General features: G+C 60.2%; 49 protein-coding genes and 2 pseudogenes (2 of these 51 only partly in view). 21 read left to right on the top strand and 30 right to left on the bottom strand.

The features are described 5' to 3' along the window. From gltB to AC1RPZ_RS23565, 9 genes are all read right to left on the bottom strand, one after another. A protein-coding gene (gene gltB, locus AC1RPZ_RS23605; protein ID WP_493139835.1) for a glutamate synthase large subunit crosses the window boundary here: on the bottom strand, positions 1-4,149 show its 5' portion. The gene continues 297 nt to the left of window position 1, outside the view; only the first 4,149 of its 4,446 coding nucleotides appear in the window; the start codon lies at positions 4,147-4,149; its stop codon lies beyond the left edge, outside the window. Positions 4,150-4,498: 349 nt separating this feature from the next. Then, the gene (locus tag AC1RPZ_RS23600) at positions 4,499-6,106 is read right to left on the bottom strand and encodes an AAA family ATPase (RefSeq protein WP_493139833.1); all 1,608 of its coding nucleotides are present in this window, start codon (positions 6,104-6,106) and stop codon (positions 4,499-4,501) included. 10 nt (positions 6,107-6,116) lie between these two features. Then, positions 6,117-7,217 (bottom strand): 3-dehydroquinate synthase, encoded by a 1,101-nt coding sequence (gene aroB / locus AC1RPZ_RS23595; RefSeq protein ID WP_493139832.1) that lies wholly within the window; start codon positions 7,215-7,217, stop codon positions 6,117-6,119. A gap of 147 nt (positions 7,218-7,364) precedes the next feature. Continuing rightward, complete coding sequence (gene aroK / locus AC1RPZ_RS23590; protein WP_493139831.1) at positions 7,365-7,883, bottom strand: shikimate kinase AroK; 519 nt, start codon at positions 7,881-7,883, stop codon at positions 7,365-7,367. A gap of 4 nt (positions 7,884-7,887) precedes the next feature. Then, positions 7,888-9,969, bottom strand: coding sequence for a type IV pilus secretin PilQ (locus tag AC1RPZ_RS23585; RefSeq protein WP_493139829.1), 2,082 nt, complete (start codon positions 9,967-9,969; stop codon positions 7,888-7,890). Between the two features lie 13 nt (positions 9,970-9,982). Further along, a complete protein-coding gene (locus tag AC1RPZ_RS23580; RefSeq protein ID WP_493139827.1) occupies positions 9,983-10,510 on the bottom strand; it encodes a pilus assembly protein PilP in 528 nt (175 codons plus the stop codon). Further along, positions 10,507-11,130: a type 4a pilus biogenesis protein PilO gene (gene pilO, locus AC1RPZ_RS23575; protein WP_493139826.1), complete on the bottom strand. Its 624-nt coding sequence runs from the start codon at positions 11,128-11,130 to the stop codon at positions 10,507-10,509. Before pilO ends, AC1RPZ_RS23580 begins: the two co-directional genes overlap by 4 nt. Continuing rightward, on the bottom strand, positions 11,127-11,693 hold the full coding sequence (locus AC1RPZ_RS23570; protein WP_493139825.1) for a PilN domain-containing protein: 567 nt from the start codon (positions 11,691-11,693) through the stop codon (positions 11,127-11,129). Before AC1RPZ_RS23570 ends, pilO begins: the two co-directional genes overlap by 4 nt. Beyond that, complete coding sequence (locus tag AC1RPZ_RS23565) at positions 11,693-12,757, bottom strand: pilus assembly protein PilM (protein ID WP_493139823.1); 1,065 nt, start codon at positions 12,755-12,757, stop codon at positions 11,693-11,695. The genes AC1RPZ_RS23570 and AC1RPZ_RS23565 overlap by 1 nt, the downstream gene beginning before the upstream one ends. A gap of 217 nt (positions 12,758-12,974) precedes the next feature. Between AC1RPZ_RS23565 and AC1RPZ_RS23560 the strand changes: the two genes are divergently transcribed. Next, entirely contained in the window at positions 12,975-15,410 is a 2,436-nt protein-coding gene (locus tag AC1RPZ_RS23560) for a penicillin-binding protein 1A (RefSeq protein WP_493139845.1), read from the top strand. A 73-nt stretch (positions 15,411-15,483) separates the two neighbouring features. Here the strand turns inward: AC1RPZ_RS23560 and AC1RPZ_RS23555 are convergent, their stop codons facing one another. The 4 genes and pseudogenes from AC1RPZ_RS23555 to rpmE all read right to left on the bottom strand — a co-directional run bounded on the left by AC1RPZ_RS23555 (position 15,484) and on the right by rpmE (position 18,837). Continuing rightward, a complete protein-coding gene (locus AC1RPZ_RS23555) occupies positions 15,484-15,873 on the bottom strand; it encodes a DUF6124 family protein (RefSeq protein ID WP_493139821.1) in 390 nt (129 codons plus the stop codon). A 901-nt stretch (positions 15,874-16,774) separates the two neighbouring features. Next, the gene (locus AC1RPZ_RS23550) at positions 16,775-18,043 is read right to left on the bottom strand and encodes a malic enzyme-like NAD(P)-binding protein (protein ID WP_493139820.1); all 1,269 of its coding nucleotides are present in this window, start codon (positions 18,041-18,043) and stop codon (positions 16,775-16,777) included. Between the two features lie 181 nt (positions 18,044-18,224). Beyond that, a pseudogene (locus AC1RPZ_RS23545) lies at positions 18,225-18,524 on the bottom strand (thermonuclease family protein); the annotation flags it as partial. 97 nt (positions 18,525-18,621) lie between these two features. Beyond that, complete coding sequence (gene rpmE, locus AC1RPZ_RS23540) at positions 18,622-18,837, bottom strand: 50S ribosomal protein L31 (RefSeq protein WP_054595223.1); 216 nt, start codon at positions 18,835-18,837, stop codon at positions 18,622-18,624. A gap of 169 nt (positions 18,838-19,006) precedes the next feature. Here rpmE and AC1RPZ_RS23535 point away from each other — a divergent pair, with 169 nt between their 5' ends. The 10 genes from AC1RPZ_RS23535 (at position 19,007) to AC1RPZ_RS23490 (ending at position 32,012) form a co-directional block, all read left to right on the top strand. After that, positions 19,007-21,226 (top strand): primosomal protein N', encoded by a 2,220-nt coding sequence (locus AC1RPZ_RS23535; protein ID WP_493139818.1) that lies wholly within the window; start codon positions 19,007-19,009, stop codon positions 21,224-21,226. Positions 21,227-21,462: 236 nt separating this feature from the next. Beyond that, positions 21,463-23,199 carry an arginine--tRNA ligase gene (gene argS / locus AC1RPZ_RS23530; protein WP_493139816.1) on the top strand — a complete coding sequence of 579 codons (1,737 nt, stop codon included), beginning with the start codon at positions 21,463-21,465 and terminating at the stop codon, positions 23,197-23,199. 1 nt (position 23,200) lies between these two features. After that, positions 23,201-23,902, top strand: coding sequence for an SPOR domain-containing protein (locus tag AC1RPZ_RS23525; RefSeq protein ID WP_493139815.1), 702 nt, complete (start codon positions 23,201-23,203; stop codon positions 23,900-23,902). 233 nt (positions 23,903-24,135) lie between these two features. Then, positions 24,136-24,666: an ATP-dependent protease subunit HslV gene (hslV, locus tag AC1RPZ_RS23520; protein ID WP_216742893.1), complete on the top strand. Its 531-nt coding sequence runs from the start codon at positions 24,136-24,138 to the stop codon at positions 24,664-24,666. A gap of 57 nt (positions 24,667-24,723) precedes the next feature. Beyond that, on the top strand, positions 24,724-26,064 hold the full coding sequence (hslU, locus tag AC1RPZ_RS23515; RefSeq protein ID WP_493139813.1) for an ATP-dependent protease ATPase subunit HslU: 1,341 nt from the start codon (positions 24,724-24,726) through the stop codon (positions 26,062-26,064). A gap of 139 nt (positions 26,065-26,203) precedes the next feature. Beyond that, the gene (locus AC1RPZ_RS23510; protein WP_262112569.1) at positions 26,204-26,581 is read left to right on the top strand and encodes a gamma-butyrobetaine hydroxylase family protein; all 378 of its coding nucleotides are present in this window, start codon (positions 26,204-26,206) and stop codon (positions 26,579-26,581) included. A 258-nt stretch (positions 26,582-26,839) separates the two neighbouring features. After that, positions 26,840-28,519 carry a class II poly(R)-hydroxyalkanoic acid synthase gene (gene phaC / locus AC1RPZ_RS23505; RefSeq protein ID WP_493139811.1) on the top strand — a complete coding sequence of 560 codons (1,680 nt, stop codon included), beginning with the start codon at positions 26,840-26,842 and terminating at the stop codon, positions 28,517-28,519. Positions 28,520-28,674: 155 nt separating this feature from the next. Then, the gene (gene phaZ, locus AC1RPZ_RS23500) at positions 28,675-29,532 is read left to right on the top strand and encodes a poly(3-hydroxyalkanoate) depolymerase (protein WP_493139810.1); all 858 of its coding nucleotides are present in this window, start codon (positions 28,675-28,677) and stop codon (positions 29,530-29,532) included. Positions 29,533-29,646: 114 nt separating this feature from the next. Then, positions 29,647-31,329, top strand: a complete 1,683-nt coding sequence (gene phaC, locus AC1RPZ_RS23495; RefSeq protein WP_493139808.1) for a class II poly(R)-hydroxyalkanoic acid synthase — start codon at positions 29,647-29,649, stop codon at positions 31,327-31,329. A gap of 62 nt (positions 31,330-31,391) precedes the next feature. After that, positions 31,392-32,012 carry a TetR/AcrR family transcriptional regulator gene (locus AC1RPZ_RS23490; protein ID WP_493139806.1) on the top strand — a complete coding sequence of 207 codons (621 nt, stop codon included), beginning with the start codon at positions 31,392-31,394 and terminating at the stop codon, positions 32,010-32,012. Positions 32,013-32,191: 179 nt separating this feature from the next. Here the strand turns inward: AC1RPZ_RS23490 and AC1RPZ_RS23485 are convergent, their stop codons facing one another. From AC1RPZ_RS23485 to AC1RPZ_RS23475, 3 genes are all read right to left on the bottom strand, one after another. Beyond that, the gene (locus AC1RPZ_RS23485) at positions 32,192-32,938 is read right to left on the bottom strand and encodes a phasin family protein (protein WP_493139805.1); all 747 of its coding nucleotides are present in this window, start codon (positions 32,936-32,938) and stop codon (positions 32,192-32,194) included. 10 nt (positions 32,939-32,948) lie between these two features. Further along, positions 32,949-33,371 (bottom strand): phasin family protein, encoded by a 423-nt coding sequence (locus AC1RPZ_RS23480; RefSeq protein WP_493139803.1) that lies wholly within the window; start codon positions 33,369-33,371, stop codon positions 32,949-32,951. Between the two features lie 245 nt (positions 33,372-33,616). Then, on the bottom strand, positions 33,617-33,892 hold the full coding sequence (locus AC1RPZ_RS23475; protein ID WP_493139802.1) for a polyhydroxyalkanoic acid system family protein: 276 nt from the start codon (positions 33,890-33,892) through the stop codon (positions 33,617-33,619). 155 nt (positions 33,893-34,047) lie between these two features. On the opposite strand from AC1RPZ_RS23475, the gene ubiE reads away from it, so the two are divergent. The 10 genes and pseudogenes from ubiE to AC1RPZ_RS23425 form a co-directional block, all read left to right on the top strand. Beyond that, positions 34,048-34,818 (top strand): bifunctional demethylmenaquinone methyltransferase/2-methoxy-6-polyprenyl-1,4-benzoquinol methylase UbiE, encoded by a 771-nt coding sequence (ubiE, locus tag AC1RPZ_RS23470; protein WP_007989286.1) that lies wholly within the window; start codon positions 34,048-34,050, stop codon positions 34,816-34,818. Continuing rightward, the gene (locus tag AC1RPZ_RS23465; RefSeq protein ID WP_493139801.1) at positions 34,818-35,441 is read left to right on the top strand and encodes a ubiquinone biosynthesis accessory factor UbiJ; all 624 of its coding nucleotides are present in this window, start codon (positions 34,818-34,820) and stop codon (positions 35,439-35,441) included. Before ubiE ends, AC1RPZ_RS23465 begins: the two co-directional genes overlap by 1 nt. Further along, on the top strand, positions 35,438-37,042 hold the full coding sequence (ubiB, locus tag AC1RPZ_RS23460) for a ubiquinone biosynthesis regulatory protein kinase UbiB (RefSeq protein ID WP_493139799.1): 1,605 nt from the start codon (positions 35,438-35,440) through the stop codon (positions 37,040-37,042). Before AC1RPZ_RS23465 ends, ubiB begins: the two co-directional genes overlap by 4 nt. Before the next feature lie 81 nt (positions 37,043-37,123). After that, the gene (gene hisI, locus AC1RPZ_RS23455; protein WP_054595207.1) at positions 37,124-37,522 is read left to right on the top strand and encodes a phosphoribosyl-AMP cyclohydrolase; all 399 of its coding nucleotides are present in this window, start codon (positions 37,124-37,126) and stop codon (positions 37,520-37,522) included. Further along, positions 37,515-37,847: a phosphoribosyl-ATP diphosphatase gene (locus AC1RPZ_RS23450; protein ID WP_018929162.1), complete on the top strand. Its 333-nt coding sequence runs from the start codon at positions 37,515-37,517 to the stop codon at positions 37,845-37,847. The genes hisI and AC1RPZ_RS23450 overlap by 8 nt, the downstream gene beginning before the upstream one ends. A 25-nt stretch (positions 37,848-37,872) precedes the next feature. Continuing rightward, positions 37,873-38,154 carry a twin-arginine translocase TatA/TatE family subunit gene (locus tag AC1RPZ_RS23445; RefSeq protein WP_493139797.1) on the top strand — a complete coding sequence of 94 codons (282 nt, stop codon included), beginning with the start codon at positions 37,873-37,875 and terminating at the stop codon, positions 38,152-38,154. Positions 38,155-38,164: 10 nt separating this feature from the next. Beyond that, positions 38,165-38,626, top strand: a complete 462-nt coding sequence (gene tatB, locus AC1RPZ_RS23440; RefSeq protein WP_493139795.1) for a Sec-independent protein translocase protein TatB — start codon at positions 38,165-38,167, stop codon at positions 38,624-38,626. Continuing rightward, on the top strand, positions 38,623-39,417 hold the full coding sequence (gene tatC / locus AC1RPZ_RS23435) for a twin-arginine translocase subunit TatC (protein ID WP_493139793.1): 795 nt from the start codon (positions 38,623-38,625) through the stop codon (positions 39,415-39,417). Before tatB ends, tatC begins: the two co-directional genes overlap by 4 nt. Then, on the top strand, positions 39,414-40,121 hold the full coding sequence (locus AC1RPZ_RS23430) for a 16S rRNA (uracil(1498)-N(3))-methyltransferase (protein ID WP_493139791.1): 708 nt from the start codon (positions 39,414-39,416) through the stop codon (positions 40,119-40,121). Before tatC ends, AC1RPZ_RS23430 begins: the two co-directional genes overlap by 4 nt. A 42-nt stretch (positions 40,122-40,163) precedes the next feature. Beyond that, positions 40,164-40,562, top strand: a pseudogene (locus AC1RPZ_RS23425) (HAMP domain-containing protein); the annotation flags it as partial. Between the two features lie 235 nt (positions 40,563-40,797). On the opposite strand, the gene AC1RPZ_RS23420 reads toward AC1RPZ_RS23425, so the two are convergent. The 14 genes from AC1RPZ_RS23420 to hutH (AC1RPZ_RS23355) all read right to left on the bottom strand — a co-directional run. Next, positions 40,798-41,532, bottom strand: a complete 735-nt coding sequence (locus AC1RPZ_RS23420; RefSeq protein WP_054595201.1) for an amino acid ABC transporter ATP-binding protein — start codon at positions 41,530-41,532, stop codon at positions 40,798-40,800. Then, positions 41,525-42,484, bottom strand: coding sequence for an amino acid ABC transporter permease (locus tag AC1RPZ_RS23415; RefSeq protein ID WP_493139790.1), 960 nt, complete (start codon positions 42,482-42,484; stop codon positions 41,525-41,527). Before AC1RPZ_RS23415 ends, AC1RPZ_RS23420 begins: the two co-directional genes overlap by 8 nt. 162 nt (positions 42,485-42,646) lie before the next feature. After that, entirely contained in the window at positions 42,647-43,447 is an 801-nt protein-coding gene (locus tag AC1RPZ_RS23410) for a transporter substrate-binding domain-containing protein (RefSeq protein ID WP_493139789.1), read from the bottom strand. 291 nt (positions 43,448-43,738) lie between these two features. After that, entirely contained in the window at positions 43,739-46,309 is a 2,571-nt protein-coding gene (gene mdoH, locus AC1RPZ_RS23405; RefSeq protein ID WP_493139787.1) for a glucans biosynthesis glucosyltransferase MdoH, read from the bottom strand. Then, entirely contained in the window at positions 46,302-48,062 is a 1,761-nt protein-coding gene (locus tag AC1RPZ_RS23400; RefSeq protein WP_493139785.1) for a glucan biosynthesis protein G, read from the bottom strand. Before AC1RPZ_RS23400 ends, mdoH begins: the two co-directional genes overlap by 8 nt. A gap of 277 nt (positions 48,063-48,339) precedes the next feature. After that, positions 48,340-48,777 (bottom strand): D-aminoacyl-tRNA deacylase, encoded by a 438-nt coding sequence (gene dtd, locus AC1RPZ_RS23395; protein ID WP_493139784.1) that lies wholly within the window; start codon positions 48,775-48,777, stop codon positions 48,340-48,342. After that, on the bottom strand, positions 48,774-49,745 hold the full coding sequence (gene pip / locus AC1RPZ_RS23390; RefSeq protein ID WP_493139782.1) for a prolyl aminopeptidase: 972 nt from the start codon (positions 49,743-49,745) through the stop codon (positions 48,774-48,776). The genes dtd and pip overlap by 4 nt, the downstream gene beginning before the upstream one ends. A 104-nt stretch (positions 49,746-49,849) precedes the next feature. After that, on the bottom strand, positions 49,850-50,785 hold the full coding sequence (locus AC1RPZ_RS23385; protein WP_493139843.1) for an alpha/beta hydrolase: 936 nt from the start codon (positions 50,783-50,785) through the stop codon (positions 49,850-49,852). 15 nt (positions 50,786-50,800) lie between these two features. Then, a complete protein-coding gene (locus AC1RPZ_RS23380) occupies positions 50,801-51,748 on the bottom strand; it encodes a choline ABC transporter substrate-binding protein (protein WP_493139780.1) in 948 nt (315 codons plus the stop codon). Positions 51,749-51,987: 239 nt separating this feature from the next. Then, positions 51,988-52,791 (bottom strand): N-formylglutamate deformylase, encoded by an 804-nt coding sequence (gene hutG, locus AC1RPZ_RS23375; protein ID WP_493139779.1) that lies wholly within the window; start codon positions 52,789-52,791, stop codon positions 51,988-51,990. A 10-nt stretch (positions 52,792-52,801) separates the two neighbouring features. After that, positions 52,802-54,007 (bottom strand): imidazolonepropionase, encoded by a 1,206-nt coding sequence (hutI, locus tag AC1RPZ_RS23370; RefSeq protein ID WP_493139777.1) that lies wholly within the window; start codon positions 54,005-54,007, stop codon positions 52,802-52,804. A 16-nt stretch (positions 54,008-54,023) separates the two neighbouring features. Continuing rightward, positions 54,024-55,430, bottom strand: a complete 1,407-nt coding sequence (locus tag AC1RPZ_RS23365) for an amino acid permease (RefSeq protein WP_493139775.1) — start codon at positions 55,428-55,430, stop codon at positions 54,024-54,026. Between the two features lie 122 nt (positions 55,431-55,552). Then, positions 55,553-57,082, bottom strand: coding sequence for a histidine ammonia-lyase (gene hutH / locus AC1RPZ_RS23360; protein WP_493139841.1), 1,530 nt, complete (start codon positions 57,080-57,082; stop codon positions 55,553-55,555). Between the two features lie 148 nt (positions 57,083-57,230). Next, positions 57,231-57,671 carry the 3' end of a histidine ammonia-lyase gene (gene hutH / locus AC1RPZ_RS23355; protein WP_493139774.1) on the bottom strand. 1,083 nt of this gene lie beyond the right edge of the window, so the window shows 441 of its 1,524 coding nt (coding positions 1,084-1,524); the start codon falls outside the window, past its right edge; the stop codon is at positions 57,231-57,233.

Here is a 57,671-nt window from a genome sequence, read left to right as displayed (position 1 = left end):
GTAACCGGTCTTGCCCAGTACACAGACGAAACCACCGGTCATGTACTCGCAGCAGTGATCGCCAGTGCCTTCAACCACGGTGTGAGCACCGGAGTTACGCACCGCGAAACGCTCGCCCGCGGTACCGGCGGCGAACAGCTTGCCGCCCGTGGCGCCGTACAGACAGGTGTTGCCGATAATGGCGCTGTCCTGAGTTTTGTAGACGCTGCCTTTTGGCGGAACGATGACCAGTTTGCCGCCGGTCATGCCTTTGCCGACGTAGTCGTTGGCATCGCCTTCGAGGTACATGTTCAGGCCGCCGGCGTTCCACACACCGAAGCTCTGGCCCGCCGTCCCTTTGAAGCGGAAGGTGACCGGCGCATTGGCCATGCCCTGGTTGCCGTGCTTGCGCGCGATTTCACCGGAGATCCGCGCGCCGATAGAGCGGTCGCAGTTGCAGATGTCCAGAGCGAAATCGGCGCCGCTCAGGTCGTTGATCGCCGAAGTGGCCATCTCGACCATCTTCTCGGCCAGCAGGCCTTTGTCGAACGGCGGGTTGCGGTCGACCTGGCAGAACTGTGGCTTGTCTGCCGGGATGTGATCGCTGCCCAGCAACGGAGTCAGATCCAGGTGTTGCTGCTTGGCGGTCTGGCCTTCGAGGATGTCCAGCAGATCGGTACGACCGATCAGTTCTTCGAGGGAGCGCACGCCCAGCTTGGCCAGCCACTCACGGGTTTCTTCAGCGACATAGGTGAAGAAATTCACCACCATGTCGACCGTACCGATGTAGTGGTCCTTGCGCAGTTTTTCGTTCTGAGTCGCCACGCCGGTGGCGCAGTTGTTCAGGTGGCAGATGCGCAGGTATTTGCAGCCCAGGGCGATCATTGGCGCGGTGCCGAAGCCGAAGCTTTCAGCGCCGAGGATGGCCGCCTTGATCACGTCGAGGCCGGTTTTCAGGCCGCCGTCGGTCTGCACCCGGACCTTGCCGCGCAGGTCGTTGCCGCGCAGGGTCTGGTGGGTTTCAGCCAGGCCGAGCTCCCACGGTGCGCCCGCGTACTTGATCGAGGTCAGCGGCGATGCGCCGGTGCCGCCGTCGTAGCCGGAAATGGTGATCAGGTCGGCATACGCCTTGGCCACGCCAGCGGCGATGGTGCCAACGCCCGCTTCTGCGACCAGCTTCACCGAGACCAGGGCCTTCGGGTTGACTTGTTTCAGGTCGAAAATCAGCTGCGACAAGTCTTCGATCGAATAGATGTCGTGGTGCGGCGGTGGCGAAATCAGCGTCACGCCTGGCACTGCATAACGCAGTTTGGCGATCAGACCGTTGACCTTGCCGCCTGGCAACTGGCCCCCTTCGCCGGGTTTGGCGCCCTGCGCGACCTTGATCTGCAGCACTTCAGCGTTGACCAGGTATTCCGGAGTCACACCGAAACGGCCGGTGGCCACTTGCTTGATTTTCGAGCTCTTGATGGTGCCGTAACGCGCCGGGTCTTCGCCGCCTTCGCCGGAGTTGGAACGCGCACCGAGGCGGTTCATGGCTTCGGCCAGGGCTTCGTGGGCTTCCGGCGACAGTGCACCGAGGGAGATGCCGGCGGAGTCGAAGCGTTTGAGCACCGATTCCAGCGGTTCGATCTCGCTGATGTCCAGCGGCGTCTCAAGGGTTTTGACCTTGAACAGGTCGCGGATCATCGACACCGGACGGTTGTCCACCAGCGCCGTGTATTCCTTGAACTTGCTGTAATCGCCCTGCTGCACAGCAGCTTGCAGGGTGCTGACCACGTCCGGGTTGTACGCGTGGTATTCGCCACCGTGGACGAACTTCAGCAAGCCGCCCTGCTGGATTGGCTTGCGCGGGCTCCAGGCTTCGGCAGCCAAGGCCTTCTGCTCGGCTTCGATGTCGACGAAGCGCGCGCCCTTGATGCGGCTCGGCACGCCACGGAAGCTCAGGTCGCAGACTTCCTGAGACAGGCCGATGGCTTCGAACAACTGAGCGCCACGGTACGAAGTGACGGTCGAGATGCCCATCTTCGAGAGAATCTTGAGCAAGCCTTTGGTGATGCCTTTGCGATAGTTCTTGAACACCTCGTAGAGGTCGCCCAGCACTTCACCGGTGCGGATCAGGTCGCCCAGCACTTCGTAAGCCAGGAACGGATAAACCGCAGAGGCGCCGAAGCCGATCAGCACCGCGAAGTGATGCGGATCGCGTGCAGTGGCAGTCTCGACCAGGATGTTGCTGTCGCAACGCAGGCCTTTTTCGGTCAGGCGATGGTGCACCGCCCCCGTGGCCAGGGAAGCGTGAACCGGCAGTTTGCCCGGGGCAATATGACGGTCGCTCAGCACGATCTGGGTACGCCCGGAGCGCACGGCTTCTTCGGCCTGGTCGGCGATGTTGCGCACTGCGGCTTCAAGGCCCAGCGCCTCATCGTAGTTAAGGTCGATGATCTGGCGTTCGAAGCCGGGACGATCGAGGTTCATCAGCGAGCGCCACTTGGCCGGGGAAACGACCGGCGAACTGAGGATCACGCGCGAGGCGTGTTCAGGCGATTCCTGGAAGATGTTGCGCTCGGCTCCGAGGCAGACTTCCAGCGACATGACGATGGCTTCACGCAGCGGGTCGATCGGCGGGTTGGTGACCTGCGCGAACTGCTGGCGGAAATAGTCGTAAGGCGTGCGCACACGCTGAGACAGCACGGCCATCGGCGTATCGTCGCCCATGGAGCCGACCGCTTCGTAGCCCTGCTCGCCCAATGGGCGCAGCACCTGGTCACGTTCTTCAAAAGTGACCTGGTACATCTTCATGTATTGCTTGAGCTGGTCGACGTCGTAGAACGCCGAACCGTGGTCGTTGTCTTCCATCGTCGCCTGGATGCGCAGGGCATTCTTGCGCAGCCATTGCTTGTAGGGATGACGGGACTTCAAGCGGTTGTCGATGGCATCGGTGTCGAGGATCTGACCGGTTTCGGTGTCCACGGCGAAGATCTGGCCAGGCCCGACACGGCCCTTGGCGATCACGTCTTCAGGCTGGTAGTTCCAGACACCGATTTCCGAGGCCAGGGTGATGAAACCGTTTTTGGTGGTGACCCAACGCGCCGGGCGCAGACCGTTACGGTCGAGCAGGCACACCGCGTAACGACCGTCGGTCATTACCACACCGGCCGGGCCGTCCCACGGCTCCATGTGCATCGAGTTGTATTCATAGAACGCGCGCAGGTCAGGGTCCATGGTCTCGACGTTCTGCCACGCTGGCGGAATGATCATCCGCACGCCACGGAACAGGTCGATGCCGCCGGTGACCATCAGCTCCAGCATGTTGTCCATGCTCGAGGAGTCGGAACCCACGCGGTTGACCAGCGGGCCGAGTTCGTCCAGGTCCATCAGATCGTTGCTGAACTTGGTGCGACGGGCCACGGCCCAGTTGCGGTTGCCGGTGATGGTGTTGATCTCGCCGTTGTGCGCCAGGAAGCGGAACGGTTGAGCCAGCGGCCATTTCGGCAGGGTGTTGGTGGAGAAGCGCTGGTGGAACACGCAGATCGCGGTTTGCAGGCGCTGGTCGCTGAGGTCTGGATAGAAGGCGGTCAGGTCCGCCGGCATCATCAGGCCTTTGTAAATGATGGTCTTGTGGGAAAAGCTGCAGACATAGTGGTCGAGGTCGGCGGCATTGGCCACGGACGAGCGACGACGGGAAGTGAACAGCTTGACGGCCATGTCCTGATCGCTCAGGCCAGCACCGCCAATGAACACTTGTTCGATCTGCGGCAGGCGCTCGAGCGCCAGACGGCCGAGAACGCTGGTGTCGATTGGCACTTTGCGCCAGCCGACCAGTTGCAGGCCGGCAGCCAGGATCTCGCGGTTCATGTTCTCGCGAGCTGCTTCGGCTTTTACCGGGTCCTGATTGAAAAACACCATGCCCACGGCGTATTGCCTGGGCAGTTCAATACCGAACGTTTCCTGGGCGATGGCGCGCAGGAACACGTCGGGCTTTTGCATCAGCAGACCGCAACCGTCGCCGGTCTTGCCGTCAGCGTTGATCCCACCGCGGTGGGTCATGCAGGTCAGGGCCTCAATGGCCGTTTGCAACAGGGTATGACTGGGTTCGCCCTGCATATGGGCTATCAGGCCGAAACCGCAGTTATCCTTGAACTCATCTGGTTGGTACAGACCTGCTTTCATAGACACTTTCTCACCAGGCTGCCTCTTATCGAGACAAATTTCTTTTCAATTCAGCCAGTTACCTTCCACGCCGAACGTACGCCAGCTTTGCGGGGGCAAAAGGGAGGTCATTGTACACACCGACACAGAGGCTCACAAATTTGACGACGAAATGTCGCAAATCTATGTCGCATTTGTGAAAGGTTTAAAGCGATCTGCTGTGCTAGTCAAAACATTTTTAATGTTGACCGCAACGACTCAAAGACTACTGTGACGCAGACACCGCAACGCACGCGGCTTTGACAGCCGCATGCGCTTGCAGAAATTTTGAGGTGCCGGGAGAGGCGGCCTGGGTAAGGCCGCCGAATCTTCAGCGAGCTGTTGCCAGTTCCTGTTGGACGCTGGCGACAGAGCGAGGCCAAGGTTTACCAGCCTGAACCTTCTCTGGCAAGGCCTTGATGGCGGTAACGGCTGCATCGCGGTTGGCGAAGCTACCGTAAGTGATGACGTAAAGCGGCTTGCCGTTGAGGACTTTCTTGAAATAGCGGTACTCGCCGCCCTGTTCCTTGACGAAGTTTTGCGCCGTGGCTTCAGAGCTGGTGCCGAGAATTTGCACCACATAGTTACCCGGCGCCTGACCGGCATACCAGGTACCACCGGTCGCTGCTTTGGCGACGCTGGCCGGCTTCTCGACGGCTTTTTCGACAGGCTTGGCGACCGGGGCTGGCTTGGCCACTACTGGAGCCGGTTTGGCCGCAGGTGCAGGAGCAGGCTTGGCGGTGGCGACCTGAGTCGGCGCAGGCGCTGGCTTGGCTGCTGGAGCTGGCACAGGTGCTGGCGTCGGACCGGCCGGGACACCTGCTGGAGGCGCGGTGGTGGTCACGGTAGGCGGTTTGGCGCTGGAGCCTTCGACCGGCACGCCGTCGTCGCCTTCGGTGATACCGCCCGCGGCTTCTGCCAATGGGCCACGCATAACCGGCTGCGATTGCCCGACCAGCGGCAACGGCATCGGCTGGGTATTGCCGGCGAACTCGACCGCCGGTGCGCCGCCGCTGTTCGGTTTCGGTGTACCCAGTGGCAGTTGCGCCTGCTCATTGGCTGGCGCACCGGTGGTTGGTGCCTTGCTGCGACCTGGCATCAACCAGGCAGCAGCCACCGCGACCACGACTACGGCGGATATCGCCAATACGTGTTTCTTCGGCATGTTGAACCCCATACTTGGACGCTTGACCGCTGAGCGGCTAGCAATCATGGCTTCGATCATCGCATCGCGGGCGACCTGATTGATGTTGCCAGGCCATCCATCGGCGCTTTCGTGAATCTCAGAGATCTGATTCGCGGAGAAAAGTTCGATTCCCTGACCGGCACCTTCAAGTCGCTGGGCCAGGTATTCGCGGGTTTCTTCTTCGGCGTAAGGTTGCAGCTCGATGACGTGGAAGCGCTCTTCCTCGGTGCTCAGCTGCTCAAGTTCAGCGATCAGCGACGACTCACCGAACAGGAACACGTGCGGACGACCTTCCGGTGCACCAGCGGCCAGTGCCAACAGCGCTTCCAGCGCGGATTCGTCGAGCTGCTCGGCGTCATCGACCAGCAAGTAGACTTCCTGCCCCGTCAGTGCGAGCTGTACCACCTGCTTGAGGATTGCGCCGACTTCAGCCTGGGCGACGTTCAGCGCCTGAGCCACCTGACGCAACACACCCGCCGCATCGCCGGCACCACGCGCAGACACCACCACGCTCTGTACCGACTGTTTGTTGGTACTGGCTACCAGCGCCTGACGCAACAGGGTCTTGCCGCTGCCTTGTGGGCCGGTGACCACCAGCAACAACTGGCTGTAACGAGCCAGGTGATGCAGTTGCCCCAGCACGGGCTTGCGCTGGGCAGGGAAGAACTTGAAGCCAGGCACCCGTGGAGCAAAAGGGTCGTGACTCAACTGGTAGTGGCCGAGGAACGCCTCGTCGGCATGCAAACTAGTCATCGGGATCTTATTAACCTTTAAGCTGAGCCAGGGCGCGGTAGTCCGCTCCCAGCGTGGCCTGTAAAACCTCTTTCGGATAATCGTCGGTCACTACGGCTTCGCCCATGCGGCGCAACAACACCAGTCGCAAACGACCGTCGATTACTTTCTTGTCAATTGCCATGTGTTCGAGAAAATCGGCTTCCGTCATCACTGAAGGCGGGATGACCGGCAACCCGGCGCGCTGGAACAGGCGAATGCCACGATCACGCTCCTGGGCACTGATCCAGCCCAGACGCGAGGACATTTCCAGGGCCATTACGGTGCCAGCAGCCACCGCCTCACCATGTAGCCAGACACCATAGCCCATGTGGGTTTCGATGGCGTGGCCGAAGGTATGCCCCAGGTTGAGCGTGGCGCGTACACCGGACTCCCGTTCGTCGGCACCGACCACAGCGGCCTTGGCCGCGCAGGAGCGTTCGATCGCGTAGGTCAGGGCCGTTTGATCCAGTGCCCGCAGGCGATCGACGTTGTCTTCGAGCCAGGTGAGGAACGGCTCGTCGCAGATCAGCCCGTACTTGATGACTTCCGCCAGGCCCGCAGACAACTCGCGCGCCGGCAAGGTATTGAGTGTGGCGGTATCGATCAACACGACGTTCGGCTGATAGAAAGCGCCGACCATGTTTTTGCCCAGCGGGTGGTTGATGCCGGTCTTGCCGCCCACCGAGGAGTCGACTTGCGAGAGCAAGGTGGTCGGGACCTGAATGAAATCGACACCCCGCTGGTAACAGGCGGCGGCAAAACCGGCCATGTCGCCAATCACACCGCCGCCCAAAGCGATCACGGTGGTGCGGCGGTCATGGCGGGCGGTCAGCAGGCCGTCAAAGATGGTTTGCAGGGTTTCCCAGGTCTTGAAGGCTTCGCCGTCGGGCAGAACCACGGAAATAACCGAAAACTGCGCAAGGCTGCGGGTCAGACGCTCTAGATACAGCGGCGCAACGGTCTCGTTGGAGATGATCGCGACTTGCCGCCCGGCGATATGCGGCGCCAGCAGTTCGGGCTGATCCAGCAACCCTTCGCCAATATGGATCGGGTAGCTACGCTCGCCTAAATCGACCTTAAGTGTCTGCATGTGTCCCCACAGTGAAGTTGGAATCAGGCGTCCTGCCTTACATTATCGACTGGCAACATCTGCTTGTGTGACGCTGCCCACTTGCCATGCGCCATACCTTTGAGCCGTCATGACCGGAGCCGAGGATAGCGCATTTCGTTCTGCGCATTAACGGGGAGGTAGCTGCTGCAAGCGTTCCAGGATGTCCAGGACCACCATTCGCGGCGGCCGCTCATCGGTTTCCACCACCAGGTCGGCGATTTCCCGATACAGCGGATCGCGCAACGCCAGCAAATCCCGGAGGGTTTTTGCCGGGTCGGCAGTGCGCAGCAGTGGACGATTGCGATCACGCGCGGTGCGCCCGACCTGCTGTTCGACCGAGGCGTGCAGATACACCACTCGCCCGCCGGCGTGCAGCGCCCGACGATTGGCTTCGCGCATCACTGCGCCACCGCCCGTCGCCAGCACCACGCCGTCAAGCGCGCACAACTCGGCGATCATCGCCTGCTCGCGCTCACGAAAGCCGGGCTCGCCTTCTTTATCGAAAATCCACGGGATATTGGCGCCCGTGCGCAATTCAATTTCCTTATCGGAATCTTTGAACGGCAGGCGCAGCTCTTTGGCCAACAAGCGGCCGATGGTGCTTTTTCCAGCACCCATCGGCCCAACAAGAATCAAATTTCGCACAGAATCAATGACTCACAGCAATCGCCTGGTTATTCATGATACGCGGAGTGAGAAATACCAGCAGCTCGGATTTTTTCTCCGACACCACGTCACGCCGGAAAAGGCGGCCAAGATACGGCACATCACCGAGAAATGGCACCTTATCTACAACCTTGCTCTGAGTATTTGAGAAAACCCCACCAATAACGATGGTTTCGCCGTCGTTGACCAGTACCTTGGCGTTGACCTCGTTCTTCTTGATCGGCGGTACATCCTGCACTTTGTTCAGGTAGTCCGGCTCATCCTTGGTGACCTTGACCTCCATGATGATGCGGTTGTCCGGAGTGATCTGCGGCGTCACCTCCAGAGACAGCGAGGCCTCCTTGAACGCCACCGATGTCGCGCCGCTGGAGCTGGCTTCCTGATAGGGAATTTCCGTGCCCTTGAGGATTTTTGCGGTTTCCTTGTCGGAAGTGACCACTTTGGGCTGAGAGACGATTTCCCCGTTACCCGTCTTCTCCATGGCTGTCAGCTCAAGGTCCAGCAACACGTTATCGGTGATGAAGGCGATGCCGATCCCCGACGTATTCCCCGCCGTACCCATGTCGACGAAGGGTGAGTTGGTGCTGGTGCTGCCCGGCGTACCAATGGTCGATGAGGCGTTGGCCCCGTTGCTGACCCCGGAGGTATTCCAGTTACCCTTATTGCGGATCGAACCGCCCCAGCGCACGCCGAGGCTTTTGTCGTAGTCGACGTTGGCTTCGACGATCCGCGCCTCGATCATCACCTGACGCACCGGAATATCCAGCTGAGCAACGATCCGCCGCAGCTCATCCAGGCGATCCTGGGTCTGGTAGGCAATGATGTTGTTGGTTCGCTCGTCGACAGTGATCGAACCGCGCTCATCGACTTTCGCCTCGGCGCTGGTCACCGACTGGAACAGCTTGGCGATATCCGCCGCCTTGGCGTAGTTGACCTGTAGCAGCTCACGGCGCAGTGGCGCCAGCTCGGCGATCTGCTTGCGTGACTCCAGTTCCTGGCGCTCGCGGGCAGCAATCTCATCTGCCGGCGCTACCAGCAAGACGTTGCCGATCTTGCGTTTGTCCAACCCTTTGGTCTTGAGCACCAGGTCCAGTGCCTGATCCCACGGCACGTTTTGCAGGCGCAAGGTTATGCCGCCCTGCACCGTGTCGCTGGCCACCAGATTGAGGTTGGTGAAATCGGCGATCAGTTGCAGTACCGAGCGCACGTCGATGTCCTGGAAATTCAACGACAGCTTCTCGCCGCTGTAGGCAAAGCGCTCTGCGTTGCGCTTCTGCAGATCGTCGACGGTCATCGGGCGGACGCTGACCGTCAGCTTGTTATCGGTCTGGTACGTCGAATAGTCGAATGCGCCGCTGGGTTCGATGCTGATGCTGGCTTTATCGGAGGACGCACTGGCATTGACGAACTGCACCGGTGTGGCGAAATCCTTGACGTCCAGACGAACCCGCAAGCGTTCAGGCAACTGGGTTTTGGCGAAGGTGAGGATAATCTTGCCGCCATGCTCCTGGATGTCCGGGCTAATGCCTGGGTCTGACAAATCAATGACGACATTGCCTTCACCCTGCTCACCGCGCTGAAAGTCCACGCCGCGAATAGCCTTGCTCACGGGAGCATAAGCCTTGGTTGGCGCTGGCATGGCGCTGGCCACTCGCGGTGCAGCGGGCCGGGGTTTCTGAGCAGCGGCGGCCTGCCCAACCACCACGAACAGCGTGTTGCCCTCGACTCGCGTGCTGTAAGGCGTCAGCTGCGTCAGGTTGATGATCAAGCGCGTCCGGTCCTTGGCCTCGACCACCGTCGCACTGCGGGCGTTGCCACCCCCCAGATCACGCGTCTTGCTTGCCAGTTGACTGCTCACACCCGGCAAATCGAGGGCGATTCGTGCCGGCTGATCGGTGGTGTAGCCATGGGGCGTCGGCGGTGGCCCGTCGAAAGCCAGTTTCAACTCGACGCGATCACCCGGCAGCGCGGCGACATCCAGCGCTTTGAGATTGGCTGCCTGTACCATCGGTGAAAGCAGCGCCATCCATAGCGACAAACCGAGGGTTGAAAGGATCCTGTTCATGATTCGAGTTCCACTATGAGTGCTCTTTCAAAGGAATAGTCCGCGGTCGCTCCAGCCAGCCACCTTCGCCATCGGGAACGATTTCGACCACATCGACTTGCGAGTCACTGATGGTCACGATCCGGCCATCGTTGCGCCCCAGGTAGTCACCGACCTTCAGCCGATGCACCCCTCCAGCACCGCGCAACAACGCGAAAGCGCCAGAGGCATTGGAAATAGTGCCGACCATTTCAAACTGCTCGATGTTGAAACCTTCGAGGTATTGCTTGATCCGGCTCGTATCGGGTTTGACGTTGCGCGAGCCCTGTTTCCGAGCCGCCAGATCGACCCTGACCAGCGGTGAAAACGGGCTGCGCAACGACGCAGCCTTGTAGGTGAAGGTTTCGTACGACCTCAACGTCGGCACAGGTTCAATCTTGCCGGGTGGGCGCAGGCGCATCTCGTTCATGTAGGCGTCCAGATCGCTGAAGTCGTTACCACTGCCACAGCCGGCGAGTCCCCCCAGCAACACGGCCAGCGAATACCATCGGGCCGCATTCATTTCTGCAACCCCTTGTCGTTGTAGCGGTAAGTTTTGGCCAGGATGTTCATGCGCAGTTTCGAACCGCTGCCCGGAACGACCGGTTCGACGTTGAAGTCGTGCAGGGTGACGATCCGCGGGAGGCTGGCGACGCCACTGACGAAGGTCGCCAGATCATGGTAGGCGCCGGTGACGGTGATCTGAATCGGCAGCTCGATGTAGAACTGCTGGGTGACTTCCGGCAGCAGCTTGATCTCTTCGAACTCCAACCCGCTGCCCAATCCAGTGCGGGTGATGTCTTCCAGCAGACCGGGCACTTCGGTATCGCTGGGCAACTGCCGCAACAGCACGCCGAAGGAGATTTCCATCGCCTTCATCTGCTCGGTGTAGCGCTCCAGATTGGCCGCCAGGTGCGCTTTGCTCGCGACCTGCTCCTTGAGGGTGATTTCTCCGGCACGGGCCTGTTCGAGCTGATCCTCAAGATCCTTGAGGTAAAAGCTGTAACCCAGCGCCAGCACCAGAACCATCAGCAGCCCGCCAACCAGACCTTTGACTGCCGCGGGCCAGGAGCCCATGGTGCTCAGATCCAGGTCATTGATATCGACCTTGCGTAAGGCTTCGATCCATTCGGCCGAACTCATTTCGCGTCCTCCGCTGCGGCCGGTTGAGTCTGACGAACGCTCAACTGGAACACGTTGGCTTGATCCAGTGCACCCGCCGTGGTCGCTTTGACTTCGGTCAGGCTCGGCGCTTCGAACCAGTCGGACGCATCGAGGTTGCGCATCAGCTCCGATACGCGATTGTTCGATTCTGCCGCACCGCTGATGGACAGCGTTTTATCGACCATTTTCACGTCGGTGAAATACACCCCGTCTGGCAGGGTGCGCGCCAATTGATCGAAGATCCGCCCGCTGATCGGCCGGTTGCCTTGCAAGTCCTGGATGATCCGCATCCGCTCCACGAGTTGCTGGCGTCGGGCTTTCAGATCGCTGATCTGCTTGATTCGGTCATCGAGCACGGCAACTTGTTTAGCGACGTAATCGTTGCGCGCAACTTGTCGATCAATGGCACTGCTGATGTAGCGGTCCCCCAGCAGAATCACTCCAACTGCCGTTACCAGCACCACGGCCAACGCCAGCAGGAACCGCTTGCGACGCTCCTCACGCAGCTCTTCGCGCCAAGGAAGAAGATTGATCCGCGCCATCAGTCGAAACTCCTGAGCGCCAGACCGCAAGCAATCATCAGTGCCGGCGCATCATTCGCGAGGGCGCTGGCGTTGACCTTGCTGCTCAATGTCATGTCCGCAAATGGATTGGCCACCTGCGTCGGTGTGCCCAGACGCTGCTCGATCAGCCGGTCCATCCCGGTGACCGAGGCCGTACCACCGGCCAGCAGGATGTAGTCGACCGCGTTGTACTGGCCCGAGGCGAAAAAGAACTGCAACGACCGCGAAACCTGCTGCACCAGCGCCTCACGGAACGGTTGCAGGACTTCGCTGACGTAGTCGTCAGGCAAACCACCCTGTTTTTTTGCAAGCCCGGCCTGTTCGATGGTCATGCCATAGCGACGCTGGATTTCCTCCGTCAACTGACGACCGCCGAACAACTGCTCTCGGGTGTAGATGATTCGGCCGTTGGACAACACGCTCAAGGTGGTCATGGTGGCGCCGATGTCGACCACGGCCACCGTCGAACGCTCGGTGATATTGGCCAATTGCGCCGTCAGCAAGCCGAATGAACGCTCCAGCGCGTACGCCTCGACATCGACGACCCGGGCGGTCAGGCCGGCAAGGGCCAGCGCGGCTTCGCGAACTTCGACGTTTTCCTTGCGACAGGCTGCCAGCAGTACATCGACCCGCTCGGGATTACGACGGGCGGCGCCCTGTACTTCAAAGTCGATGGCGACTTCTTCGAGGGGATAGGGGATGTATTGGTCAGCTTCGATCTTCAGCTGATTTTCCATTTCATCCGGGGAAAGCCCGGCATCCATTTCGATGGTCTTGGTGATGACCGCTGATCCGGCAACCGCCACCGCGACACGTTTGACGCTGGTTTTGGCCTTGAGCAACACCCGGGCCAACGCCTGGCCGACACCTTCCAGATCGGCGATATTTTTCTCGACCACCGCGTTGGTCGGCAGCGGCTCTACCGCGTAGGCTTCGACCCGGTATCGATTACCTGTGCGACTGAGCTCGAGAAGCTTCACCGAGGTGGAGCTGATGTCGATCCCCAAAAGCGTGCGGCTTTTTTTATTGAAGAGTCCTGGCACTTGCAATTCCCTATGACTATCCGTGAGTTACGGACTCTTTATGGTTCGTTGTGTTCAATAGCTGCGCCTTGACAGAGGCGCCAAATGCGCTTTCGGTGGAAAAATGCTTATAATGCCCAGCGTTTTTTTCCGCTTTCTCAAGCGCGGGCCGAACCTTGCTTACCCTGAATGCCCTGACGCCTAATTCATTCTTTACCCTGGATGTCCAAAAGCCTTGATTCGTCTGCTGAAATTTTTCGGGTGGTCCATCGTCGCCGTTTTCTGCGGACTGCTCCTCGGTCTGAGCGGCGCGTTTCTTTACCTTAGTCCCGGATTGCCGTCCGTGGAGGCGCTGAGAAGCATTCAGTTGCAGATTCCCTTGCGGGTCTATAGCAGCGACGGCAAGTTGATCGCAGAGTTTGGCGAAATGCGCCGCACGCCGATCCGTTTCGCCGACATTCCCCCCAATTTCATCAATGCGTTACTAAGTGCTGAAGACGACAACTTCGCCAACCACTACGGCGTCGACCCCAGCAGCCTGATGCGTGCCGCCTCCCAACTGGTAAAAAGCGGACACATTCAATCCGGCGGCAGCACCATCACCATGCAGGTGGCAAAAAACTTCTTCCTCAGCAGCGAACGCAGCTTCTCGCGCAAGACCACGGAAATCCTCCTGGCCCTGCAAATCGAGCGTCAGCTGACCAAGGACGAGATCCTTGAGCTCTACGTGAACAAGATCTATCTGGGCAACCGCGCCTACGGCATCGAGGCGGCGGCGCAGGTGTATTACGGCAAGTCGATTCGCGACGTCAGCCTGGCGCAGATGGCGATGATCGCCGGCCTGCCTAAAGCCCCTTCGCGCTTCAACCCGCTGGCCAACCCTGCGCGCAGCAAGGAACGTCGCGACTGGATCCTGGGGCGCATGTACAAGCTTGGGAAAATCGACGAGGCGGCGTATCAGACCGCGATCAACGAGCCGCTGAACGCCAGTTATCACGTGCCGACGCCGGAAGTGAACGCGCCGTACATCGCTGAAATGGCCCGCGCCGAAATGGTCGGCCGTTATGGCGCCGATGCCTACACCGAAGGTTTCCGCGTTACCACTACCGTACCGAGCAATCTTCAGGAAATGGCCAACACCGCCGTTCATGAAGGCTTGATCACCTACGACCAGCGTCACGGCTACCGCGGCCCTGAATCCCGCCTGCCGGGCAAGACGCCCGCCGCCTGGGCCACAGAGCTGACCAAGCAGCGCACCATCAGCGGCCTGGAACCAGCCATTGTCACCCAGGTCGAGAAAAACGGCGTGCAGGTCCTGACCCGCAACGGTGAAGAACATGTCAGCTGGGACAGCATGAAATGGGCGCGCCCTTTCCTGAATACCAACAGCATGGGCGCGGCACCGAAGCAGCCATCGGACGTCGCTCAAGCCGGTGACCTGATCCGTGTACAACGCCAGGAAAACGCCCTGAAGTTCAGCCAGATTCCGGTCGCCCAAAGCGCGCTGGTTTCTCTTGATCCGCAGAATGGCGCCATCCGCGCACTGGTCGGCGGTTTCGCGTTCGAGCAGAGCAACTACAACCGCGCCATGCAGGCCAAGCGCCAACCGGGTTCGAGCTTCAAGCCATTCGTCTACAGCGCTGCGCTGGATAACGGCTACACCCCGGCAAGCCTGGTGAACGATGCACCGATCGTGTTCGTTGACGAGTACCTGGACAAGGTCTGGCGTCCGAAGAACGACACCAACACCTTCCTCGGCCCGATCCGCATGCGTGAAGCGCTCTACAAGTCGCGCAACCTGGTGTCGATTCGTCTGCTCCAGGCGCTGGGCGTCGACCGTACCATCGACTACATCAGCAAGTTCGGCTTCAACAAGCAGGACCTGCCGCGCAACCTGTCACTGGCCTTGGGCACCGCAACGCTGACGCCGATGGAAATCGCCACTGGCTGGAGTACGTTTGCCAACGGCGGCTACAAGATCACCCCGTACATCATCGACAAGATCGAAAGCCGCAACGGTGACACGCTGTTCGTCGCCAACCCGCCAAGCGTGCCGAAGGGCGATATCGCCAGCAGCGGGATCGCAGCGCCGGCGACCAACACCTTTACGGTCAATGCAACTCCGGGTGAAGTACCTGTGGCGCAAACCACCGTACAAGCACCGGCCGTCGCGGAACGGATCATCGACGGGCGCACCACGTTCATCCTCAACAGCATGCTCGAAGACGTGATCAAGCTGGGCACCGGGCGTCGCGCCCTGGCCATGGGCCGCAGCGACATCGCGGGCAAGACCGGGACCACCAACGAATCCAAGGACGCCTGGTTCTCGGGCTACAACGCCGATTACGTAACCACGGTCTGGACCGGTTTCGACCAACCGGAAAGCCTCGGCAAGCGCGAGTTCGGCGGCACCGTCGCACTGCCAATCTGGATGAATTACATGGGCGCCGCGCTCAAAGGCAGGCCGCCACATACCCAGGCCGAGCCGGAAGGCATCCTCAGCCTGCGGGTTGACCCGGTCAGTGGCCGTGCGGCCACTCCAAGCACACCAGGCGCCTACTTCGAGCTGTTCAAGGCCGAAGACACACCGCCATCGGTCAACGAGCTGGGCAACGGCAATGCGCCAGGCAGCCCACTGCCAGCGGACGAAGCGGCGCCGATCGATCTGTTCTGATCACAACAGCCTTACCAAAAAGCCCCGCTCTTCGATTGAAGGCGGGGCTTTTTAGCCTCTGGACTTCGCGCTTCTACTCTTTGACGTAAAACTGGTCCGACTCCGACGGGTTGTAGTCATCCAGCGCCTTGTCCACCAGTAACAAGGCGCCATCCACCATTCGGCAAATCGCCAACGCCACACTGCGTCGTGAACCTTCGATCTCGAATGCCAGGTCGGCGGCCATCACCTTGACTGAGGCCAGATCTTCCGAGGCATTGGCCAACAGACTTTCGAGACCCACGTCGGGCGCAACGCTAAACAGACGGTCTGAGCGCAGATCGCTGAAGCGCAGTTTGGCGAGCGTGGGTTTCAGGTAGTGATCGAGCGCACGGTGGGCGGCGTCGTGGAGCTTTTTTGAGTCGAGGGATTCGTAGGGGGAAACGTCGTCGTGTTCTGGCGGATCGGGGATCAACTTGTCCATGTTTTGCTCCTACTGAAGTGGGAGCCACGACTTGCCGGTCTCACTCGGCAAAGAGGTGGCAGCTGTGAACGGGGTGAGAATACCGGTAGTAGGCACCCGGCCAGACCGAAGTCTGCCCGCACACAGCCGCCATAACACATGGCGCAGACGAAAAACGTCGGCGACGATTATGGTAGAGCTAGCGCTTTGCGCCTACTGAATTTCCAGGGTTCTCACACCCGATCGCTAAATTGGCAGCGACGTCCAAAGCCTAGGCGCGGTGCTTCCGAGCGGCAACCTGAAAGACATGTCAGAGATTTCTACGTTGCCCGTGATGCTGTCATCGAATTCAAGCCTCTTCCTACGGACATTACACAAACCCCACCACTCAACAGGCCGAGCGTTAGCTCGCCTGCCGCCTTTGATCTTGATCTACCCGCCCCTTCGGGAGGCCGAGTGGAGGTGTTCATCAGGGGGTGGGCGCGCAGCGCCGTACGGCGAAGCCGGACACATCGAGAGGAGGTCGAAGCGAAGCCGACCGGAGGCGATGCCCCCTGATGGACACCGGAGCGAGGGGACGCCGAGCCTAGGCGAGGTGCCGTACGCTTGGGGCGAAGCCTTTTGGTTCCTTTTTGGCGTTTGAAAAAGGGACTCGCCGTAAGGGCGAAACCCTAAGCGGCCGTTACCGCAGAAATGGATATGTACACCTGCAAGAGATTGGTCGGCTGTCAGGCCGCCATCGCGAGCAAGCTCGCTCCCACAGTTTTGATTGATGTACATCTGTAAGAGGTTGGCCGGCTGTCAGGCCGCCATCGCAGGCAAGCCAGCTCCCACAGTTGAACTGTGTACACCCACAAAAGACGGACATAAAAAAACCCCGACTCACAAGAGCCGGGGCTTTCTGTTGAAGCGCTACAACGACTTAGCCGTTGAACACGTCATCCACGCTTTTCAGCGGGTAGTTCTTCGGATACGGCAGGGTCGCCACACCGGTCTCGATCGCAGCCTTGGCCACAGCATCAGAGATCACAGTGATCAAACGCGCATCCATTGGCTTCGGAATGATGTACTCACGACCGAATTCCAGCTTGATGCCACCGTAAGCGTCACACACTTCCTGAGGCACTGGCAGCTTGGCCAATTCACGCAAAGCGTTGGCCGCAGCCACTTTCATCTCTTCGTTGATGCGCTTGGCGCGAACGTCCAGAGCACCACGGAAGATGAACGGGAAGCCCAATACGTTGTTCACCTGGTTCGGGTAATCCGAACGGCCGGTAGCCATGATCACGTCGTTACGGGTGGCGTGAGCCAGTTCCGGGGCGATTTCCGGGTCCGGGTTCGAGCACGCGAAAACAATCGGGTTGGCAGCCATCAGCAGCAGGTTTTCAGCGCTCAGCAGGTTCGGGCCAGACAGACCGACGAACACGTCAGCGCCTTTCAGCGCATCGGACAAGGTGCGCTTGTCGGTAGCGTGAGCGAACACCGCTTTGTACTGGTTCAGGTCGTCACGGCCGGAGTGGATCACGCCAGTACGGTCAACCATGAAAATGTTTTCGATGTTGGCACCCATGCTCACCAGCAACTTCATGCAGGAGATGGCGGCAGCACCGGCACCCAGGCAGACGATCTTGGCTTCCGGCAGGGTTTTGCCAGCGATTTCCAGGGCATTGATCATGCCGGCAGCGGTCACGATCGCAGTGCCGTGCTGGTCATCGTGGAACACCGGAATGTCGCACTGCTCGATCAGAGCACGTTCGATCTCAAAGCACTCAGGTGCCTTGATGTCTTCCAGGTTGATGCCACCGAAGGTGATGGAGATACGCTTGACGGTGTCGATGAAGGCTTGCGGGCTTTCGGAGTCGACTTCAATGTCGAACACGTCGATACCGGCGAAGCGCTTGAACAGCACGCCTTTACCTTCCATCACCGGCTTGGAAGCCAATGGGCCAAGGTTACCCAGGCCGAGAATCGCGGTGCCATCGGAAATGACTGCCACCAGGTTGCCCTTGCCGGTGTATTTGTAGGCCAGTTCAGGATCGCGGGCGATTTCGCGTACTGGTTCGGCTACGCCGGGGCTATAGGCCAGCGACAGATCGCGGGCGGTAGCGGTGGCCTTGGTGAGCTCGACACTCAGCTTCCCTGGACGAGGATGGGCGTGATATTCGAGAGCGGCAGTTTTCAAATCAGACATGTGGGCATTCCGCTTTTACTGTTGAACGACGGACCGCCGAGGATACTCGCGTCGCAAAGTCCCCACAAGACTGACCGGTCACCCCTGTCAAGGGCCCAGCCCTACGACCTTGGGCCAAGAGCCACGGAACACAAGGGCCTTACTGTTCACAATCACTTTAAAAAATGTCGACAATTTTTTCTTAAGGCGCCGTTTTAAGCATGGCCGGATGAGTCAACGGCAACAACCAGCGCGCCTGGCCGGACTCCAAACCACCGCGCCCCGCGCACTCGAGCACCCCGCCACGCACCTCGATCTGCTTGCCATTGGGCCACTTCAGCCCCACCCGGTCGAACAGATTGGATGCAACACGCAATACAACCGAATCCTGAAAATCGATCAGGATGTCGCCATGATTGCATTGAGCCTTGCTCACAAGAGCGCTGAGCACGGAAAAACCCAAGCCACTGGTCTGATCTGCTTTCAGTACAGGCGGCTGCCGCCGGGAAGCCAAATCGCAGGCATAAAAAAGGCGCCCGCGAGGGGCGCCTTTTTTCTCAATCTGGAGAAGCCGAAACGACTCTCCAGAATGATCAGCCTTAGGCCTTTTTGCCGAAAGCACCGAAACGATCGGCGAACTTCTGTACACGGCCGCCAGTATCCAGAGTCTTCTGCTTACCGGTGTAGAACGGGTGGCACTCGTTGCATACGTCGATCGCCAGAGGCTTGGCCAGGTTCGAACGAGTTTCGAACTTGTTGCCACAGCTGCAGGTAACTGCGGTGATTTCGTATGTTGGATGGATATCGGCTTTCATGGTGTCTTCCTCGGGCTAGCGTGCCGCCACTCAACACTATTGTTGAATACCGCACGTAATTAGGCCGCGGATTCTACCAGACCTTTGCAATCACGCAAGCTATGCCTCACTCCGACCGTCTGCTAGGCTCCGACCCTTCTTTGCCGCCCGTTCAATGAGATCCCCCCGCGTGCCCGACGCCATTTTGCGCCTCGCCCTGCCTTCGCCCCTGCGCCGCCTGTTCGACTACCGTGCCCCGGCGGGAGTCCTGCGCGCGCATTTGCATCCGGGCATGCGGCTGCGGGTGCCGTTCGGCCGCCGCGAGATGATCGGGATACTGGTAGAGGTCACCAGCCACAGCGAAGTTCCGGCCGACAAGCTCAAACCGGCACTGGCCCTGCTCGACTCCACGCCACCGCTACCCGCGGCGCTGTTCAAGCTGTGTCTGTGGACTTCCCAGTATTACCAGCACAGCCTCGGCGACACCTTGAGCTGGGCACTGCCGGTGCTGTTGCGTCAGGGGGAACTGGCCGAGGCGCGCCAGGAACGCTTCTGGTCGATCACCCCAGGCGCGAAACTGGATGATCCGCGCATCGCCCGCGCTCCGCGTCAACGCGAGGCGCTGGCGACGCTGGCCCAGCATCCTCACGGCGTCGCCCATCAACTGCTGAGCAAGTTGATGTTGAGCAAAGACAGCCTCGACCTGCTGCTGGCCAAAGAACTGGTGCAGGTGGATATCCGCAAAAACGCGCCGAGCGAGCGTCACGAACACTGGCTGGCGCAACCGGAGTTGCCGCTGAACCCGGAACAGCGCGCCGCTTATGAAGCGATCCGCGCAGGCTTCGACAGTTTCCACGCGTTCTTGCTGGCCGGGGTCACCGGCAGCGGCAAGACCGAAGTCTATTTACAGCTGATCCGCGAAACCCTTGAGGCCGGCAAGCAGGCGCTGGTGCTGATCCCCGAAATCAACCTCGGACCGCAGACCCTGGCGCGCTTCGAGCAGCGCTTCAATGCGCGTATCGCCCTGGTGCATTCGGCGGTCAATGACCGCGAACGCCTGGAATCCTGGCTCGCTGCCCGGGATGGCGAGGCCGACATTATTATCGGCACCCGCTCGGCGCTGTTCACACCCATGAAAAACCCCGGGCTGATCATCATCGATGAAGAGCACGACGGCTCTTATAAACAGCAGGAAGGTTTGCGCTATCACGCTCGCGATCTGGCGTTGGTGCGAGCGCGGCAGGAAAACATCCCGATTGTCCTCGGCTCTGCGACGCCGTCACTGGAAAGCCTGCACAACGCCTACACCGGCCGTTACGGACTCCTGCGCCTGAACGAGCGCGCTGGCGGGGCAAAACAACCGCGCTTCCTGCGTCTGGACGTCAAAAGTCGGCCGTTGGACAGTGGCATTTCCGGCCCGATGCAACAGGCGATTGGCCAGACACTCGCCGCCGGCCAACAAGTATTGGTGTTCCTCAACCGTCGCGGCTTTGCGCCCACTCTGCTCTGCCACGACTGCGGCTGGATGTCCGAATGCCAACGCTGCGATGCGCGCATGACCGTGCACCAGCGCTCCGGCGAGCTGCGTTGTCACCATTGCGGCTACGTCGAGCGTGTCCCTCGGCACTGCCCAACCTGCGGCAAAGTCGATTTGCGGCCGGTGGGCGCCGGCACCGAACGCGCCGAAGAGCGTCTGGGCATTCTGTTCCCGGACTACCCGGTGTTGCGGGTCGACCGCGACAGCACTTCGCGCAAGGACGCGATGAATCAGCTGTTCGCGACCATTCAGAAAGGTCAGCCGTGCATTCTGGTCGGCACGCAAATGCTCGCCAAAGGGCATCACTTCCCACGGGTGACGCTGGTCTCGATTCTCGATGCCGACGGCGGATTGTTCTCCGGCGACTTCCGCGCCAGCGAACGCATGGCCCAGTTGATCGCGCAGGTCGCGGGGCGTGCCGGTCGCGCCGAAGAGCCGGGCAAAGTGATCATCCAGACCCACCTGGCTGACCACCCACTGTTGGTACAGCTGACCGAGCAAGGTTATTTCGCCTTTGCCGAGCAGGCCTTGAGCGAGCGCCGTTCCGCCGGGCTGCCGCCGTTCGCGCACCTGGCGCTGTTACGGGCCGAAGCACACAAACCGGGGCAGGCCGAAAGCTTCCTCGATGAAGCCTGCAGCGAGGCTGAGCGATTGTTGGATGAGCACAATCTAACCGGCATCGAATTGCTGGGGCCGGTGCCGGCGCCGATGGAGCGTCGGGCTGGACGTTATCGTGCGCAATTATTGTTGCAAGCCACGGCACGGGCACCGCTGCATCGGCTGCTGAGTGCCTGGCTGTTGGCGCTGGAGCAGATGCCGAGCGGGCGGGCGGTGCGTTGGTCTTTGGATGTCGACCCTGTTGATTTGTATTGATTCGGCGACTGCCATCGCGAGCAAGCTCGCTCCCACAGGGGGCGTGGCGAACACAAAATGTATGAACACCTTAGATCCACTGTGGGAGCGAGCTTGCTCGCGATGACGGCCGAATAGTCACCACATATCCATAACCTGCCTGCTATGGTTGGCAAGCCCGACTTCGCAACGGATAATGCCCAGTTTTTCCACCTGCGCATTGATGCGCCGCCGCTCTGCGGTTGATAGAGAAGACCATGAAAGACACCATTCGCCAGTTGATCCAGCAAGCCCTCACCCAACTCGTTACCGACGGTGTGTTGCCTGAAGGCCTGACGCCGGCGATTCAGGTGGAGAACTCCCGTGACAAGACTCACGGCGACTTCGCCAGCAACATCGCCATGATGCTGGCTAAACCGGCCGGCATGAAACCGCGCGATCTGGCGGAAAAAATCATCGCCGCGCTGCCGGTTGACGAAAACGTCAGCAAAACCGAAATCGCCGGTCCAGGTTTCCTCAATTTCTTCCAGAACACCCAAGCCCTGGCCTCGCGCCTGGACGCGGCGCTGGCCGACGCCCAAGTCGGCGTGCGCAAGGCAGGTTCCGTGCAGCGCACCGTGGTCGACTTGTCGGCCCCGAACCTGGCCAAAGAGATGCACGTCGGTCACTTGCGCTCGACGATCATCGGCGACGGCGTGGCACGGGTGCTGGAGTTTCTTGGCGACACGGTGATCCGTCAGAACCACGTCGGCGACTGGGGCACCCAGTTCGGCATGCTGATGGCGTACCTGCAGGAAAACCCGATCACCAGCGACGAACTGTCGGACCTGGAAAACTTCTACCGCGCCGCCAAGCAACGCTTCGACGAATCCGCAGAGTTCGCCGACCGCGCCCGTGGCCTGGTGGTCAAGCTGCAAGCCGGTGATGCGGAATGCCTGGCGCTGTGGACGAAGTTCAAGGACATTTCGTTGTCCCACTGCCAGAAAATCTACGAACTGCTGAACGTCAAACTGACCATGGCCGACGTGATGGGCGAAAGCGCCTACAACGACGACCTGATCAACGTGGTCAACGACCTCAAGGCCAAAGGCATGCTGGTCGAAAGCAACGGCGCCCAGTGCGTGTTCCTCGATGAATTCAAGAACGCTGACGGCGACCCGCTGCCCGTGATCATCGTCAAGGCCGACGGCGGCTACCTCTACGCCACCACCGACCTGGCAGCCGTGCGCTACCGCAGTGGCGTGCTGAAAGCCGATCGCGCGCTGTACTTCGTCGACCAGCGTCAGGCCCTGCACTTCCAGCAAGTGTTCGAAGTGGCGCGCCTGGCCGGCTTCGTGACCCATCCGATGGAAATGGAGCACATGGGCTTCGGCACCATGAACGGCGCTGATGGCCGTCCGTTCAAGACCCGTGATGGCGGCACCGTGAAGCTGATCGACCTGCTGAACGAAGCCAAGGAACGCGCCTATACGCTGGTGAAGGAAAAGAACCCTGAGCTGGCCGAAGCCGACCTGCGCAACATCGCCAAAGTCGTGGGCATCGGCGCGGTGAAATACGCCGACCTGTCCAAGCACCGCACCAGCGACTACAGCTTCAACTTCGACCTGATGCTGAACTTCGAAGGCAACACCGCACCGTACCTGCTGTACGCCTACACCCGCGTGGCCGGCGTATTCCGCAAACTCGGCGAGGACTTCAGCGAAGTCGAAGGGCAGATCGTCCTCGAAGCCGCTCACGAACACGAACTGGCCGCCAAGCTGGCGCAGTTTGGTGAGGTGCTGAATAACGTCTGCGACAAGGGCACGCCGCACATTCTTTGCACCTACCTGTACGACGTTGCCGGTCTGTTCTCCAGCTTCTACGAGAACTGCCCGATCCTCAGCGCCGAAACCCCGGCACAGATGCAGAGCCGTTTGCGCCTCGCCGCATTGACCGGCCGTACCCTTAAGCAAGGCCTGGAACTCTTGGGTCTGGAAACTCTGGAGCGTATGTAAGTTGGCTGCCAAGAAAAAACCAGCACCCAAGCGTGGCGCCAGCCGTTACCAAGCTCCTGCAAAAAAGCCGATTCCGGGATGGCTATGGATGGCCATCGGCCTGACCGTAGGCGCCTTCATCGTGTTCCTGATGAAGCTGGAGCCGGGTAAAGGCAGCGAAACGGTCAAACGCGAGAAGGTGGAGCAACAGAAAGCCAGCAAGATCGCCGAGGCCAACAAGACCCCGCCGAGCCCGACGCAACCGGTGAAGCCGAAGTACGACTTCTACACCTTGCTGCCGGAATCGGAAGTCATCGTGCCGCCGGATGCCGTGCCGGAGAAAACCCTGCCGACGCCGCAGACCGCGCCCGTTGCGCCGGTAACCCCGGCAGAAGCGGCGAAGATCGACACCGCGCGCGCCCAGGCAGCCCTGAGCGGCGTCACCCCGCCGCCAGCGCCACCGGTGGCAAAAGCGGCACCGGTGACCAAGTTCTTCCTGCAGGCCGGTTCGTTCCGCAAGCAAGCCGACGCCGACAAGGTTCGTGCACAGATCATTCTGCTCGGTCAGGCGGTTGCGGTGGAGTCCGGCACCGTGAAGGACGAGACCTGGTACCGCGTACTGGTCGGCCCGTTCAGCAACCGCGAACAGCTGACCACCGCCCAGAAACAACTGGCTGGCAGCGGCTTCAGCAACCTGTTGTTACAACAACGCCAAAGCCGCTGATCAGCTGCCACCGCAGCTCCGCAGGAGACACAAATCCCCGCAGGAGCTGCCGCAGGCTGCGATCTTCTCAGGGTCTCAGGATGATTGTCAGGACAAGAGCCAACAGCAGGATCAACAGATCGCAGCCTTCGGCAGCTCCTACGCCGCTTGTCCCCTGCAGTTGAAAAACGCCCCGCCACCCCCATATGAGTTGGCATAAGGCATTTTCGCCCCGCTGCGTGGAGACTCTTCCCTTGACCACCATCGTTTCAGTTCGCCGCCACGGCAAAGTCGTCATGGGCGGCGACGGCCAGGTTTCTCTCGGCAATACCGTGATGAAAGGCAACGCGAAGAAAGTTCGTCGCCTGTACCACGGTCAGGTCATCGCCGGTTTTGCCGGCGCCACCGCTGACGCCTTTACCCTCTTCGAACGTTTCGAAGGCCAGCTAGAGAAACACCAGGGTCACCTGGTTCGCGCCGCTGTCGAACTCGCCAAAGAATGGCGCACCGACCGCTCCCTCAGCCGCCTCGAAGCAATGCTTGCGGTCGCCAACAAAGACGCCTCCCTGATCATCACCGGCAACGGCGATGTGGTCGAACCCGAAGAAGGTCTGATCGCCATGGGTTCCGGCGGCGGCTACGCCCAGGCCGCCGCCAGCGCCCTGCTGAAGAAAACCGATCTGTCGGCCCGCGAAATCGTCGAAACCGCGCTCGGCATCGCCGGCGACATCTGTGTATTCACCAACCACACCTTCACCATTGAGGAGCAGGATCTCAGCGAATAAGCCTGTTTCGGCCATCACGCCACGGCATTCATTTTTGCTTGAGGACCACCCATTACCATGCCAATGACTCCCCGCGAAATCGTCCATGAACTCAGTCGCCATATCATCGGCCAGGACGATGCCAAACGCGCCGTTGCCATCGCCTTGCGTAACCGCTGGCGCCGGATGCAGTTGCCTGAAGAGCTGCGCGTTGAAGTAACGCCCAAGAACATCCTGATGATCGGCCCGACCGGTGTCGGTAAAACCGAAATCGCCCGTCGCCTGGCCAAGCTCGCCAACGCACCGTTCATCAAGGTCGAAGCGACCAAGTTCACCGAAGTCGGCTATGTCGGCCGTGACGTCGAGTCGATCATTCGTGACCTGGCCGATGCGGCGATCAAGCTGCTGCGCGAACAGGAAATGACCAAGGTTCGCCATCGCGCCGAAGACGCCGCCGAAGAGCGCATCCTCGACGCACTGCTGCCGCCGGCACGCATGGGCTTCAGCAACGAAGACGCCGCACCGGCCAGTGATTCCAACACCCGCCAACTGTTCCGCAAGCGCCTGCGCGAAGGTCAGCTGGATGACAAGGAGATCGAAATCGAAGTCGCCGAAGTGTCCGGCGTCGATATCTCCGCGCCGCCAGGCATGGAAGAAATGACCAACCAGTTGCAGAGCCTGTTCGCCAACATGGGCAAGGGCAAGCGCAAGAGCCGCAAGCTCAAGGTCAAGGAAGCGCTGAAGCTGGTGCGCGACGAAGAAGCCAGCCGCCTGGTCAATGACGAAGAGCTCAAGGCCAAGGCCCTGGAAGCGGTCGAGCAGCACGGCATCGTGTTCATCGATGAAATCGACAAAGTCGCCAAGCGTGGCAACTCCGGCGGCATCGACGTGTCCCGCGAAGGCGTACAGCGCGACTTGCTGCCGCTGATCGAAGGCTGCACAGTCAACACCAAACTGGGCATGGTCAAAACCGACCACATCCTGTTCATTGCCTCCGGTGCGTTCCACCTGAGCAAGCCGAGCGATCTGGTGCCGGAACTGCAAGGCCGTCTGCCGATCCGCGTCGAACTCAAGGCCCTGACCCCGGAAGACTTCGAGCGCATCCTCAGCGAGCCGCACGCGTCACTCACCGAGCAGTATTGCGCACTGCTGAAAACCGAAGGCCTGACCATCGAGTTCCAGCCGGACGGTATCAAGCGTCTGGCGGAGATCGCCTGGCAGGTCAACGAGAAGACCGAGAACATCGGTGCCCGTCGCCTGCACACGCTGCTCGAGCGTCTGCTCGAAGAGGTGTCGTTCAGCGCCAGCGATCTGGCCAGCACCCACAGCGAAGAGCCGATCCGCATCGACGCTGACTACGTCAACAGCCACCTCGGTGAATTGGCGCAGAACGAAGACCTGTCCCGTTATATCCTGTAGGTCACCTTCTCTCCCGTGAGAACGTAACCACTGTAGGAGCTGCCGCAGGCTGCGATCTTTCCCGGCTAACGCCGAAGATCAAAAGATCGCAGCCTGCGGCAGCTCCTACAGAGCGTTCCACACAGATGGACTACAGGTCATGACCAAACTCCCCACCGACATCAAACTGCACAAAGCCTCGAAAACCCTGGAGCTGAAATACGCGCCCGATGAGGTCTATCACCTGAGCGCAGAATTTTTGCGCGTGCACTCTCCTTCCGCCGAGGTCCAGGGCCATGGCAAACCTATCCTGCAATTTGGCAAGATCGGCGTAGGCCTGAACAAGGTAGAACCGGCCGGTCAGTACGCACTGAAATTGACCTTCGATGACGGCCACGACAGCGGCCTGTTCACCTGGGAATATCTGTACGAACTGGCGCGACGATATGACGCACTCTGGGACGACTATCTTGCCGAGCTCAAAGCCGCCGGAAAATCCCGCGATCCAAGCGTGTCGGTCGTCAAGCTGATGCTCTAGGTCAAGGCTCACACTCTTTAGAGGGCATTTTCTAATTTCATCTGTTTGAATGCTGGGCCGCAGCGCCAACGATTGGCCTGCTTGCGAAAAAAATTAAACTCGGGTAACCAATGGAGCTGGCAAGTTCTGTGCAGCGCTCCCTGTTTTAAAAAAAGCAGTGATGTGCAACTAACGGTCACCCGAGCGCGTACCTGGCATTGGCTGTGTGACTACACAGCAGCACTCAGGTACTCGCCTCAGGACAATGGAGCGTCGTAGATGAGTAACAAGAATAACGATGACCTGAAATATCAAGCCTCGGAAAATACCCTGGGGCTTAATCCGGTCATCGGCTTGCGTCGAAAGGATCTGCTTACCTCTGCCCGCATGGTGCTGACCCAGGCCATCAAACAACCCATCCACAGCGTCAAGCATGTCGCGCATTTTGGCATTGAGCTCAAAAACGTGATGCTCGGTAAATCCGAGTTGCAACCAGAAAACGATGACCGTCGCTTCAACGATCCGGCGTGGAGTCAGAACCCGCTCTACAAACGCTATCTGCAAACCTACCTGGCGTGGCGCAAGGAACTCCACGACTGGATCGGCGACAGCAAACTGTCCGAGCAGGACATCGCCCGCGCGCACTTCGTGATCACCCTGATGACCGAAGCCATGGCCCCGACCAACAGCGCGGCCAACCCTGCTGCCGTCAAACGCTTCTTCGAAACCGGCGGTAAAAGCCTGCTCGATGGCCTCTCCCACCTGGCCAAGGATCTGGTGAACAACGGCGGCATGCCAAGCCAGGTCAACATGGGCGCCTTCGAGGTAGGCAAGAGCCTGGGCACCACCGAAGGCGCGGTGGTTTTCCGCAACGATGTACTGGAGCTGATCCAGTACCGTCCCATCACTGAACAAGTACTCGAACGCCCACTGCTGGTGGTGCCACCACAGATCAACAAGTTCTACGTTTTCGACCTGAGCCCGGACAAAAGTCTGGCGCGCTTCTGCCTGCGCAACAATGTGCAGACCTTCATCGTCAGCTGGCGCAACCCGACCAAGGCCCAGCGCGAATGGGGTCTGTCGACGTACATCGAAGCACTCAAGGAAGCGGTCGACGTGGTCACCGCGATCACCGGCAGCAAAGACGTGAACATGCTCGGCGCCTGCTCCGGCGGCATCACCTGCACCGCCCTGCTGGGCCACTACGCAGCGATCGGCGAGAAGAAGGTCAACGCCCTGACCCTGCTGGTCAGCGTGCTCGACACCACCCTTGATTCCCAGGTCGCGCTGTTCGTCGACGAACAAACCCTCGAAGCCGCCAAGCGCCATTCCTATCAGGCCGGTGTGCTCGAAGGTCGCGACATGGCCAAGGTCTTCGCCTGGATGCGCCCCAACGACCTGATCTGGAACTACTGGGTCAACAACTACTTGTTGGGCAACGAGCCGCCGGTCTTCGACATTCTGTTCTGGAACAACGACACCACCCGGTTGCCTGCGGCGTTCCACGGCGACCTGATCGATTTGTTCAAAAACAACCCACTGATCCGTCCCGATGCACTGGAAGTGTGCGGCACGCCCATCGACCTCAAGCAGGTCACGGCCGACGTCTACTCCCTGGCGGGTACCAACGACCACATCACACCGTGGAAGTCGTGCTACAAGTCGGCACAACTGTTCGGTGGCAAGGTCGAATTCGTGCTGTCCAGCAGCGGCCATATCCAGAGCATTCTGAACCCGCCGGGCAATCCGAAATCCCGTTACATGACCTGCACCGACATGCCGACCCATGCCAACGACTGGCTAGAGAACTCAACCAAGCACACTGACTCCTGGTGGCTGCACTGGCAGGCCTGGCAGGCCGAGCGTTCGGGCAAACTGAAAAAAGCCCCGACCGTACTCGGCAACAAGACCTATGCGGCAGGTGAAGCATCACCGGGGACTTATGTGCATGAACGCTAACTGACACACCTTGCCCTCATGTGGGAGCGAGCTTGCTCGCGATGACGGTGGCAGCTTCGACACATATGCTGGCTGACACACCGCTATCGCGAGCAAGCTCGCTCCCACAGGGGATTGGGGATGATTTAGAGATAGTGACCCACAGGGCCTGAAGCATGCCGCAACCGTTCATATTTCGTACCGTCGACCTGGATGGTCAAACCATCCGCACCGCGGTACGCCCCGGCAAGCCTCACTTGACGCCCCTGCTGATTTTCAACGGCATCGGCGCCAACCTGGAGCTGGTGTTTCCGTTCGTCCAGGCGCTGGACCCGGACCTGGAAGTGATCGCCTTCGACGTCCCCGGTGTCGGTGGCTCATCGACGCCTAACCACCCCTATCGCTTTCCCGGCCTGGCCAAACTGACCGCGCGGATGCTCGACTATCTCGATTACGGACAAGTCAACGTGGTCGGCGTTTCGTGGGGCGGAGCACTCGCTCAACAGTTCGCCTTCGACTACCCCGAGCGCTGCAAGAAGCTCGTTTTGGCAGCGACGGCGGCGGGCATGGTGATGGTGCCGGGCAAACCGAAAGTGTTGTGGATGATGGCCAGCCCAAGACGCTACATCCAGCCATCCCACGTGATTCGCATTGCACCGCTGATCTACGGCGGTTCGTTCCGCCGTGATCCGAACCTGGCGGCGGAGCACGCGAGCAAAGTGCGTTCGGCAGGCAAACTCGGCTACTACTGGCAGCTGTTCGCGGGCCTGGGCTGGACCAGTATTCACTGGCTGCACAAAATCAATCAGCCGACCCTGATACTGGCCGGCGATGATGACCCGCTCATTCCGCTGATCAATATGCGCATACTCGCCTGGCGTATTCCCAATGCCCAGCTACACATAATCGACGACGGTCATTTATTCCTGATCACCCGGGCCGAGGCCGTCGCACCGATCATCATGAAATTTCTCCAGGAAGAACGCCAACGGGCGGTGATGCATCCGCACCCGGCGTCATTCGGCGGCACTTGACGTACTGCGTACGTCGACGGGAGTGTCGAGAGCCGCAAGGGAGGTCCGGAGCGACTATGGTGTCTATTCGGAATTGATGTACTTGTTGATGGCTTGACGAAGGAGTGTTGACTCATGCGAGACAAAAAAGCGCCGGGCGCCTTTCCTCCACCCGCCGCGTTCATCAATGCTCAGAGTGCGATCACCGGTCTGCGCGGCCGGGATCTGTTCTCCACTCTGCGCAGCGTCGCCGCCCATGGCTTGCGCCACCCGGTGCACAGTGCCAAACACGCACTGGCATTGGGCGGGCAACTGGGCCGGGTGTTACTGGGCGAAACCCTGCACCAGCCCAACCCTTCGGACAGCCGCTTCGCCGACCCGAGCTGGAGCCTGAATCCGTTTTACCGGCGCGGCCTTCAGGCCTACTTGAGCTGGCAGAAACAGGTCAAAAAATGGATCGATGAAAGCGGAATGTCCGCGGATGACCGTGCACGTGCGCAATTTGCCTTTACCCTGCTCAACGACGCGGTCTCGCCTTCCAATACCTTGCTCAACCCGCTGGCGGTCAAAGAGCTGTTCAACTCTGGCGGTCAAAGTCTGGTGCGTGGTCTGAGCCACCTGTTCGACGACCTGATGCACAACAATGGCCTGCCCAGCCAGGTCACAAAGCACGCGTTCGAGGTCGGTAAAACAGTTGCCACCACCACCGGCGCCGTGGTGTTTCGCAACGAACTGCTGGAGCTGATCCAGTACAAGCCGATGAGCGAAAAGCAGTACGCCAAACCGCTGCTCGTGGTGCCGCCGCAGATCAACAAGTACTACATTTTCGACTTGAGCCCGCACAACAGCTTCGTCCAGTTTGCGCTGAAGAACGGCCTGCAAGTGTTCATGATCAGCTGGCGCAACCCGGATGTGCGGCATCGCGAATGGGGCCTGTCGAGTTACGTCGAAGCGGTGGAAGAGGCGCTGAATGTCTGCCGGGCGATCACCGGCAGCCGCGAAGTCAACCTGATGGGCGCCTGTGCCGGGGGCCTGACCATCGCCGCCTTGCAAGGACATCTGCAAGCCAAGCGGCAACTGCGGCGAGTCTCCAGCGCGACCTATCTGGTCAGCCTGCTCGACAGCCAACTGGAAACCCCGGCGACCCTGTTCGCCGACGAGCAGACCCTGGAGGCAGCCAAGCGTCGCTCCTACCAGAAAGGCGTGCTCGAAGGCCGCGACATGGCCAAGGTCTTTGCCTGGATGCGCCCCAACGACCTGATCTGGAACTACTGGGTCAACAACTACCTGTTGGGCAAAGAGCCGCCAGCGTTCGACATTCTCTACTGGAACAATGACAACACTCGCCTGCCGGCTGCCTTCCACGGCGACCTGCTGGACTTCTTCAAGCACAACCCGTTGACCCATCCTGGCGGACTGGAAGTCTGCGGCACGCCGATCGACTTGCAGAAAGTCAACGTCGACAGCTTCAGCGTCGCCGGAATCAACGATCACATCACGCCTTGGGATGCGGTGTACCGCTCGACACTGTTGCTGGGGGGTGAGCGGCGCTTCGTACTGTCCAACAGCGGCCACGTGCAGAGCATCCTCAACCCACCGAGCAACCCCAAGGCCAACTACGTCGACAATCCGAAACTGAGCAGCGATCCACGCGCCTGGTACTACGACGCCAAACATGTCGACGGCAGTTGGTGGACCCAATGGCTGGGCTGGATTCAGGAACGTTCCGGCACTCAGCACGAAACCCTGATGGCCCTCGGCAACCAGAATTATCCACCGATGGAGGCGGCGCCGGGCACCTACGTGCGCGTGCGCTGAACTCTCCCCGTGCCACGGCCGCAAGTGTCGGCCGTGGCCTGACGAATCACTAAGAAGACTGGATGAAAACCCGCGACCGGATTCTTGAATGTGCCCTGCTGCTGTTCAACCAAAAGGGCGAGCCGAATGTTTCCACCATGGAAGTTGCCAATGAATTGGGGATCAGCCCCGGCAATCTCTACTACCATTTTCACGGCAAGGAGCCGCTGATTCTTGGCCTGTTCGAGCGTTTTCAGAGCGAATTGACGCCGCTGCTCGACCCACCGTCGGACGTGCAACTGGCACCGGAAGATTACTGGCTGTTCCTGCACCTGATCGTCGAACGCCTGGCGCACTACCGCTTCCTGTTCCAGGACCTGTCGAACCTGGCCGGACGCCTGCCGAAACTGGCCAAGGGCATCCGCAATTTGCTCAACTCCCTCAAGCGCACACTGGCTTCGTTACTGGCGCAGTTGAAGGCTCAGGGGCAACTGGTCAGCGATACCCAGGCACTGGGACAACTGGTGGAACAGATCACCATGACCTTGCTGTTTTCCCTGGACTATCAGCGGATTCTCGATCGTGAAGGGGAAGTGCGAGTGGTGGTCTACCAGATCATGATGCTGGTGGCGCCGCACTTGCTGCCACCGGCAAAACTCGCGACCGAGCAGTTGGCGTTGCAGTATCTGGAAGAGCACGAATAACCCTGTGGGAGCGAGCTTGCTCGCGATAGCGGTCTAACAGCCAACATCAGGTTGAATGTGACGAACTCATCGCGAGCAAGCTCGCTCCCACATTGGTTCTTTGGTGTTTTTTAGAATGCACTCCCAAACAAAAACGCCCGACCTTCGCAGGCCGGGCGTTTTTGCGTGTCCCGGATTGATCAGGACTGACTGGTTGGCGCCGATGGGGCTGGCGTTACAGTCGGGGTCACAGCAGGGGTTGGCGCTGCGGCGGAGTTCGCCGAGCTGACCGGTGCTGCCGGTTTGGCGGCGGCCACTGCTGGTTTCGGTGCGGCAGCTTTCGCAGTTGCAGGCTTTTTGGTTACCGGCTTCTTCGCAGCAGCAGGCTTGGCTGCTGGCTTGGCCGCTGCAGGTTTGGCTGGCGCTTTAGCCGCTGGTTTGGCAGCCGGTTTAGCGGCAGCTTTGACCAGAGGTTTGGCGGCAGTTTTAGCGGCGGGTTTGGCTGCTGCGGTTTTAGCTGCAACAGGCGCAACCTTGGCACCGGTGAGTTTTTCGATTTGCTTGGTCAGGGTATCGACCTTGCTGTGCAGCGCTTTGACTTCATTGCGGCTTGGCACGCCAAGACGCGAAATGGCGCTGTTCAGGCGCTTGTCGAAAGCCCCTTCCAGTTCGTCCCACTTGCCCAGCGCGCGATCTTTGACACCACTGATACGCGACTTGGCCGATTGAGCGGAGTCTTTGGCAGCGTCGACCGTTTTGCCGACAGCGCTCTTGGTGAGCTTCTCGGCTTTCTCGCCATCTTTAACCAATGACTCGAAGAGTTTGCTGCCGTCAGTGTCGATCTTCGAGTACACGCCTAAACCAGCAAGCCAGATTTTGCGGGAGTAGTCTTCGACTTTCCCAATCCACGAGCTGCCCTCTTTCTCGGTGTTCTTTTTACCAGCCATCCCGTTCTCCTTAAGATTTACGCGCGACGCGTTCGAGCAATGCCGTCAGCTCATCGAGCTTGACAGAGAGTGTCTCAACGTCATGTTTAGACGGAATGCCGATACGATTCAAGGCACTTGCGACACGCGTGTCGAAAGCCTTCTCGACTTTGTCGAGTTGAACTTCGACTTTGCCTTTGAACGTGCTGACTTCGCTCTTGGCTTCATCAATCTCGGCATTGGCCGCTTCAAGCTTCTCGGCAACTACCTTTTTGCCTTTCTTTTCAACAGTCTGACCAGCTTTTACCAACTCCTGAAAGTACTCGCTGCCTTCCTGCCCGACCTTGGTGTAGGCACCCAGGCCTGCCAGCCAGATCTTGCGGGCATAGGATTTCACTTCGTTCAAAGCAGTTGGCTGAACGTCAGTTTTTTTCTTCAAAATAACTTTGGCCATGGTGCACCTCACGCGCAGAAGGTTTGAGGAACTGCCCGTCAAGCGTCGGGCTCAGGCACAACGTAATGAGAAAAATTAGAAACGGCACCCTAACAACTGACACAAACAATGCGGATGACGCAGTACTACTGTGGGAAGAGCCGGGCGACGTTCGCTTGCTCGCGATAGCTGTTCGTCATTCGACATTGATGCTGACTGATACTCCGCCATCGCGAGCAAGCTCGCTCCCACATGACAATCGCAAATCAGACCAAGGCTTTATCGAGCGCTCTTTCAATTTCCGACTTGATGGTGCCACTCATTGCTGACATCAACAGACCCAGTTCGACATCGATCTTGATCGAGGTGTCGCCTACATACACCGCGCCTTTGACTCCGGAACGCTTGAGGTTCAGGGTGTCGCCCGACCATTGAGGTACCAGACCATATTGCGCAGCCAGTTTTTCTGCCAGTTTGTCAGCCTTCTCGCGGGCTGCTTCCTTACCCAGGCCATGGGCACGCTCAACACTAATATGGGCCACTGAATGACTCCTGCTTTATCGGGACTTGCCTCAAACATTCTGACCCCTGCTGCGTCAAAACGTCCCGGCGGTTGCCTATCTTACCTTCAGCCTTGCCAAGACAAAGCATGCCTGCGGGATTAGAATGTCGCGCATTCTCTTTTGGTGACAGCGATATGACTGATCAGCGCAAAGGCAGCGATGCCGAACCCACCACTCACTTCGGCTTCAAAAACGTTCCGGAAAGCCAGAAAGCGGAAAAAGTCGCTGAGGTTTTCCACTCGGTAGCCGCCAAATACGACCTGATGAACGACCTCCTGTCGGGCGGCATGCACCGTCTGTGGAAGCGTTTCGCGATCGAACTGTCGGGCGTTCGCACCGGCAATCGCGTGCTGGACATCGCCGGCGGCACCGGCGACCTGACCCGAAAGTTCTCGCACCTGGTAGGCCCGACCGGTCAGGTGGTGCTCGCCGACATCAACGAATCCATGCTCAAGGTCGGTCGTGACCGCCTGCTGGACCTGGGTGTGGCCGGCAACGTCGAGTTCGTTCAGGCCGACGCTGAAAAGCTGCCATTCCCGGACAACCACTTCGACTGCGTGACCATCGCGTTCGGCCTGCGCAACGTCACCCACAAGGAAGACGCCCTGCGCTCCATGCTGCGGGTGCTCAAGCCGGGCGGTCGCCTGTTGGTGCTGGAGTTCTCCAAGCCGACCAATGCGCTGATGTCCAAGGCTTACGACGCCTACTCGTTCGCCTTCATGCCGTTGATGGGCAAGCTGATCACCAATGACTCGGAAAGCTATCGCTACCTGGCCGAATCGATCCGCATGCACCCGAACCAGGAAACCCTGAAGTCGATGATGGTTGAAGCCGGCTTCGACCGCGTGACCTACCACAACATGACCGCAGGCATCGTCGCCCTGCACCGTGGCATCAAGCCCTGATGTTGCTCGCCGGCCTGCTCGCCAGTGTCGAACTCGGCCTCAACCGGGTATTGCGGCTCGACAGCACGGCGCTGCCGCGTCTGGCGCATTTGAACGGCAAGGTGATTGCCGTCGATTGCCGCAGCCCGGCGTTGCAGATGTTCATTGTGCCCAGCGACGAAGGCCTGATGCTGGCGGCGCACTGGGCCGCGGATGCCGACTGCACCTTGCGCGCACCGGCCGCCAGCCTGCTCAAGCTGGCCCTGAGCAAGGACAAGACGTCGGTCCTGCATGACCCTGCCGTTGAACTCGACGGCGACAGTGGCGTGCTGCTGGAGCTGGCATCCGTCCTTCAGAGTCTGGAGCTGGACTGGGAATACGAACTCTCGCGCTGGCTCGGCCCGGTCGCCACGCAACTGCTGGGCGGTCACTTGCGCAGCCGCGCACGCTGGTATCAGCAATGTTTCACCAGCGTGAACCAGAATCTTGCCGAATACCTCGCCGAAGAATCGCGCGCCCTCGTCGGCCAGCGCGAAGCCGAAGCGCGGTTTAATGAACTGGACCAGATCAAACTCGATCTGGAACGTCTTGAGGCGCGCTTCGAGCGTCTTTCCCGATCCCTTGATCCAAGCGATAACGCATGAAGCTGCTTGCCGTCCGCCGTTTGTTGCGCATCCAGCGCGTCGTGATCCGCTACCGCCTCGATGACCTGCTGTTCGCCCTGCCACTGCCGTGGTTCCTGCTGGCGCTGCGTTATGCGCTGCCGTGGCGCTGGTTCCCGCGTAAAACCCTGGACCTGAGCCGGGGCGCGCGCTTGCGATTGGCCTTGCAGGACCTGGGGCCGATTTTCATCAAGTTCGGGCAGATTCTTTCCACCCGCCGCGACCTGCTGCCCGAAGACATCGCCGATGAGCTGATGCTGTTGCAGGACCGTGTGCCGCCGTTTGACTCGCAGGTGGCGGTCAAGCTGATCGAAGAACAGCTGGGCAAGAAGATCAGCGATGTGTTCAGCCGATTCGACATCGAGCCGCTGGCCTCGGCCTCGGTCGCGCAGGTCCATGCGGCACAGCTCAAAAGCGGCGAAGAAGTGGTGGTCAAGGTCATCCGCCCAGGCCTCAAGCCGGTCATCGCGCAAGACCTGGCCTGGCTGTTCATCCTCGCCCGTGCGGCGGAAAAACTCTCTGCCGACGCGCGACTGCTGCACCCGGTGGACGTGGTCAGCGACTACGAGAAAACCATCTTCGACGAGCTCGACCTGCTGCGCGAAGCGGCTAACGCCAGCCAGCTGAGACGCAACTTTGACGGCTCGCCGCTGCTGTACGTGCCACAAGTCTACTGGGACTGGTGCCGGCCAAAAGTGTTGGTGATGGAGCGTATCTACGGGATTCAGGTCACGGACCTGGCGACCCTCGCCGACCAGCGCACCGACATGAAAATGCTCGCTGAACGTGGCGTGGAGATCTTCTTCACCCAGGTGTTCCGCGACAGTTTCTTCCACGCCGACATGCACCCGGGCAACATCTTCGTCAGCACCGTGCAGCCGTGGAGCCCGCAGTACATTGCGATCGACTGCGGGATCGTCGGCAGCCTGACGCCTGAAGACCAGGACTATCTGGCGCGCAACCTGTTCGCGTTCTTCAAGCGCGACTACCGTCGCGTGGCCCAATTGCACATTGATTCGGGCTGGGTGCCGGCGGAAACCAAACTCAACGAATTCGAAGCAGCAATCCGTACGGTGTGCGAACCGATCTTCGAAAAACCGTTAAAAGATATTTCCTTCGGTCAGGTGCTGATGCGCCTGTTCCAGACCGCGCGACGCTTCAACATGGAAGTGCAGCCGCAGCTGGTTCTTTTGCAGAAAACCCTGCTCAACATCGAAGGCCTGGGCCGTCAGCTGTACCCGGAGCTGGACCTGTGGAACACCGCGCAGCCGTTCCTCGAACGCTGGATGCGCGAGCGCGTCAGCCCGAAAACCTTGCTGGGCAACCTGCACAACCAGGTCGAGCAACTGCCGCACCTGGCCAACATGACCCGCGACCTGCTCGATCGCATGTCGCAGCCCCACGTCGTCAACCCGCCACCGGCCTGGCACCATCGCTCGGACGACTGGTTCCTGCGCCTGCTCGGCACCGCGCATCTGGCGGGCGGCGCAATCCTGCTGGCCGGCGGCCCCCTGGACGGGCTCGGCCATTGGCCCGGCGCAATCATGGTGGCCGTAGGTTTGTATCTGATCGTTCGCCGATAGCCAGAGCCCCCAAGCACTGGCACACTGTTTCAACGCCAGGGTTCCACTACTGAAGTGTTGAACCCGCTGTCGGAGTCGAAGATGAAAGATTGGCTGGACGAGATCAAATGGGACAGCGACGGCCTGGTGCCGGCGATTGCCCAGGATCACAAAACCGGGCGCGTACTGATGATGGCCTGGATGAACCGCGAAGCGCTGGAACTGACCGCCGCCGAGAACCGCGCCATTTACTGGTCACGCTCGCGTGGCAAGCTGTGGCGCAAGGGCGAAGAGTCCGGTCACGTGCAAACCCTGCATGAGATGCGCCTGGACTGTGACGCCGACGTGATCATTCTGATGGTCGAGCAGATCGGCGACATCGCCTGTCATACCGGCCGTCAAAGCTGCTTCTACCGCGTCTATGAAAACGGTGACTGGAAGACTGTCGATCCGGTCTTGAAAGACCCGCATGCCATCTATTCGGACCACAAACATGACTGACACCCTGACCCGCCTGGCCCAGGTACTGGAAGAGCGTAAAGGCGCTGCCGCTGACAGCTCCTATGTCGCCAGTCTTTACCACAAGGGCTTGAACAAGATTCTGGAAAAAGTCGGCGAAGAATCGGTCGAGACCATCATTGCTGCCAAAGACGCCGCCATCAGCGGAGATTGCAGTGATGTAATCTATGAAACCGCTGACTTGTGGTTCCATAGTATGGTCATGCTCGCCCAACTGGGGCAGCATCCGCAGGCTGTGCTCGATGAACTGGACCGCCGCTTCGGCTTGTCCGGTCACGTCGAGAAAGCCTCGCGCCCGTCCGCCTGAATAACGATTAGAGAGGAGCAGCAACATGGGCATTTTTGACTGGAAACACTGGATCGTCATTCTGATTGTGGTGGTACTGGTATTCGGCACCAAGAAACTGAAAAACCTCGGCACTGACGTCGGCGAAACGATCAAGGGCTTTCGCAAAGCCATGAACGACGAAGAAAAGCCTGCTGAACCCGTCGTTCCGCCTACCGCTGCACAGCCAACATCGCCGGTGCAACCACAGGCTTCGACCCTGAAAGAGCCGCACACCATCGACGTGCAGGCCCATAAAGTCGAAGAGCCGACCCGCAAAGACTCGTGAGCACAGACTAATGTTCGGTATCAGCTTCTCTGAACTGCTGCTCGTCGGCCTCGTTGCCCTGCTGGTGCTGGGCCCCGAGCGTCTGCCGGGTGCTGCGCGCACTGCCGGCCTGTGGATCGGACGCCTGAAGCGCAGCTTCAATGCGATCAAAACGGAAGTTGAACGTGAAATCGGTGCCGACGAGATTCGTCGGCAACTGCACAACGAACACATTCTGTCGCTGGAGCAAGAGGCACGCAAAATCCTCAACCCGACCCAGCAGCCGACGCCGGTCGAGACGGTGGCCGAGCAGGCGATTCAAGCACCTGCGACGACCATCGAGCCGGCCCTTGTCGCTACAGCGGTCGCACCGGTTGAACCCGCTGTGCCCGTGGTTGCCGCACCTGCAACGCCTGTAGACCCTGTTGCGCCTGCCGCCGTGCCAACTGCGCCGGCTCCCCACGACCCAACACTACCGCCGCGAGCCCCATGAGCGATATCCCGGAATCCGACCAGCACATGCCGCTGGTTTCGCACCTCACCGAGTTGCGTACTCGCCTGCTGCGCTGCGTCGCGGCGATCTTCCTGATCTTCGCCGGGCTGTTCGCCTTCACCCAGCAGATCTACACCTTCGTCTCGATACCGCTGCGCCAGTACTTGCCGGCCGGCGCGACGATGATCGCCACCGACGTGTCCTCGCCGTTCCTGACGCCGTTGAAGCTGACCATGATGGTCTCGCTGTTCCTGGCGATCCCGGTGATCCTGCATCAGATCTGGGGCTTCATCGCACCGGGCCTGTACAAGCATGAGAAACGCATTGCGGTGCCACTGCTGGTCTCCAGCATCCTGTTGTTCTACACCGGCATGGCGTTCGCCTACTTTCTGGTGTTCCCGTTGATCTTCAAGTTCTTCGCCTCGGCCACTCCGGCGGGCGTGGAAATGATGACCGACATCACCAGTTACCTGGATTTCGTGATGACGCTGTTCTTCGCCTTCGGCGTGGCGTTCGAGATCCCGGTGGCCGTGGTGCTGCTGGTGTGGATCGGCGTGGTCGACGTCAAATACCTGAAGAAAATCCGTCCATACGTGGTCATCGGCTGCTTTGTGGTCGGCATGATTCTGACCCCGCCGGACATTTTCTCGCAGACCCTGCTGGCCGTGCCGATGTGGCTGTTGTTCGAGATCGGCATCCTGTTTGGCAGCCTGATCAGCAAACGTAGCGATCACACGGACGACCAGCCGGCTGACGATCACAACGACCAGCCGCCAGCGACTCAGCCGTGAACCTGCTGCTCCTCGAAGAAGCCGATTTCATCGCGGCCGACCGGGTGATCCTGCGTGATCGCCGGCTGACCCACATGCAGGAAGTGCATCGTGCGGCGGTCGGCGACAGCCTGCGGGTCGGGCGCATCGGCGGCTTGATGGGTTCAGCCGAGTTGCTGCGCCTGGACACCGATGAAGCCGAGTTGCGCGTCACCCTCGATCAGGCACCACCGGCCAAACTGCCGCTGACCCTGTTGCTGGCCCTGCCACGGCCGAAGATGCTGCGCAGAGTGTTCCAGACAGTGGCCGCCATGGGTGTGCCGCGAATCGTGCTGGTGAACAGTTATCGGGTCGAGAAAAGCTTCTGGCAGACACCGTTCCTCGAACCCGAGGCGATTCGCGAGCAAATGATCCTCGGTCTCGAACAGGCTCGCGACAGCGTGCTGCCCGAAATCGTCATCGAAAAGCGCTTCAAGCCCTTCGTCGAAGACCGCCTGCCGGCCATCGCCGACGGCACCCTCGGGCTGATCGGCCACCCCGGTCATTACCCGCCCTGCCCCCGCGGGCTGGACGAACCGGTAACCCTGGCCATCGGCCCGGAAGGTGGCTGGATCCCCTACGAAATCGACCTGCTGACCAAGGCCGGCCTGCAACCGGTACAGCTCGGCGATCGCATCCTGCGGGTTGAAACCGCCGTCACGGCCCTGCTTTCGCGCCTGTTCTAACCCCCCCCTGGCGCCACCGCCGACTACGCCGTCGCCCGCGTAGCGGAGGTCGAAAAGTCCCTGCTGCTGGCGACCGCGCTGGCGCTGGCGTTCGGCCTGCTCGCTGCCTGGGCCATCACCCGACAGATCGTCATCCCGCTGAACCAGACCCTGAAAGTCGCCGAGCGCGTAGCCGCCGGGGACCTGGCTCACAACCTCATTTCCCAACGTCGCGATGAACTCGGCCAGTTGCAACGCGCCATGCAGAGCATGACCGTCAGCCTGCGCGAACTGATCGGTGGCATCAGCGAAGGCGTAACACAGATCGCCAGCGCCGCCGAAGAGCTGTCCGCCGTGACCGAGCAGACCAGCACCGTGGCCGAAGAGATCAACCGCAGCGTGCTGAACGTGCGCGACGTCTCCGACCAGACCTCCGCCGCCAGCGAAGAAACCGCCGCCTCCAGCATCGAACTGGCGCGACTGGGCACCCATCTGCAGATGCTGGTGGGCAAGTTCAGGGTTTGAGGGGATAAACAGGTCTCGGTCCGCTCGGGACCGAGGTGATGCCATCGCGAGCAAGCTCGCTCCCACAGTGGATTTTCGGTGTGTGCACTATTTGTGCTTCACACAGGAACAATGTGGGAGCGAGCTTGGTCCGGGCGGCGTTCCGACGATAGCGGTCTGACAGGCACTGAAGTTACAGAACCTGCCGCAAAAACGCCTGCGCTCGCGGGTCTTTCGGCGCGTCGAAGAATTCGGCCGGCGAGGCATCTTCCAGCAACTTGCCGTGATCGAAGAACAGCACCCGATCCGCCACTTCCCGCGCAAAGCCCATTTCGTGGGTGACGCAGACCATGGTCATGCCTTCCACGGCCAGGGTCTTCATCACGTCCAGCACTTCGCCGACCATTTCCGGGTCCAGCGCCGAGGTCGGCTCATCGAACAGCATGACCTTCGGCTCCATGGCCAGCGCCCGGGCAATCGCCACGCGCTGCTGTTGACCACCGGAGAGGCGTGACGGGAACTCGTGGGCCTTCTGCGCGATGCCAACTTTTTCCAGCAATGCCAGGGCCTTGGCCTCACGTTCCTGCTTGCCGCGCTTGCGCACGACTTTCTGCGCCAGACAGAGGTTCTCCAGCACGGTCATGTGCGGGAACAGGTTGAAGTGCTGGAACACCATCCCGACTTCACGGCGGTAAGCGTTGACGTCGGTTTTCGGGTCGGCCAGTTGCAAGCCGTCGATACTCACCGAGCCCGAATCAAACGCTTCCAGCCCATTCAGGCAACGCAGGAAGGTCGACTTGCCGGAACCCGACGGGCCGATCACCACCAGCACTTCGCCCTTGGCCACTCGGGTGGTGACGTTGTCCACCGCGCGGACCACTTGGCCACGGGTGTCGAAGACTTTTACCAGATCGCGGACTTCAATCACTTTGCGCGAGCCTCCGCTCAAGCCGGCTGGCGATTTTCGACAGCGGCAGGTTTATCAACAGGTACAGAGCCGCCACGCAGAAGAGAATTTCGAACGGCGAGAACGAGGTGGTGATGACTTCACGGCCGCTTTTGAGCAGCTCGGTGATCGCGATCACCGACACCAGCGAAGTGTCCTTGACCAGACTGATGAATTGCCCGGCCAACGGTGGCAGCACGCGCTTGAGCGCTTGCGGCAACACCACGTGGCGCATCGATTCGCCTGCGCTCAAACCCAGCGAGCGCGCGGCTTCGTTCTGCCCACGGGCAATCGATTGCACGCCGGAACGAATGATCTCTGCCACGTAGGCGCCAGTGAACAGCGACAATGCGGCAATCCCGGCGAACTCGCGGGACAGGTTGAGCACCGTGCCGATAAAGAAATAGAAGATGAAGATCTGCACCAGCAACGGTGTGCCGCGCACCAGTTCGATGTAGACGGTCGACAGGTCGCGCAGGCTCGGGTTGCTCGACAGCCGGCAGAGGCCGGTTGCCAGGCCAATCAGCAGCCCGAGCACGCCCGACACCAGCGACAGCCACAACGTTGTCCACAGGCCCCACAACAGCGGTCCTGCCGCCCAATGCCGGGTTACGCCGACTACGTCGCCTTCCGCCACATCGTCGCCACGGGCGACTTTCAGGCTGTTGTCATCGACGGTCAGGTGTTGCTCGACCCCGGCGTCGTTGCGCAAGGTGACTTCAGCCTTGTCGCCTGTGCGCACCAGTTCGCTGACGGTGGAAATGTCCGCCGCGCGCTGAGTCTCTTCGGCGTGATAGGCGAAGTACTGCGGCACGCGATTCCAGCGCCATTCGTAGGACATCAGCGAAGTGGCGTAATACAAGGCGCCAGCCATGCCGATCAGCACCAGCACGGTTAATACGTGCCAGGGCCATTGGGCTTTTTTCTGTTTCATTTGCTTTGAAAGTTCCGAATTCTGTGTTGCCAGGGAAGCCGTCATCGCGAGCAAGCTCGCTCCCACAGGATCTGCGCTGGACACAAATGTTGTGTTCACACCGATCCACTGTGGGAGCGAGCTTGCTCGCGATTGAGGCGACGCGGTCTATCTGACCGGGCCTTATTCCATATCCTTGAGCCAGGCGGTGTCTTTGAACCACTTGTCATGGATGCGATCGTAGGTGCCGTCTTCGTGGATCTGGTGCAGGAAGTTGTTGATGAAGTTGATGCTGTCGTAGTCGCCCTTCTTCAGACCGAAGGCCAGCGGCTCATAGGTGAACGGCTTGTCGAGGAACACCAGCTTGCCGTTGCCGACCTTGTTCACCGCCACGACGTTGTAAGGCGCGTCGTAGATGAAGGCGTCAGCCTTGCCGTTGACCACGTCGAGCACGGCTTCCTGCTCGTTGTCATAGCCGTGGTATTTGGCTTTGGAGATCAACTTCCTGGCGACCATTTCGCCGGTGGTGCCGAGCTTGGAGGTGATGCGGTAGTCGGCGGTGTTCAGGTCTTTATAGGAGGTGATGGTGCCTTCCAGGTCCTTGCGGATCAGCAACGTCTGGCCGACCACGATGAACGGTTCGCTGAAGTTCAGGCGCAGGTTGCGTTCCTGGGTCAGGGTCATGCCACTGCCGATCATGTCGAACTTGTCGGTCATCAGGGCCGGGATGATCCCGTCGTAACCGGTGGACACCAACTCCAGCTTGACGCCCATGGCCTTGGCCATGGCTTTGAGGATGTCGACTTCGAATCCGATGATCTCACCGCGCTTGTTGGTCATTTCGAACGGCATGTAGGTCGGGTCCATGCCGACTTTCAGCGTGCCGCGCTTGACCGCGTCGTCGATGGCGCCGGCGGCATGTGCCGCGTTGACTGCCACCAGTGCCGTGACGCCGAGCAGCAGCATCGAGAGATACTTCTTCATCACCAAGTCCCCTATAACCCATCGTGTTGTGAGGCGTGCAAAAAGCTGATTTTCGTTTGAAAACCGACAGTTACGGACAAAAAGTTGTCCGGGCACGCCAAAGAGGGTGGCGATGCTAACGCACTCGTCCGTTTGCACAAGGGGGTGGGTGGGAAATGTTGTTTCGGGGAGGTGGAAAAACAAAAGATCGCAGCCTTCGGCAGCTCCTACGGATGTACACCCGGTAGGAGCTGCCGAAGGCTGCGATCTTTTCGAAGGCGCCCCGCTTCTAAACGAAGCGGGGCTTTTTCATCAGGCCGGGAGCGCCTGGGGCATTGCCGGTTTGAGCGGCAACAGCGGCGCATGAGGGTCGGCTTTCACCGACGCTCGCCAGGTATCCAGCCACTCGGCGTGGCCTTCGCTCCAGGCCTGCTCATGCAAGCGAGCCAACGCCACCGGATCGCTCAACAGCGCCAGACGCTCGTTATTGTTGAGTGCTGCCGGGCCGACTTTCAGCGCATGACGAACCCGTTCGATACGCAGCCACTCGATCGGCTCGGCCTGACCGTGACGCGAAGTCGCCAGCGCGCACGCCAGGGCATTCTGCTGTGGATCGACCACCGCACGGATGAAGCCGTCGTTCAGCGCGTGCCAACGGTTTTCGTGGGTGTACTGATCGGTCGCCAGCAAGGCTTGTGGCGGTGCGTATTCCTCGGGGATCAGGAACAGGCTTTCGTCACGGGATTTGAGGCCCAGCTTCACGCGGCTGGAGATCACCGACACCGGGATCGACAGCATCAACGAACCGACGATCGGTACCAGCCACCAGAGGAAGCTCGGGTTCAGCCAGATCACCAGCAAGGCCCAGAAGAAGCCCAGCAAGGTTTGCGGACCATGGCGACGCACCGCTTCGCTCCACGGCGTGGAGTCGTCGTCACGTTGTGGCGAGTTCCAGGTCGCAGCCCAGCCGAGGAACGCGGCGAGTACGAAACGGGTGTGGAAAATCATCCGTACCGGCGCCAGCAACATGGAGAACAACATCTCCAGCAGCATCGACAGCGTCACCTTGAACTTGCCACCGAACTCTTTCGCGCCCTTGGCCCAGATCAGGATGATGCTCAGCAACTTCGGCAGGAACAACAGCACGATGGTCGTCGAGAACAACGCAACGGCCTTGTCCGGGTGCCATTGTGGCCACAACGGATACAATTGTCGCGGCTCCATGAAGTACTGCGGCTCCATCAGCGTGTTGACCGCCAGCAGCGCCGTCGACAGCACCAGGAAGAAGAACCACAGCGGCGCCGAGAGGTAGGACATCACGCCGGTCAGGAACACCGCACGGTGTACCGGGTGCATACCCTTGACCAGGAACAACCGGAAGTTCATCAGGTTGCCATGACACCAGCGACGGTCACGCTTGAGTTCGTCGAGCAGGTTCGGCGGCAATTCTTCGTAGCTGCCCGGCAGATCGTAGGCAATCCACACGCCCCAGCCAGCACGGCGCATCAGCGCCGCTTCAACGAAGTCGTGGGAAAGGATCGCCCCTGCAAACGCGCCTTTACCGGGCAACGGCGCCAGGGCGCAGTGCTCGATGAACGGCTTCATGCGGATGATCGCGTTGTGGCCCCAGTAGTGGGATTCGCCCAACTGCCAGAAGTGCAGGCCGGCGGTGAACAGCGGACCGTATACCCGAGTGGCGAACTGCTGCATGCGCGCATACAGCGTATCCATGCCCGAGGCACGTGGCGCGGTCTGAATGATCCCGGCGTCCGGCGTGGCTTCCATCAAGCGCACCAGACTGGTCAGGCATTCGCCGCTCATCACGCTGTCGGCGTCGAGTACGACCATGTACTTGTAATCACCGCCCCAACGACGGCAGAAGTCGTCGAGGTTGCCGCTTTTGCGTTTCACACGACGGCGACGGCGGCGATAGAAGATCCTGCCGAAGCCCTTGGCTTCGCGGCAGACGTCCAGCCAGGCCTGCTGCTCGGCCACGCAGATGTCGCTGTCGTTACTGTCGCTGAGGACGAAGAAGTCGAAACGGTCCAGATCACCGGTGGCGGCGACCGACTCGAAGGTCGCGCGCAAACCGGCGAACACTCGCGGTACGTCTTCGTTGCAGATCGGCATCACCAACGCGGTGCGAGCGTCCTTGGGAATCGGCTCGTTACCGGCGCTCGCGCCGGAAATGCGGTATTTGTCGTGCCCGGTGAGCAACTCGAGGAAGCCCATCAGTGCCGTCCAGAAACCGGCCGACACCCAGCAGAACAGAATCCCGAACAGAATCAGGATGCTGGTTTGCAAGGCATACGGCAGCACTTGCGTGGCCGTCTGGATCAGCGGTTGGTGCAGGACTTCGTTGAGATCGACGAACGACCAGCCCTGGTACGGCATGATGCCTTTCATGTACCAGCCCGCAACAATGGTCTGGCCCAGCATCAACACCAGCAGAATATAACGGCGGATCGAGCCGACGGTGCGCCAGCGAGCCGCCGGCAGCACGCGCTCATCCTTCGGCGGCGCCGGAGGATTGGTGCGGCCGGTCAGCCGACGCCAGCCACGCACCAGGATATTGGTACGCCATGGCTCCGGCACGACTTTGGTCCGACGAATCGGTGGGGTTGCCTTCAGGCAAACCCGACCGCTGGCGTCGAGCGCCAGCATCTCGGCCTCTTCAAGCTCCTCGGCGGAGTTGAGGGTCAGCCGACGGCCAACCGAGGCTTGCGCAGCCTCGCTCGGCGCGTCGAAGGTCGAAGACGACAGGCGTTCATGCAGCTCGCTGAAGGAGTTGCAGCCCGCCAGTGTAGCGCGCTGCTCATCCGTCATCGGCAGGTGCGCCAGATACTCGCTGAGAGTCTCTGGCTGTACTTGGGAATTACTCATCGGCTGGCAACTGGTAGCTCCAGGTCTCGGTCAGCACTTGTTCAGTCGTGGCTGCATCCGGGGCAGGAGGTGTGGCAGGGGCTGCTTCGGCAGCGGCAGGCTGCTTGGCTTCTTTGTCTTTCTTGTCGAGCTTCTCTTGTTGTTTGGCGGCGATTTTATCGGCCTTGGCAACGGAAGAATTGGCGTTCGCCACCGGGGCCTTGACCGGCTCAGGGACTACGATGTCCTTGACCAGTGCAGCACGCATCTCAGTGGACTTGCTCGAATCCTTGATCTTCATACGCAGCGTCAGGCGCCAGCCCTGGGTTTCAGGGTTGTAGCGCACGCTGTTCTCAACCACTTCGGCGTTGTCACCCACACTGACCTGGCTGCGAATCGGCGCGTCTTCTGGCAGTGCCTTGAGGGACGGCCCAGTGAAGTCCACCAGGTAAGCAACGCTACCGTCCGGCTGACGGATCAGGTTCGACTGCTTCACGTCACCGGTGGAACGCAGGGTCTGTTGAACCCAGGCGCTGTCCGGCGAATGCAGGGCTGCTTCGTCGATGGTCCAGTGCAGACGGTAGGCGAAGTCCAGCGGCTGACCTGGCTCAGGCAGTTTTTCCGGGCTCCAGAACGCAACGATGTTGTCGTTGGTTTCGTCGGCAGTCGGGATCTCTACGAGGTCGACCGTGCCTTTGCCCCAGTCGCCTTTTGGCTCGATCCAGGCGCTTGGGCGCTTGTCGTAGCGGTCATCGAGGTCTTCGTAGTGGCTGAAATCACGACCCCGTTGCAGCAGACCGAAACCACGCGGGTTCTCAACCGAGAAATTGCTCACGGCCAGATGTTTCGGGTTGTTCAGTGGGCGCCAGACCCACTCGCCGTTGCCGGCATGGATCGACAGACCGCTGGAGTCGTGCAGTTCGCGACGGTAGTTGAGGACTTTCGACGGCTGGTTGGCGCCGAACAGGAACATGCTGGTCAGTGGAGCGATGCCCAGCTTGCTGACCTTGTCACGCAGGAACATCTGCGCCTTGACGTCGACAATGGTGTCGCTGCCCGGACGCAGGGTCAGGCGGTAGGCACCGGTGGCGCGCGGCGAGTCCAGCAGGGCGTAGATCACCAGGTGCTTGTCGGTCGGCTTGGGTTGTGCAATCCAGAACTCGGTGAAACGCGGGAACTCTTCGCCGGACGGCAGCGCAGTGTCGATCGCCAGGCCACGCGCGGACAGGCCATAGGTGTGGCCCTTACCGACGACGCGGAAGTAGCTCGCGCCGAGCATGGTCATGATTTCGTCTTGCTTGTCGGCCTTGTTGATCGGGTACAGCACACGAAAGCCCGCATAACCCAGCTGTTCGGTGGCTTTAGGATCGAACTTCACGTCGCCGAAATCGAAACGACTCGGGTCGTACTTGATCTCTTCAACGCTGTTGGCAGTGATTTCGTTGATCTTCACCGGCGTGTCGAAGTGCATGCCCTGGTGATAAAACGACAGCTTGAACGGGGTTTTCTGATCGGCCCATTCGGCTTTTTCGGTCAGGAAACGAATTTTCTGATAGTCCGCGAATTTCATGTCACGGAATTCGTTCGGCAGATTGCTGCGCGGGGCTTCGTATTTTTGCCCGGCCTTCTCTTTTGCCTTGGCCGACACATCATCCAGATTGAATGCCCAAAGCTGGCCAGCGCTGAGCAGGCAAAGCAAGGCAGAGCCCGTCACCAGTGCGTTTCGTAACCGTTTGGCAGACAATTTTGGTGCATTACAGGGACTAACAATCACGAGCAACCCTCGCCGAAAACAGATCAAAAAACCAACGGCTAGCTATCTATGTGCCAGGTTGGCGAGCATTGTTCCGACTCCGATGGGCCTAAATGATTCCCCAAACGGTTCCGGACAAGTCTCTACCTAAGTCAAAAATGGGCCAACGAACGCTGATCCCCGTAGCGCGGGATTATCTAGTAGGCCGCGTTACAACGCATCAGGGGTAACAAAGTATTTATCGCGAAAAACCCCTGTTTTCGACCGAAACACGCCTGAAAAGATGTTTCAGGCGCTTTCAGGTCTGTAACAGGAAGGTTACCGGGCCATCATTGACCAGATGCACCTGCATGTCCGCTCCAAATTTCCCTGATGCCACTTTGCCATGCAACTGTCGCGCCTTGGCCACTATATAGTCAAAAAGCTCTTCTCCCAGCGCCGGTGGGGCCGCGGTAGAAAAGCTCGGACGCAAACCATTTTTGGTATCGGCGGCCAGGGTGAACTGCGAGACCAACAACAAACCACCGCCGACATCGGCCAAGGACAGGTTCATCTTGCCCTCGGCGTCACTGAATACCCGATAGTTAAGCAGCTTGTGCAGGAGTTTGTCGGCGCTGGCCCGAGTGTCTTGCGGTTCGACCGCCACCAGCACCAGCAAACCCTGGTCTACCGCGCCAACAATTTCCCCCGCCACTTCGACGCGCGCGCCACGCACGCGCTGTAACAGGCCCTTCACGCTTCTTCAGGCGGCAGATCAAGCAAACGCCGGGCCATCTGGCTGGCCGCGCGCACCAGTGCATCGGTGATGCCCGGCTCGGACGCCGCATGCCCGGCATCGCGGATCACCTGCAGTTCGCTGTTCGGCCAGGCTTGATGCAGTTCCCAGGCGTTATCCAGCGGGCAGATCACGTCGTAACGGCCGTGGACGATGACACCCGGCAAATGGGCGATCTTGCCCATGTCGCGAATCAGCTGGTTCGGCTCAAGGAAAGCGTTGTTGGTGAAGTAGTGGCATTCAATCCGGGCGATCGACAGCGCGCGCTGCGGCTCGGAGAAGCGCTCGACCACCATCGGGTTCGGACGCAGGGTGGCCGTTCGGCCTTCCCAGGTCGACCAGGCCTTGGCCGCGTGCATCTGGGCAATCTGGTCGTTGCCGGTCAGGCGCTTGTGGAAAGCATTGAGCAGGTCGTCGCGCTCATCCGCAGGGATCGGCGCGATGTAGTCCTGCCAGTAATCCGGGAACAGACGGCTCGCGCCGGCCTGATAGAACCATTCGATTTCCTGCGGACGGCAGAGAAAGATCCCGCGCAGAATCAGACCGTGCACACGCTCAGGGTGGGTTTGCGCGTAGGCCAACGCCAGGGTCGAACCCCAGGAGCCGCCGAACAGCACCCATTTTTCAATGCCCAAGTGCTGGCGAATTCGCTCAAGGTCGGCGACCAGATCCCAGGTGGTGTTGTTTTCCAGGCTGGCATGCGGGGTGGAACGACCGCAACCGCGCTGATCGAAGGTAACAATGCGGTACAGGTTCGGATCAAAGTAGCACCGACTCTGTGCATCACAACCCGCCCCCGGGCCGCCGTGAATAAACACCACCGGCAAACCTTCCGGTGAACCACTTTCGTCGACGTACAGCGTGTGTGTTTCATCGACAGCCAGATCGTGCCGGGCGTGGGGTTTGATCTGTGGGTACAAAGTCTGCATTGCGCGCTCCGTAAGGGGTCGAGGTCATCCCTGGGGGGACTTCTATTATTCTGCCGTCCGGCATCATAAACCCGAATTACGTCAATGAGCATGCCCGCGAAAAATCAGACTTCGCTTACAAGAAACCGATGCAAATACGCCAACAGGTTTTCATACAGCAGATCCACTTCCGCAACCTGGCCGCGACCGCGCAAACAGCCGTGAATCAGCCCTTTGCCTGAATACAGACCGACCTCGCCCCCTGCGGCTTCAAGTCGCTGGGCATAATTGACGCCGTCGTCGCGCAGCGGGTCGAACTGCGCGACGGCGATCATCGTCGGTGGCAAACCGCTGAAATCATCAGCGAGCAATGGCATGGCGTAGGCCGACGGTTGCCGCGCACCGCGCAAGTACAACGCGTGATAGCAGTCCAGGTCGCTGCTGCTGAGGAGCGGCGCGTTGGCACATTCGCTGCGCGATGGGAGCCTGGCGTCACCGCCCAGTCCTGGATAGATCAAGACTTGCGCGCAGGGCAAGCGCTCGCCCCGGTCACGCAGCGCCAGACACAACGCGGCGGCCAGATTGCCGCCGGCGCTGTCACCGGCTACCAGCATCCGCCCAGCGTCCAGCGCAAACGGGCTCGCCCCCGCGCACAGTGCTCGCCATACGCTCAGGCAGTCATCGAACGCCGCCGGAAATGGATGCTCCGGTGCCAGTCGGTAATCAACAGCAATCACCAACACGCCCAGAACCATCGCCAGTTCGGCGCAGATGAAATCGTGCGAATCCAGATCCCCCACCACCCAGCCACCGCCGTGCAGATACACAATGCACGGCCAGCCCGAATCCGGCGCTGAAACCGCTGGCTGGTAGGCGCGTACCGAAACACCTTCCAGCCTGAAGTCGGCAACCTCCAGCCCCTCCGGCCGAGCAGGGGTAAATGCCCGGCACATTTGACTGTAGGCCTGACGCAGCCCGTTCAGGCTGCTGTCAGTGCTGTTGAAGCTGAGGGTTCTCTCGACAAATGCCGAGAGCTGCGCAGAGATCGGATAGTCAGGCATAAGGTTCTCGGCCATTCAGAGTTTCAGGCTGGCCTGTACCGCCTTCACACCGTCCTTGCCATCGAAACTGCTGACGCCCGCCAACCAACGCTGAAGATCCTCAGGGTGATCACGCAGCCACTGCCGGGCGACATCCTGGGCAGTCTTGCGCTCCATGATCGGCACCATCAACTGGCTTTCCTGAGCGGCGGTAAACGTCAGGTTTTCCAGCAGATGGTTCACATTGGGGCAACGCTGAGCATAATCCGGCGCGGTCACGGTCGAGACGGTCGCAGCACCTTCGTTAGGGCCGTAGACATCGTCGCTGCCGGTCAGGTAGTTGATCTTCATGTTGATGTTCATCGGATGCGGGGTCCAGCCGACGAACACCACGAACTCCTTGCGATTGACCGCACGCTGCACGGCGGCAAGCATGCCGGCTTCACCGGATTCGATCAGCTTGAAGTCCTTGAGGCCAAAGTGATTGGTCTCGATCATGGTTTTGATGGTGGTGTTGGCGCCGCTGCCCGGTTCGATACCGTAGATTTTGGCGCCCAGTTTATCTTTGAATTTGGCGATATCGCCGAAGGTTTTCAGACCCGCCGCCGCGACATAGTCAGGCACCGCGAGGGTAGCCTGCGCATCAGACAGGCTGGGTTTGTCCATGACTTTGAGTTGATTGGCGGCGATGAACGGCGCGATGTTCTTGTCCATCGCCGGCTTCCAGTAGCCGAGGAAGATATCCAGGCGTTTGTCGCGGATGCCGGCAAAGATGATTTGCTGCACGGCGCTGGTTTGCTTGCTTTCGTAGCCAAGCCCATTGAGCAAGACATCGGCCATGCCACTGGTGGCGATCACATCGGTCCAGTTGACCACACCCATGCGCACGGACTGGCAGGAGGCCGGTTCGCTGGCAAAGGTGTTGGCGCTCAGAAGTGCGGTGCCGGTAAGGACTAACAGACAGCGGTTGAACAGTCGTTTCATCGGGAAGGCTCGCTCGGCAGCAGGTTATTGTGGGCCCGGTGTCTTCGTGCACCGTGCCCACAACGTTACTCAGCGTCTGAACGACAAAAGCGCCCTGAGGCGACCGTGTCTTGCACGGTGGCGACTGCCCGAAAAGATCGCAGCCTGCGGCAGCTCCTACGGGATCGTGGTTCAACACAAATTGCATACCCACCGACAACTCCGCGTAGGAGCTGCCGCAGGCTGCGATCTTTTGATCTTCACACCCCGAAACGCTTCTGTCCCCAGGCCAACAACCCTTGCAGCAGCTCTTTGAGCACCACTTGCGTCGGCGCCGCCAGGTCCGGCCGATAGCGGAACGGTTCGACCTCTTCCATGTACGTGCACTGCCCCAGCTCCAGTTGCACCGCGTGGATGTTCTCGTCCGGGTTGCCGTAATGACGGGTGATGTGGCCGCCCTTGAAGCGCCCGTTGAGCACATGACTGTAGTCTGGATGCCGGGCGCAGATGGCTTCCAGCTGGCTGGCCAACTGTGGATCGCAACTGGCCCCATTGAAGGTGCCGAGGTTGAAGTCCGGCAGCTTGCCGTCGAACAGGTGCGGGATCACCGAACGGATCGAGTGCGCATCGAACAGCAGCGCATAACCGAACTCGGCCTTCAGCCGCGCCAGCTCTTGCTGCAGGGTGCTGTGGTACGGCGTCCAGACTTTCTCCAGATAGGTCGCACGCTCCTCGACCGACGGCTCCAGCCCTTCGCGGAACAACGGCACGCCGTCGAACAAAGTCGCCGGGTACAGGCCGGTCGTCGCACCGACATACAACGGCTTGTCGTCGGACGGCCGGTTGAGGTCGATGACGAACCGCGAATACTCGGCGGCCAGGGTGCTGGCGCCCAGCTCGGCGGCGAATTCGTAGAGCGTGGGAATGTGCCAGTCGGTGTCCGGCAGGCTTTGCGCCTCGGGGATCAACCCGGCTTCAACCGCAGGCGTCAGACGCACCCCAGCGTGAGGCATGCTGATCAGCAGCGGCACCCGGCCTTGTTTGAAGTTCAGAACCTTATCCACAACTGCTCTCCTATAACTCGACTTCAACGCCGTGACGCACGACGCGTTTTTCCAGGTCACCGCCCAACCAGTACGACAAGTCAGCCGGACGATCGATCTGCCAGGCCACGAAGTCAGCGACTTTGCCGACTTCGAGCGAGCCATGGGTGTGCTCCATACCCAGTGCCGTGGCGGCGTGAAGGGTCGCCCCGGCCAAAGCCTCTTCCGGGGTCATGCGGAAACAGGTGCAAGCCATGTTCAACATCAAGCGAACCGACAACGCCGGCGAGGTGCCGGGGTTGAGGTCGCTGGCGATGGCGATTTTCACCCCGTGCTTGCGCAAGGCATCCATCGGGGGCAATTGGGTTTCCCGCAGGAAGTAGAAGGCCCCCGGCAGCAGCACGGCAACGGTGCCGGAGGCGGCCATGGCAATGGCGTCGTCTTCGGTCATGAACTCCAGATGATCGGCCGACAACGCGTGATAACGCGCCGCCAGGCTGGAACCGTGCAGGGACGACAGCTGCTCGGCGTGCAGCTTCACCGGCAAACCGAGTGTCTGTGCGGCAACGAACACCCGCTCGACCTGCGCAGGCGAAAACGCCAGGTATTCGCAAAACGCATCCACCGCATCCACCAGACCTTCGGCAGCCAGCGCCGGCAGCATCTCGGCGCAGATATGGTCGATGTAGTCGTCCGCGCGGTCGGCGTATTCCGGTGGCAAGGCGTGAGCGGCCAGGCAGGTGCTGCGCACGCTGATCGGCAGTTCAGCGCCGAGGCGACGGATCACCCGCAGGATCTTCCGCTCGCTGGCCAGGTCGAGGCCATAACCGGATTTCATCTCGATGCTGGTCACACCATCACGTATCAGGCTTTTCAGGCGTTTCTTCGCGCTGGCGAACAGCTCGTCCTCGGTCGCCGCACGGGTCGCGCGCACGGTGCTGGCAATGCCGCCACCAGCGGCTGCAATCTCCGCATAACTCACGCCTTGCAGACGCTGCTCGAACTCGCCGCTGCGGTTGCCACCGAACACCGTGTGGGTGTGGCAGTCGATCAGGCCCGGGGTGACCCAGGCCCCCGCGAGGTCATGGACCTCGGGGTATTCGCCGGACGGCAGTTCGCTACGTGGGCCGATCCACTCAATGTGCGCTCCTGACGTCACGATGGCGGCATCCTCGATGATCGAGTAAGTGCCCTGCGCCATGCTTGCAACGTGGCAGTGTTGCCAGAGAGTTTTCATCCGAGGCCTCCGTTAGTTATCGATGAGAAAAAGAAGGATCACGCGCGACCAGGGCCGCCTGCCCTGCCGCCGGTTTGACCCACGTCAGATAGGCCAACACCAGCAACACGATCCAGACCACGCCAACGATCAGCGCCACTTGGGTATCCGGGAAATAACCCAGCACACCGAAGACAAACAGCATGAAGGCAATCGCCGCCATCGGCGCATAAGGCCAGAACGGTACCGGGAATTTCAGCTGCGCGACTTGCTCGGCGGTCATGGAACGACGCATGGCCACCTGAGTGAACAGAATCATCAGCCAGACCCAAACGGTAGCAAAGGTCGCAATGGACGCGATCAGCAGAAACACGTTTTCCGGGATCAGGTAGTTCAGCAACACGCCCAGCAGCAACGCGACGCTCATCACCACCACGGTCATCCACGGCACACCATTGCGCGACAGGCGGGCGAAGCCCTTCGGTGCGTGCCCTTGCTGGGCCAGACCGAACATCATGCGGCCAGCGCCGAAGATGTCACTGTTGATCGCCGAAATCGCCGCCGTAATCACCACAATATTAAGGATGGTGGCCGCCGAGCTGATCCCCAGCTTATCGAAGATCTGCACGAACGGGCTGCCCTGGCCACCGATCTGCTGCCAAGGAAAGATCGACATCAGCACCACCATCGTCAGCACGTAGAACAGCAGAATCCGCAACGGTACGGCGTTGATTGCACGAGGCAGCACGTGCTGCGGGTCTTTGGCCTCACCTGCGGTGACGCCAATGATTTCAATACCGCCAAACGCAAACATCACCACCGCGAACGAAGCGATCAGACCGCCCATGCCATTGGGCATGAAGCCGCCTTGGGTCCAGAGGTTGCTGATGTCGGTCACTTGGCCAGGGGCCGTGCTGATACCAAACAGCATGATGCCGAAGCCGCCGAGGATCATCGCAACGATGGCCGCGACCTTGAGCAGCGACAGCCAGAACTCCATTTCACCGAAGACTTTGACGTTGCACAGGTTCAAGCCGCCGACGATGGAAACGACGCCCAATACCCAAATCCAGCGAGAGACTTCCGGGAACCAGAAGCCCATGTAAATACCGAATGCAGTGACGTCGGCCATGCCGACGATGACCATTTCGAATGCGTACGTCCATCCAAGGATGAAGCCTGCCATCGGTCCCAGGTAGGTGCTGGCGTATTGACCGAAGGAACCTGCAACCGGGTTGTGCACCGCCATCTCGCCGAGGGCGCGCATGACCATGAACACCGCCGCGCCACCGATCAGGTAGGCAAGCAGCACCGCAGGACCGGCCATCTGAATGGCCGAGGCAGAACCGTAAAACAGCCCGGTGCCGATTGCCGACCCCAGCGCCATGAAGCGAATATGTCGGGCCGATAGCCCGCGTTTCAAGCCGTTTTCTGGCTTTTGCATTTCTCGTCCTTAGTTATTCTTGTCGACGCAAAATCGAATCGCGAGCAGACGGAACGCCGCCCGGCTGCTCCCACAGGTTCAACGTAATCCTTGTGGGAGCGAGCCTGCTCGCGATGGGGCCATTACAGGCTAGGCAGCAACTTCGCCATCACCAGTTCATTCAAGCAGCGCGAAGCCAGCAGTTCGCTCGCGGCGTTAATGTCCGGTGCGAAGAAACGGTCCTTCTCGTAGAACGGTACTTTGGCGCGCAGGGTGCTGCGGGCTTTTTCCAGTTTCGACGAGGTCTTCAGACCGTCGCGCAGGTCCAGACCCTGGCAGGCTGCCAGCCACTCGACAGCCAGAACACCGCGAGTGTTTTCAGCCATTTCCCACAGACGCTTGCCAGCGGCCGGCGCCATGGAAACGTGGTCTTCCTGGTTGGCGGACGTCGGCAGGCTGTCCACCGAGTGCGGGTGCGACAGTGCCTTGTTCTCGCTGGCCAGAGCCGCCGCAGTCACCTGGGCGATCATGAAGCCGGAGTTCACGCCACCGTTGGCCACCAGGAATGGCGGCAGTTGCGACATGTGCTTGTCCATCATCAGCGAGATGCGGCGTTCGCTCAGGGAGCCGATTTCAGCGATGGCCAGAGCCATGTTGTCGGCAGCCATGGCAACCGGTTCGGCGTGGAAGTTACCACCGGAGATCACGTCACCTTCAGCCGCGAAGACCAACGGGTTATCCGACACGGCGTTGGCTTCGATCGCCAGCACTTCAGCGGCCTGACGGAACTGAGTCAGGCAGGCGCCCATGACTTGCGGCTGGCAGCGCAGCGAGTACGGGTCCTGAACCTTTTCGCAGTTCTCGTGCGAATCAGAGACTTGGCTGCGTTCACCCAACAGGTCGCGGTAAGCAGCAGCGGCATCGATCTGACCTTTTTGACCACGGGCAGCATGAATGCGAGCGTCGAATGGCGAGCGTGAGCCCAGCACCGCTTCAACGGTCAGACCACCAAGGGCCAGAGCGCCAGCGAACAGGTCTTCGCCTTCGAACAGGCCACGCAGTGCGTAGGCGGTGGACACCTGAGTACCGTTGAGCAGCGCCAGACCTTCTTTGGCCGCCAGGGTCAGCGGCTTGAGGCCCGCGACTTTCAGCGCTTCGGTCGCTTCCAGCCATTCGCCTTTGTAACGCGCCTTGCCTTCGCCCAGCAGCACCAGCGACATGTGGGCCAGAGGCGCCAGGTCGCCGGAAGCACCGACCGAACCTTTCAACGGAATGTGCGGGTAAACCTCGGCGTTGATCAGCGCGATCAGCGCGTCGATCACCACCCGGCGGATGCCGGAAAAACCACGGCTCAGGCTGTTGACCTTGAGCACCATGACCAGACGCACCAAGGCGTCGCTGATCGGCTCGCCAACACCGGCAGCGTGAGACAACACCAGCGAGCGCTGGAGGTTTTCCAGGTCTTCGCTGGCAATGCGGGTCGACGCCAGCAGGCCGAAACCGGTGTTGATACCGTACGCGGTACGGTTTTCCGCGAGGATCTGTTCCACGCAGGCGACGCTGGCTTCGATCTGAGCCGACGCGCTGTCGTCGAGGCTGATTTGGACCGGTTGCTGATAAACAGCACGCAGTTGGGCAAGGCTCAGTTGGCCAGGGATAAGGTTCAGGTTCAGGGCAGTCACATTCATTCTCCTTTTGAGAGCTTTTATGCTCTTTATATTAAGAGCAGTTAACTAACCAGACGCTCCGGATGATTCCGTTGTCCGTCGCTGCCCGCTTTTTTAGGGGGCTGGCGCCTTGGCACGCTGGCTTTTGTGGAAATCAGTGCAAATCGGGTAAAGCGTTTTGAAGCAGTATCGGGTCTTTCAAAATCGAGGCTGCGCTGGCGATGTCCGGCGCCAGCCAGCGGTCCTGGTCGTAGGCCGCAACGCGCTCACGTAGCAGGCGCCAGGCGGTGTCGGTGCCAGCGCCGAAACGCTGTTCCTTGAGGAACTCGAAGGCCTGGGCCGCCAGCAAATACTCGATGGCGAGGATCTGCGTGCAGTTTTCCAGCGCCCGGTGCAGCTTCAGCGCGGCGTTGGTGCCCATGCTCAGGTGGTCTTCCTGCAAACCCGAGGTGACGTAGTTGTCGAGCACCGCCGGTTGCGCCAATTGGCGGTTTTCCGCACACAACGACGCGGCGACGTACTGGACGATCATCATCCCCGAGTTCACACCAGGGTTAGCCACCAGGAACGCCGGCAAACCGCTGACGTGCGGGTT

This window comes from Pseudomonas sp. GW822-FHT02D10, assembly GCF_058802345.1.
Note: the sequence above shows the minus strand (reverse complement) of the source record. Positions and strands in the feature narration are given on the sequence as shown.

Excerpts from the sequence above, each read along its gene's own strand:
- AC1RPZ_RS23600 (WP_493139833.1), bottom strand. The coding sequence starts at position 6,106 with ATGACTAGTTTGCATGCCGACGAGGCGTTCCTCGGCCACTACCAGTTG.
- aroB (WP_493139832.1), bottom strand. The coding sequence starts at position 7,217 with ATGCAGACACTTAAGGTCGATTTAGGCGAGCGTAGCTACCCGATCCAT.
- AC1RPZ_RS23585 (WP_493139829.1), bottom strand. The coding sequence starts at position 9,969 with ATGAACAGGATCCTTTCAACCCTCGGTTTGTCGCTATGGATGGCGCTG.
- AC1RPZ_RS23580 (WP_493139827.1), bottom strand. The coding sequence starts at position 10,510 with ATGAATGCGGCCCGATGGTATTCGCTGGCCGTGTTGCTGGGGGGACTC.
- pilO (WP_493139826.1), bottom strand. The coding sequence starts at position 11,130 with ATGAGTTCGGCCGAATGGATCGAAGCCTTACGCAAGGTCGATATCAAT.
- AC1RPZ_RS23570 (WP_493139825.1), bottom strand. The coding sequence starts at position 11,693 with ATGGCGCGGATCAATCTTCTTCCTTGGCGCGAAGAGCTGCGTGAGGAG.
- AC1RPZ_RS23555 (WP_493139821.1), bottom strand. The coding sequence starts at position 15,873 with ATGGACAAGTTGATCCCCGATCCGCCAGAACACGACGACGTTTCCCCC.
- AC1RPZ_RS23550 (WP_493139820.1), bottom strand. The coding sequence starts at position 18,043 with ATGTCTGATTTGAAAACTGCCGCTCTCGAATATCACGCCCATCCTCGT.
- rpmE (WP_054595223.1), bottom strand. The coding sequence starts at position 18,837 with ATGAAAGCCGATATCCATCCAACATACGAAATCACCGCAGTTACCTGC.
- argS (WP_493139816.1), top strand. The coding sequence starts at position 21,463 with ATGAAAGACACCATTCGCCAGTTGATCCAGCAAGCCCTCACCCAACTC.
- hslU (WP_493139813.1), top strand. The coding sequence starts at position 24,724 with ATGCCAATGACTCCCCGCGAAATCGTCCATGAACTCAGTCGCCATATC.
- AC1RPZ_RS23510 (WP_262112569.1), top strand. The coding sequence starts at position 26,204 with ATGACCAAACTCCCCACCGACATCAAACTGCACAAAGCCTCGAAAACC.
- phaC (WP_493139811.1), top strand. The coding sequence starts at position 26,840 with ATGAGTAACAAGAATAACGATGACCTGAAATATCAAGCCTCGGAAAAT.
- phaZ (WP_493139810.1), top strand. The coding sequence starts at position 28,675 with ATGCCGCAACCGTTCATATTTCGTACCGTCGACCTGGATGGTCAAACC.
- phaC (WP_493139808.1), top strand. The coding sequence starts at position 29,647 with ATGCGAGACAAAAAAGCGCCGGGCGCCTTTCCTCCACCCGCCGCGTTC.
- AC1RPZ_RS23490 (WP_493139806.1), top strand. The coding sequence starts at position 31,392 with ATGAAAACCCGCGACCGGATTCTTGAATGTGCCCTGCTGCTGTTCAAC.
- AC1RPZ_RS23485 (WP_493139805.1), bottom strand. The coding sequence starts at position 32,938 with ATGGCTGGTAAAAAGAACACCGAGAAAGAGGGCAGCTCGTGGATTGGG.
- AC1RPZ_RS23480 (WP_493139803.1), bottom strand. The coding sequence starts at position 33,371 with ATGGCCAAAGTTATTTTGAAGAAAAAAACTGACGTTCAGCCAACTGCT.
- ubiE (WP_007989286.1), top strand. The coding sequence starts at position 34,048 with ATGACTGATCAGCGCAAAGGCAGCGATGCCGAACCCACCACTCACTTC.
- AC1RPZ_RS23465 (WP_493139801.1), top strand. The coding sequence starts at position 34,818 with ATGTTGCTCGCCGGCCTGCTCGCCAGTGTCGAACTCGGCCTCAACCGG.
- ubiB (WP_493139799.1), top strand. The coding sequence starts at position 35,438 with ATGAAGCTGCTTGCCGTCCGCCGTTTGTTGCGCATCCAGCGCGTCGTG.
- hisI (WP_054595207.1), top strand. The coding sequence starts at position 37,124 with ATGAAAGATTGGCTGGACGAGATCAAATGGGACAGCGACGGCCTGGTG.
- AC1RPZ_RS23450 (WP_018929162.1), top strand. The coding sequence starts at position 37,515 with ATGACTGACACCCTGACCCGCCTGGCCCAGGTACTGGAAGAGCGTAAA.
- AC1RPZ_RS23445 (WP_493139797.1), top strand. The coding sequence starts at position 37,873 with ATGGGCATTTTTGACTGGAAACACTGGATCGTCATTCTGATTGTGGTG.
- tatB (WP_493139795.1), top strand. The coding sequence starts at position 38,165 with ATGTTCGGTATCAGCTTCTCTGAACTGCTGCTCGTCGGCCTCGTTGCC.
- tatC (WP_493139793.1), top strand. The coding sequence starts at position 38,623 with ATGAGCGATATCCCGGAATCCGACCAGCACATGCCGCTGGTTTCGCAC.
- AC1RPZ_RS23415 (WP_493139790.1), bottom strand. The coding sequence starts at position 42,484 with ATGAAACAGAAAAAAGCCCAATGGCCCTGGCACGTATTAACCGTGCTG.
- AC1RPZ_RS23410 (WP_493139789.1), bottom strand. The coding sequence starts at position 43,447 with ATGAAGAAGTATCTCTCGATGCTGCTGCTCGGCGTCACGGCACTGGTG.
- mdoH (WP_493139787.1), bottom strand. The coding sequence starts at position 46,309 with ATGAGTAATTCCCAAGTACAGCCAGAGACTCTCAGCGAGTATCTGGCG.
- pip (WP_493139782.1), bottom strand. The coding sequence starts at position 49,745 with ATGCAGACTTTGTACCCACAGATCAAACCCCACGCCCGGCACGATCTG.
- AC1RPZ_RS23385 (WP_493139843.1), bottom strand. The coding sequence starts at position 50,785 with ATGCCTGACTATCCGATCTCTGCGCAGCTCTCGGCATTTGTCGAGAGA.
- AC1RPZ_RS23380 (WP_493139780.1), bottom strand. The coding sequence starts at position 51,748 with ATGAAACGACTGTTCAACCGCTGTCTGTTAGTCCTTACCGGCACCGCA.
- hutI (WP_493139777.1), bottom strand. The coding sequence starts at position 54,007 with ATGAAAACTCTCTGGCAACACTGCCACGTTGCAAGCATGGCGCAGGGC.
- AC1RPZ_RS23365 (WP_493139775.1), bottom strand. The coding sequence starts at position 55,430 with ATGCAAAAGCCAGAAAACGGCTTGAAACGCGGGCTATCGGCCCGACAT.